The organism is Pseudomonas marincola (genome assembly GCF_900116605.1).
Taxonomy (GTDB): domain Bacteria; phylum Pseudomonadota; class Gammaproteobacteria; order Pseudomonadales; family Pseudomonadaceae; genus Aquipseudomonas; species Aquipseudomonas marincola.
The window spans coordinates 230,687-288,357 of record NZ_FPBC01000006.1; the positions used below are offsets into that span (position 1 = coordinate 230,687).

The 57,671-nt window shown below is 57.6% G+C and carries 53 protein-coding genes and 1 pseudogene (1 of these 54 cut by a window edge); 29 read left to right on the forward strand and 25 right to left on the reverse strand.

The window, feature by feature from the left end:
• The 3 genes in view from sdhA to sdhC are tightly spaced (at most 3 nt apart) and all read right to left on the reverse strand, a layout consistent with a single transcriptional unit that may run on beyond the window.
• Positions 1-370 carry the 5' portion of a succinate dehydrogenase flavoprotein subunit gene (gene sdhA / locus BM395_RS12035; protein WP_069900199.1) on the reverse strand. 1,403 nt of this gene lie to the left of the window's left edge, so 370 of the gene's 1,773 nt are visible here — the first part of the coding sequence; it begins with the start codon at positions 368-370; the stop codon falls past the left edge of the window.
• A 3-nt stretch (positions 371-373) separates the two neighbouring features.
• On the reverse strand, positions 374-742 hold the full coding sequence (sdhD, locus tag BM395_RS12040) for a succinate dehydrogenase, hydrophobic membrane anchor protein (protein ID WP_069900198.1): 369 nt from the start codon (positions 740-742) through the stop codon (positions 374-376).
• Positions 736-1,110 carry a succinate dehydrogenase, cytochrome b556 subunit gene (gene sdhC / locus BM395_RS12045; protein WP_069900382.1) on the reverse strand — a complete coding sequence of 125 codons (375 nt, stop codon included), beginning with the start codon at positions 1,108-1,110 and terminating at the stop codon, positions 736-738. Before sdhC ends, sdhD begins: the two co-directional genes overlap by 7 nt.
• A gap of 361 nt (positions 1,111-1,471) precedes the next feature.
• On the opposite strand from sdhC, the gene gltA reads away from it, so the two are divergent.
• Complete coding sequence (gene gltA / locus BM395_RS12050; protein ID WP_069900197.1) at positions 1,472-2,746, forward strand: citrate synthase; 1,275 nt, start codon at positions 1,472-1,474, stop codon at positions 2,744-2,746.
• Positions 2,747-2,882: 136 nt separating this feature from the next.
• Here the strand turns inward: gltA and BM395_RS12055 are convergent, their stop codons facing one another.
• Positions 2,883-4,163, reverse strand: a complete 1,281-nt coding sequence (locus tag BM395_RS12055; protein ID WP_090512133.1) for an OmpP1/FadL family transporter — start codon at positions 4,161-4,163, stop codon at positions 2,883-2,885.
• Positions 4,164-4,421: 258 nt separating this feature from the next.
• Here BM395_RS12055 and BM395_RS12060 point away from each other — a divergent pair, with 258 nt between their 5' ends.
• Positions 4,422-4,934: a GNAT family N-acetyltransferase gene (locus BM395_RS12060; RefSeq protein WP_069900195.1), complete on the forward strand. Its 513-nt coding sequence runs from the start codon at positions 4,422-4,424 to the stop codon at positions 4,932-4,934.
• Positions 4,935-4,950: 16 nt separating this feature from the next.
• On the opposite strand, the gene BM395_RS12065 is transcribed toward BM395_RS12060, so the two are convergent.
• Together BM395_RS12065 and nirK are read right to left on the reverse strand one after the other, a co-directional pair.
• Positions 4,951-5,724, reverse strand: a complete 774-nt coding sequence (locus BM395_RS12065) for a formylglycine-generating enzyme family protein (RefSeq protein WP_090512136.1) — start codon at positions 5,722-5,724, stop codon at positions 4,951-4,953.
• Complete coding sequence (gene nirK / locus BM395_RS12070) at positions 5,717-7,237, reverse strand: copper-containing nitrite reductase (RefSeq protein WP_170860590.1); 1,521 nt, start codon at positions 7,235-7,237, stop codon at positions 5,717-5,719. Before nirK ends, BM395_RS12065 begins: the two co-directional genes overlap by 8 nt.
• 241 nt (positions 7,238-7,478) lie before the next feature.
• Here nirK and BM395_RS12075 point away from each other — a divergent pair, with 241 nt between their 5' ends.
• Positions 7,479-9,080 (forward strand): alkaline phosphatase D family protein, encoded by a 1,602-nt coding sequence (locus tag BM395_RS12075; protein WP_090512141.1) that lies wholly within the window; start codon positions 7,479-7,481, stop codon positions 9,078-9,080.
• Between the two features lie 77 nt (positions 9,081-9,157).
• Positions 9,158-9,697 carry a hypothetical protein gene (locus tag BM395_RS12080; protein ID WP_090512144.1) on the forward strand — a complete coding sequence of 180 codons (540 nt, stop codon included), beginning with the start codon at positions 9,158-9,160 and terminating at the stop codon, positions 9,695-9,697.
• A gap of 17 nt (positions 9,698-9,714) precedes the next feature.
• Here BM395_RS12080 and BM395_RS12085 read toward each other — a convergent pair whose 3' ends face one another.
• A complete protein-coding gene (locus tag BM395_RS12085; RefSeq protein WP_090512146.1) occupies positions 9,715-10,644 on the reverse strand; it encodes a ZIP family metal transporter in 930 nt (309 codons plus the stop codon).
• A gap of 117 nt (positions 10,645-10,761) precedes the next feature.
• Here BM395_RS12085 and BM395_RS12090 point away from each other — a divergent pair, with 117 nt between their 5' ends.
• The 4 genes from BM395_RS12090 to BM395_RS12105 all read left to right on the forward strand — a co-directional run bounded on the left by BM395_RS12090 (position 10,762) and on the right by BM395_RS12105 (position 14,156).
• On the forward strand, positions 10,762-11,229 hold the full coding sequence (locus BM395_RS12090) for an OsmC family protein (RefSeq protein WP_090512149.1): 468 nt from the start codon (positions 10,762-10,764) through the stop codon (positions 11,227-11,229).
• 94 nt (positions 11,230-11,323) lie between these two features.
• Positions 11,324-11,539: a DUF2970 domain-containing protein gene (locus BM395_RS12095; RefSeq protein ID WP_069900190.1), complete on the forward strand. Its 216-nt coding sequence runs from the start codon at positions 11,324-11,326 to the stop codon at positions 11,537-11,539.
• Between the two features lie 477 nt (positions 11,540-12,016).
• Positions 12,017-13,675 (forward strand): nitrite/sulfite reductase, encoded by a 1,659-nt coding sequence (locus BM395_RS12100; RefSeq protein WP_090512151.1) that lies wholly within the window; start codon positions 12,017-12,019, stop codon positions 13,673-13,675.
• Positions 13,659-14,156 carry a DUF934 domain-containing protein gene (locus tag BM395_RS12105; protein ID WP_090512153.1) on the forward strand — a complete coding sequence of 166 codons (498 nt, stop codon included), beginning with the start codon at positions 13,659-13,661 and terminating at the stop codon, positions 14,154-14,156. Before BM395_RS12100 ends, BM395_RS12105 begins: the two co-directional genes overlap by 17 nt.
• A 76-nt stretch (positions 14,157-14,232) precedes the next feature.
• Here the strand turns inward: BM395_RS12105 and BM395_RS12110 are convergent, their stop codons facing one another.
• A complete protein-coding gene (locus BM395_RS12110) occupies positions 14,233-15,225 on the reverse strand; it encodes a YhdH/YhfP family quinone oxidoreductase (protein ID WP_069900187.1) in 993 nt (330 codons plus the stop codon).
• Between the two features lie 30 nt (positions 15,226-15,255).
• Complete coding sequence (gene sohB, locus BM395_RS12115; protein WP_090512156.1) at positions 15,256-16,275, reverse strand: protease SohB; 1,020 nt, start codon at positions 16,273-16,275, stop codon at positions 15,256-15,258.
• Between the two features lie 315 nt (positions 16,276-16,590).
• Here sohB and BM395_RS12120 point away from each other — a divergent pair, with 315 nt between their 5' ends.
• The 4 genes from BM395_RS12120 (at position 16,591) to BM395_RS12135 (ending at position 19,749) form a co-directional block, all read left to right on the forward strand.
• Entirely contained in the window at positions 16,591-17,301 is a 711-nt protein-coding gene (locus tag BM395_RS12120) for a histidine phosphatase family protein (protein ID WP_090512158.1), read from the forward strand.
• Between the two features lie 55 nt (positions 17,302-17,356).
• On the forward strand, positions 17,357-17,668 hold the full coding sequence (locus tag BM395_RS12125; RefSeq protein WP_069900184.1) for an SCP2 sterol-binding domain-containing protein: 312 nt from the start codon (positions 17,357-17,359) through the stop codon (positions 17,666-17,668).
• Between the two features lie 220 nt (positions 17,669-17,888).
• The gene (locus tag BM395_RS12130) at positions 17,889-18,956 is read left to right on the forward strand and encodes a phosphotransferase family protein (RefSeq protein WP_069900183.1); all 1,068 of its coding nucleotides are present in this window, start codon (positions 17,889-17,891) and stop codon (positions 18,954-18,956) included.
• Positions 18,957-18,981: 25 nt separating this feature from the next.
• Positions 18,982-19,749 carry an SDR family oxidoreductase gene (locus BM395_RS12135; RefSeq protein ID WP_069900182.1) on the forward strand — a complete coding sequence of 256 codons (768 nt, stop codon included), beginning with the start codon at positions 18,982-18,984 and terminating at the stop codon, positions 19,747-19,749.
• A 68-nt stretch (positions 19,750-19,817) separates the two neighbouring features.
• Here BM395_RS12135 and BM395_RS12140 read toward each other — a convergent pair whose 3' ends face one another.
• The gene (locus BM395_RS12140; RefSeq protein WP_090512161.1) at positions 19,818-20,465 is read right to left on the reverse strand and encodes a hypothetical protein; all 648 of its coding nucleotides are present in this window, start codon (positions 20,463-20,465) and stop codon (positions 19,818-19,820) included.
• 106 nt (positions 20,466-20,571) lie between these two features.
• Here BM395_RS12140 and BM395_RS12145 point away from each other — a divergent pair, with 106 nt between their 5' ends.
• Positions 20,572-21,351, forward strand: a complete 780-nt coding sequence (locus tag BM395_RS12145) for a TSUP family transporter (protein WP_090512283.1) — start codon at positions 20,572-20,574, stop codon at positions 21,349-21,351.
• On the opposite strand, the gene nudC is transcribed toward BM395_RS12145, so the two are convergent.
• The 7 genes from nudC to BM395_RS12180 form a co-directional block, all read right to left on the reverse strand.
• Positions 21,319-22,146 (reverse strand): NAD(+) diphosphatase, encoded by an 828-nt coding sequence (gene nudC / locus BM395_RS12150; protein ID WP_090512163.1) that lies wholly within the window; start codon positions 22,144-22,146, stop codon positions 21,319-21,321. The two genes, BM395_RS12145 and nudC, sit on opposite strands and share 33 nt — an antisense overlap.
• On the reverse strand, positions 22,146-23,828 hold the full coding sequence (locus BM395_RS12155) for a FimL-related protein (RefSeq protein WP_069900179.1): 1,683 nt from the start codon (positions 23,826-23,828) through the stop codon (positions 22,146-22,148). Before BM395_RS12155 ends, nudC begins: the two co-directional genes overlap by 1 nt.
• A 50-nt stretch (positions 23,829-23,878) precedes the next feature.
• Positions 23,879-24,691, reverse strand: coding sequence for a crotonase/enoyl-CoA hydratase family protein (locus BM395_RS12160; protein ID WP_069900178.1), 813 nt, complete (start codon positions 24,689-24,691; stop codon positions 23,879-23,881).
• 212 nt (positions 24,692-24,903) lie between these two features.
• Positions 24,904-27,159 carry an Orn/Lys/Arg family decarboxylase gene (locus tag BM395_RS12165; RefSeq protein ID WP_090512165.1) on the reverse strand — a complete coding sequence of 752 codons (2,256 nt, stop codon included), beginning with the start codon at positions 27,157-27,159 and terminating at the stop codon, positions 24,904-24,906.
• Positions 27,160-27,403: 244 nt separating this feature from the next.
• Positions 27,404-28,162 carry a DNA polymerase III subunit epsilon gene (gene dnaQ, locus BM395_RS12170; RefSeq protein ID WP_090512168.1) on the reverse strand — a complete coding sequence of 253 codons (759 nt, stop codon included), beginning with the start codon at positions 28,160-28,162 and terminating at the stop codon, positions 27,404-27,406.
• A gap of 130 nt (positions 28,163-28,292) precedes the next feature.
• Positions 28,293-28,739: a ribonuclease HI gene (rnhA, locus tag BM395_RS12175; protein ID WP_069900176.1), complete on the reverse strand. Its 447-nt coding sequence runs from the start codon at positions 28,737-28,739 to the stop codon at positions 28,293-28,295.
• Positions 28,740-28,762: 23 nt separating this feature from the next.
• On the reverse strand, positions 28,763-29,539 hold the full coding sequence (locus BM395_RS12180; protein ID WP_069900175.1) for a class I SAM-dependent methyltransferase: 777 nt from the start codon (positions 29,537-29,539) through the stop codon (positions 28,763-28,765).
• A 74-nt stretch (positions 29,540-29,613) separates the two neighbouring features.
• Between BM395_RS12180 and gloB the strand changes: the two genes are divergently transcribed.
• The 8 genes from gloB (at position 29,614) to fabI (ending at position 40,457) form a co-directional block, all read left to right on the forward strand.
• Positions 29,614-30,387: a hydroxyacylglutathione hydrolase gene (gene gloB, locus BM395_RS12185; RefSeq protein ID WP_090512285.1), complete on the forward strand. Its 774-nt coding sequence runs from the start codon at positions 29,614-29,616 to the stop codon at positions 30,385-30,387.
• Between the two features lie 99 nt (positions 30,388-30,486).
• Positions 30,487-32,025 (forward strand): LysM peptidoglycan-binding domain-containing protein, encoded by a 1,539-nt coding sequence (locus BM395_RS12190; RefSeq protein WP_090512170.1) that lies wholly within the window; start codon positions 30,487-30,489, stop codon positions 32,023-32,025.
• A gap of 208 nt (positions 32,026-32,233) precedes the next feature.
• On the forward strand, positions 32,234-34,063 hold the full coding sequence (locus BM395_RS12195) for an extracellular solute-binding protein (protein ID WP_090512287.1): 1,830 nt from the start codon (positions 32,234-32,236) through the stop codon (positions 34,061-34,063).
• Positions 34,063-35,919: an extracellular solute-binding protein gene (locus BM395_RS12200; RefSeq protein ID WP_090512172.1), complete on the forward strand. Its 1,857-nt coding sequence runs from the start codon at positions 34,063-34,065 to the stop codon at positions 35,917-35,919. The genes BM395_RS12195 and BM395_RS12200 overlap by 1 nt, the downstream gene beginning before the upstream one ends.
• A 1-nt stretch (position 35,920) precedes the next feature.
• Positions 35,921-36,994 carry a microcin C ABC transporter permease YejB gene (locus BM395_RS12205; protein WP_069900172.1) on the forward strand — a complete coding sequence of 358 codons (1,074 nt, stop codon included), beginning with the start codon at positions 35,921-35,923 and terminating at the stop codon, positions 36,992-36,994.
• A 1-nt stretch (position 36,995) separates the two neighbouring features.
• Positions 36,996-38,015 carry an ABC transporter permease gene (locus tag BM395_RS12210; RefSeq protein ID WP_090512175.1) on the forward strand — a complete coding sequence of 340 codons (1,020 nt, stop codon included), beginning with the start codon at positions 36,996-36,998 and terminating at the stop codon, positions 38,013-38,015.
• A gap of 1 nt (position 38,016) precedes the next feature.
• Positions 38,017-39,630, forward strand: coding sequence for an ABC transporter ATP-binding protein (locus BM395_RS12215; RefSeq protein ID WP_069900170.1), 1,614 nt, complete (start codon positions 38,017-38,019; stop codon positions 39,628-39,630).
• A gap of 29 nt (positions 39,631-39,659) precedes the next feature.
• Complete coding sequence (fabI, locus tag BM395_RS12220; RefSeq protein WP_069900169.1) at positions 39,660-40,457, forward strand: enoyl-ACP reductase FabI; 798 nt, start codon at positions 39,660-39,662, stop codon at positions 40,455-40,457.
• 952 nt (positions 40,458-41,409) lie between these two features.
• Here fabI and BM395_RS12225 read toward each other — a convergent pair.
• From BM395_RS12225 to BM395_RS12235, 3 genes are all read right to left on the reverse strand, one after another.
• Positions 41,410-42,015 (reverse strand): START domain-containing protein, encoded by a 606-nt coding sequence (locus BM395_RS12225; RefSeq protein ID WP_090512177.1) that lies wholly within the window; start codon positions 42,013-42,015, stop codon positions 41,410-41,412.
• Positions 42,016-42,046: 31 nt separating this feature from the next.
• Positions 42,047-42,319 (reverse strand): YkgJ family cysteine cluster protein, encoded by a 273-nt coding sequence (locus BM395_RS12230; RefSeq protein ID WP_090512179.1) that lies wholly within the window; start codon positions 42,317-42,319, stop codon positions 42,047-42,049.
• Positions 42,320-42,445: 126 nt separating this feature from the next.
• The gene (locus tag BM395_RS12235; RefSeq protein WP_090512182.1) at positions 42,446-43,318 is read right to left on the reverse strand and encodes an NAD(P)-dependent oxidoreductase; all 873 of its coding nucleotides are present in this window, start codon (positions 43,316-43,318) and stop codon (positions 42,446-42,448) included.
• Positions 43,319-43,517: 199 nt separating this feature from the next.
• Between BM395_RS12235 and BM395_RS12240 the strand changes: the two genes are divergently transcribed.
• The 3 genes from BM395_RS12240 (at position 43,518) to rhtA (ending at position 45,383) form a co-directional block, all read left to right on the forward strand.
• The gene (locus BM395_RS12240) at positions 43,518-44,090 is read left to right on the forward strand and encodes a 3'-5' exonuclease (RefSeq protein ID WP_090512183.1); all 573 of its coding nucleotides are present in this window, start codon (positions 43,518-43,520) and stop codon (positions 44,088-44,090) included.
• Positions 44,091-44,140: 50 nt separating this feature from the next.
• Positions 44,141-44,422 (forward strand): pyrimidine/purine nucleoside phosphorylase, encoded by a 282-nt coding sequence (gene ppnP / locus BM395_RS12245; protein WP_069900165.1) that lies wholly within the window; start codon positions 44,141-44,143, stop codon positions 44,420-44,422.
• A 73-nt stretch (positions 44,423-44,495) separates the two neighbouring features.
• Positions 44,496-45,383 carry a threonine/homoserine exporter RhtA gene (gene rhtA / locus BM395_RS12250; RefSeq protein ID WP_090512185.1) on the forward strand — a complete coding sequence of 296 codons (888 nt, stop codon included), beginning with the start codon at positions 44,496-44,498 and terminating at the stop codon, positions 45,381-45,383.
• A 5-nt stretch (positions 45,384-45,388) separates the two neighbouring features.
• Here the strand turns inward: rhtA and BM395_RS12255 are convergent, their stop codons facing one another.
• Positions 45,389-47,152: an ABC transporter transmembrane domain-containing protein gene (locus tag BM395_RS12255; RefSeq protein ID WP_090512188.1), complete on the reverse strand. Its 1,764-nt coding sequence runs from the start codon at positions 47,150-47,152 to the stop codon at positions 45,389-45,391.
• 137 nt (positions 47,153-47,289) lie between these two features.
• On the reverse strand, positions 47,290-48,420 hold the full coding sequence (locus BM395_RS12260) for an ATP-NAD kinase family protein (protein ID WP_090512190.1): 1,131 nt from the start codon (positions 48,418-48,420) through the stop codon (positions 47,290-47,292).
• Between the two features lie 124 nt (positions 48,421-48,544).
• Here BM395_RS12260 and BM395_RS23350 point away from each other — a divergent pair, with 124 nt between their 5' ends.
• Positions 48,545-48,721, forward strand: coding sequence for a PA1571 family protein (locus BM395_RS23350; protein ID WP_170827750.1), 177 nt, complete (start codon positions 48,545-48,547; stop codon positions 48,719-48,721).
• Positions 48,722-48,820: 99 nt separating this feature from the next.
• Here the strand turns inward: BM395_RS23350 and pdxB are convergent, their stop codons facing one another.
• A complete protein-coding gene (gene pdxB, locus BM395_RS12265; protein ID WP_090512193.1) occupies positions 48,821-49,963 on the reverse strand; it encodes a 4-phosphoerythronate dehydrogenase PdxB in 1,143 nt (380 codons plus the stop codon).
• A 176-nt stretch (positions 49,964-50,139) separates the two neighbouring features.
• Between pdxB and BM395_RS12270 the strand changes: the two genes are divergently transcribed.
• Together BM395_RS12270 and BM395_RS12275 are read left to right on the forward strand one after the other, a co-directional pair.
• On the forward strand, positions 50,140-51,534 hold the full coding sequence (locus tag BM395_RS12270) for an MATE family efflux transporter (protein ID WP_090512195.1): 1,395 nt from the start codon (positions 50,140-50,142) through the stop codon (positions 51,532-51,534).
• A complete protein-coding gene (locus BM395_RS12275; RefSeq protein WP_244528981.1) occupies positions 51,531-52,598 on the forward strand; it encodes a DUF3080 family protein in 1,068 nt (355 codons plus the stop codon). The genes BM395_RS12270 and BM395_RS12275 overlap by 4 nt, the downstream gene beginning before the upstream one ends.
• A gap of 9 nt (positions 52,599-52,607) precedes the next feature.
• Here BM395_RS12275 and tusA read toward each other — a convergent pair whose 3' ends face one another.
• Both tusA and rlmM read right to left on the reverse strand, forming a co-directional pair.
• Complete coding sequence (gene tusA, locus BM395_RS12280; RefSeq protein WP_069900159.1) at positions 52,608-52,859, reverse strand: sulfurtransferase TusA; 252 nt, start codon at positions 52,857-52,859, stop codon at positions 52,608-52,610.
• Positions 52,860-52,988: 129 nt separating this feature from the next.
• Positions 52,989-54,062, reverse strand: a complete 1,074-nt coding sequence (gene rlmM, locus BM395_RS12285; protein WP_090512198.1) for a 23S rRNA (cytidine(2498)-2'-O)-methyltransferase RlmM — start codon at positions 54,060-54,062, stop codon at positions 52,989-52,991.
• 219 nt (positions 54,063-54,281) lie between these two features.
• Here rlmM and acnA point away from each other — a divergent pair, with 219 nt between their 5' ends.
• Both acnA and BM395_RS23930 read left to right on the forward strand, forming a co-directional pair.
• Positions 54,282-57,026 carry an aconitate hydratase AcnA gene (gene acnA / locus BM395_RS12290; protein WP_090512202.1) on the forward strand — a complete coding sequence of 915 codons (2,745 nt, stop codon included), beginning with the start codon at positions 54,282-54,284 and terminating at the stop codon, positions 57,024-57,026.
• A gap of 148 nt (positions 57,027-57,174) precedes the next feature.
• Positions 57,175-57,456, forward strand: a pseudogene (locus BM395_RS23930) (PAS domain-containing protein); the annotation flags it as partial.
• Positions 57,457-57,671: the final 215 nt, after the last annotated feature.

Sequence of the window (57,671 nt, forward strand, 5' to 3'; positions counted from 1 at the left end):
GGCCGCCGAATGGGCGCTGGTAGATACGACCGGTTTCGGTACGCGAGAACGGCAGACCCATGTGCTCAAGTTCGAAAACAGCTTCCGGGCCTACGGAACACATGTATTCGATAGCGTCCTGGTCACCGATATAGTCGGAACCCTTGACGGTATCGTACATGTGCCAACGCCAATCATCGTTTGGATCAGCAGAGGCGATTGCGCAGGTGATGCCACCCTGAGCCGATACAGTGTGCGAACGAGTCGGGAATACCTTGGTGACCACAGCAGTCTTGTGACCGCCCTGAGCGAGTTGCAGTGCTGCACGCATGCCTGCGCCGCCGCCACCAATAATGATGGCGTCATAAGAAAGAGTGCGAATGCTAGTCATGAATCAGATACCCCAAAGAATCTGCACGCCCCAGACGAAATACGCGAACATGGCAATGCCACACGCTGCCTGGAACAGAAAACGTACCGCTGTAGCGCATTTGCCCAACGCCATGTTGGTCAGGTAGTCAGTGGAGATTGTCCACATACCAACCCAGGCGTGCACACTCAGAGAAACCAGTGTGAGCAAACTGAAAATACGCATTGCAGTATGGGAGAACAGTCCATGCCAGCCGGCATAGTCCATACCTGGGTTTACGATGACGTAACCCAGCAAGAACAGTACATAAGCCGCGAGAACGACCGCTGATACACGCTGAGCCATCCAGTCATAGAGGCCCGAACGCGAGAAATTCGTAACGTTAGTTACCATATCCATACCCCCAGAAGCAGGATCACGACCGCCGCAACGGCGATTACGATTTTTGAGCCCAATGCTCCGCCTTCCAGCGTCTCACCGATGCCCATATCCATGATGATGTGGCGCACACCGGCCACCAGGTGGTATAGCAATGCAGACAGTAGGCCCCAAATCACGAACTTGGCCAGCGGGCTGGTCAGGCATTCTTTCACTTGGGCAAAGCCCTCTTCGGAGGCCAGCGATTTGTCGAGACCGAACAGCAGAACGGCAATACCAACAAAAAGGATGACACCGGAGATACGGTGAAGAATGGACGTGTAAGCGGTGATTGGGAGCTTAATAGTCCTAAGGTCTAGGTTTACAGGTCGTTGGCTATTCACGGCTTTTTTATCACACTGAGAGCCCTTAACTAGCAGGGCAAAGTTGTCGGGAAGTGCACTTGCAGAAACGCATCACCCAAGGAGTGACGACCACTTGGACGCAGGCTAAAGCACTAGTGGTCGGTCGCAGAGTATAGACAGTTAGGACGCTAATGACAACGCAGTAGCCTGTACCTAAGTGCTGATTAAAGTGCTTTAAAAAATGCGCTGACTGTGTACAACTATTTGCCTGCATTTGTGCTGCAAACCCTTCTCCCGTATGGGTTTACCTAAATTGACATTCCGATTTATAACACTATAGTGGTGCGGGCCCTGCGTGGGGGGCTAGCTGATGATTTCAAGCATAACTAGGAGGCCAAACATGGCTGACAAAAAAGCGCAGTTGATCATCGAGGGCGTAGCCCCCGTCGAACTGCCTATTTTAAGCGGCACCGTTGGGCCAGATGTGATTGATGTAAGGGGCTTAACAGCCACGGGCCGTTTCACATTCGACCCAGGTTTCATGTCGACCGCCTCTTGCGAGTCGCAGATCACCTACATCGATGGCGATCAGGGTATTTTGCTGCACCGCGGCTACCCGATCGAGCAACTCGCAGAGCAAGCTGACTACCTCGAGACTTGCTACCTGTTGCTCAACGGCGAATTGCCTGATGCAGCGCAAAAGGCTCAATTTGTCAGCACTATCAAGAACCACACCATGGTTCATGAGCAGTTGAAGACCTTCTTCAACGGCTTCCGCCGCGATGCCCACCCAATGGCAATCATGTGCGGTGTAGTTGGCGCCCTCTCCGCCTTCTATCACGACTCGCTGGACATCAAGAACCCGCATCACCGCGAAGTTTCGGCCATGCGCCTGATTTCGAAGATGCCAACACTTGCAGCAATGACTTACAAGTACTCCATGGGTCAACCCATGATGTACCCGCGTAATGACCTTAATTACGCCGAGAACTTCCTGCACATGATGTTCAACACGCCGTGCGAGATCAAACCGATCAGCCCGGTACTGGCCAAGGCAATGGATAAGATCTTTATCCTGCACGCTGACCACGAACAGAACGCCTCGACCTCAACAGTGCGTCTGGCTGGCTCTTCTGGCGCCAACCCGTTTGCCTGTATCGCTGCCGGTATTGCAGCGCTTTGGGGCCCGGCTCATGGCGGCGCGAACGAAGCCGTACTGAGCATGCTTGATGAAATCGGCGATGTTTCGAATATCGACGCCTTCATCGCCAAAGCCAAGGACAAGAACGATCCGTTCAAGCTCATGGGCTTCGGTCACCGCGTTTACAAAAACCGCGACCCGCGCGCCACTGTGATGAAGCAGACGTGCGACGAAGTACTCAAGGAGCTGGGTATCACCAATGATCCGCAGCTTGAGTTGGCCATGCGTCTCGAAGAGATCGCCCTGACCGACCCGTACTTCATCGAGCGCTCGCTGTACCCGAACGTAGACTTCTACTCGGGCATCATCCTCAAGGCAATCGGCATCCCAACCAGCATGTTCACGGTGATTTTCGCCCTGGCACGTACTGTTGGCTGGATTTCGCACTGGAAAGAAATGCTTTCGCATCCGTACAAGATTGGCCGCCCGCGTCAGCTGTACACCGGTTACGAGAAACGCGACATGCCTAAGTAAGCAATGCTTTGCGGCTTAATCGCTGCAGCACGGCTGCTTAAACTAAACGCCCGATGCCATCGCATCGGGCGTTTTTATTTGCCTCGACAAACACATTCAATTCAACTTGCACGTTCATGGGCTGAGCGCATTTAAATCAGAAGCGCCAAGTCACGCCGCCACCCAAAACGTGCAACATTGCATCCGAATACTCACCTGATAACTTCTGGCCGGTACGCTCCTTGGTTTGATCGATATCCATATCGCCCATGTAGATCAGGGTGTAACTCATGTGCATATCAACATCATCGGCAAGCGCGTAGTTAAAGCCAGCAGCCAGGCGCCAGGCTTCATTCATTGGGTTATCAACGGTGCGATCTTCATCCTCCACGGCAGAGCTGTCGTAACCCACCCCCATGTTCAGCCGTAACTTATCGTTTACTTGTTTCTGCGCGCCGACCGACAAGTGCCAGGTGTCCTTGTACTTGCGATCCGCCAATACCGTTGTGCTGGCGCCTGTGGCGCCACCGTCCACTGCAATACCCAACTTGCCGAACTCGCTCCAGTCTTGCCAGCCCGCACTGCCAAGCAGAGTCCAACCGCCGTCTAACTGCTGAGAAACACTCAACAATACTGTTTGCGGCACTTCCATATCGATATTCAAACCGTTGGCATCAAGGCGATTGAGAGCAAGGTTTAATATTGGATTGCTGACGTTCTTGAGCTCAGGCCGGTCTTCGAACTCAAGCTTTATCTTACTGGTGTATGCCAGACCGACTTTGGTGGTTGGCGTCAGGTTATAAAGCGCACCGATGCTCATGCCCATTGCCCAGTCGGTGTCCTTGTAACGCAACTGGCCGTCATCGGCATTATTGACGCCCAGCACGTTGTTATTGATACCCGTCTCGGACCGGTAGTAGCCGTACATGATTCGCGGCCCAATGCCCACAGACAGGTCATCATTGACCCTGTAGGAGAATGTCGGCTGGAAGGTCACGCCAACAACCGCCGATTCCTGACTGAAGTAGCGCCCTGCCCAGTCATCGTCGTAATCAAGCATCAGGCCGAACGTACCAAACATGCCGAAGCCTATGCTGGCCCGGTCGTTGATCTCGTGGCTGATAAACAAGCTGCTGCCGGGGAAATATTTCAGCGGCTGACCACCTTCACTGCCGCTGAATGTATTGTCTGCATCGCGCGAGAACCGCATATCGCCGGCAATTATCTGGGCATTGGCGGTGAACTGCGTACCTTTCAGCTCACTGATTCCGGCGGGGTTATTCATCAACACGCTGGGGTCCGTAGCAAGTACCGCAGCACCAGCATTCGCCAGCCCTGCGCCTTCCTGGCCCGCCTCGTAAACCATGATTCCCCCAGCCCAGGCATTCCCCGCAGCGCCGAGGATTGAGAGCGCCATAAGTGACTTGCGAAGCTGCATAAGTGGTCGTCCTTCTTACTTAATTCTTTAAGGGTCTGCCCCGGCCTTCGGGACGTAGACCAATACAGCGCACCAACGTTGGCGCGCAATTTATTACCCAGCGCAATGTCGAAACTGATTAACGAATTACAGAGTAGATTCAAAATCGCCAGCAAGCCATTGAGTCATATCAACAACCTCATCGTGCGGTGCATCCAAAACAGCTAAAATCTACTCAGCTTGGTGCTTAGCACGCCGCTCACCGATACAGAGTAATAGATGAAGATTCACCGACTTGCCCCCGCAGAAGCTGGCCGCTATCGCGCATTGATGCTTGAAGCCTATCGCGCGCACCCGCAGTCATTCACCACCACGGCAACTGAGCGCGAGCCTTTACCGCTGAGCTGGTGGCAGGCGCGCGTGAGCGATGCAGAGGATGCGACAACCCAGGTCTATGGCATTTTCGATGCTCAGGGCGAGCTTCACGGCGTTGTTGGGCTTTCGCGCAAAAAACAATTGAAGACCCGGCACAAGGTCACGCTATTCGGGCTTTATGTTGTACCTCCATTTCGCAAACAGGGTTTCGCGCGCCAGTTGGTTGAACACGCGCTGAGTGAAGCACGATTGATCAACCACGCACGGCTGATACAACTCAGCGTCAGCGAAACCAACACGGCCGCTGTTGCGCTGTATCAACACTATGGATTTGAACAATATGCCCGGGAGCCGTTTGCGATTGCACTTGAGGGTGAATATTTAACCAAACTGCACATGTGGCGCATGCTCGACTGAGTGCCGCCACAGGTTCTCAAGGCGCCTCGAGCGCGCTGTAAACCAGGCGGAAACCGACATTGGCAGGCGGCTGACCACCCCCGCACCCGGTATTGCCCGGCGAGCGCAATTGCTCAGAGAGCCCAACCTCGCGCTCGCCCATTGCCACCCGCCCATTCATGCAGCCAAACACCTCTATGGGCAACCCCGGCTGCGGGTAATAGCAGGCTGCGACCCATTCCCAGACATTGCCCTTGATGTCATAGATTCCCAGCGAGTTGGCACCAAATGCTGTGACTGCACGGGTTTTGCGCTCTACCGGCAAGGCGGTCAGATCATAATCTGCCGCCCACGCCATACGGGGGTCAGTAAAAAGCGGTTTGCGTTTCATCGCCGCCTGCTCTGCCGCCAACACCAGCCATTCCTCTTTGGTCGGTACGCGCAGCGGCAGACCTTGACGCGCTGCAGACCACCGAATAAACACCCTTACATCCGCCCAACTCATATTGACCATCGGGCTGGAACCTCTCTGCCCTTCTGACAGCAAGGGGCAAACCTGCGCTTGCTCGCAGATCCGCCACTGATCCACAGTCACCTCAGTGGCGCCGACCATCAACGTTTCACCCGATGGTTGCTGCACGGCAATGAACGGCGGCAGTTCACCGACACTGCCGCCCTCCTCACCGTTGGACATATACAGGTTTCCAGCCAGCAACAACGCCAAAACCAGCATCAGGCCCCAGCAGATCACCAGGGCCAGTTTTTGGTCGTCAAGCAGGCGCCGCAAACTATCAGGGTTGCCTTTACTCACTCACAGGACCCTGACTGACCTTCTTCAGCAAATCATCGTCCCACTTACCCTTTACAACCACGTGCGCCGCCGCGCCAAACTCAACAGCCTCGATCAGGTTGTGATTCAGGTAGGCATAAACGCCAGGCTGCTTGAAGCGATAGAGCATCGCGCCAACCGACCCTCCGCGCACAAACCAGGTTTGCACGTCCTTCAACGGCGGCGAAGCGAACGAGCCCGTTTCCCAGACATAATCACCATGGCCGCCAATCAGGTGCGGGCGCGTGTCCCGATTAGCCTGCATATGCAGAAACAGCACGTTTTCACCGACATTGGCCGTCATTGCGCCCTTGCCTGTCAGCGCGCCAACCCGGCCATTGAACACCACGTGAGTCGGCGTCAGCGTGCGCATCGACTTGATCCAGTCAGTTAAATCCTCGCCCGGACGTGAATACTGCTTGTAGTCACCCTTGTCGTCGCGCGGCACATAAAAATCGTTCTCGCCGATGTAAAACGCCTTGTCGTAAACCAGCGGCTGGCCCTTGTCGTCTGTGAGACCTTCACGCGGCAGTACCAGAATCATCCCGGTCATGCCGTGTGTCACGTGATAGGGCGTCATCGAGCCTTCTGGCGCGCAGTGATAAAGGAAGCTGCCAGACTTGGTTGCCTTGAAGCGAATGGTCACCTGATTCCCGGGGCTGATCGTGGTGATCGCAGCGCCGCCCAGAGCGCCGGTTACCGCATGCAGATCGATGTTGTGCACCAGCAAGTTGGTCGACGGGTTTTTCAGGGTCAACTCAACGTAATCACCCTGATGCACCACCATCGCCGGCGCCGGAATTGAGCCGTTGTAGGTCAGCGCCCATATTTCGGTACCATCGCCATCCAATACCCACTGCTTCTCTTCGACAGTCAGCTCAATCTCAACCACCTTGGGCTCGCCCGTGGCCTTCTGGCTATGCATTGGCAGCATCGGCGGTGCGACCAGCTTTTGGCGTACATGCTGGAGTTTGTCTACGGGGTCGGGACGGGCATCATGGTTAGGCATCAACTTGGCGTCGAAAGGCGTCTCGCCATGCGACATCAAAACTCCGTCGTCTTTGGCATCCGCCTCCGTTTGCGTGGCCAGATAGGCGATCACATCTTCACGGCGTTGTTTATCCGGAAAGGTCACGGGCATGTTCGAGGCAGCGTTGTTATCACCCAGATAACTCTTGAGGAAAATGCTCGGGTCATCGAGCCACTCAAATAACAGGTCCGGTGTCCAGACCAGACCCTTCTCGCCCGCTTTGCTCAAATCGCCGCTGTAGCTGTAGCCGGGATAACTGCCGGCCTTGCGCCCGACGATGTTGTTAAGCACCGGTCCAAACGCATTCTGCGCACCCTCGCCTGCCTGATGACACGCCGAGCATTCTTTGAACACGCGCTTGCCGTTTTCTACATCTGCGCCATGACTGCTCCCAGCGCACAACATACCGGCTACCACCAACACTGCAGCCAGGCGGCTGGAGACATTACTTTTTTTATAAAACATAGATTCAACCTTCCCTGGATCGCCATCTGACGCTAATAGGTCATGCCTTCCCTGCATGAGTCCTGCAGAGCTGAGTTTAGCGACCTGACACAGGCGCGCAGCCAGACCAACGATCAGTGAACGCCGGGCTCGGAAATCATTCATCACACTGTGTTGGCCATCCAACCGGGCATCAGCCACAGTGACAACGCGTAAGGAAACGCCGCCCTTGTCTCTCGTCGAATCAGCAAAGGAACTTGCGATGACACTAATGGACCCCCGCGCCAACGAATTGGCGACCGCCAAGCTGTATAGCGCTACCGTAATCGGCCATACCAGCGCGACAACCGCGCGTATCTGGGCACGTCTTTACCAGCCAGGGAAATGGACATTGGTGCTATCGACGGCACCTTTCACCGGTGACCTGACCCGGCTCAATGAGCAGACTATCCAAGGCTTTCTCAAGGAATCAGGGATCAAGCCTGCATTTATCGGCGAGCATGACTTCGATTATTCAAGCAACCTCACCCACACCTTCGATGTGGACGGGCTCGAGCCATTCACGCGTTATTACTACGCATTGATGTGCGAAGACAAAAGCATCAGCCGTCGCACTGAGCTGGGTTACAGCCTTGATCGCTATTTCCGCACTCAAGCCGAGAATGCCCGCGAACTGGTGTTCGGTTTTTACAGCTGCCACGACCCCATCAATGCCGATAACAGCGTCGGCGCCTGGCCGCATATGCTCGAACAGTTGTGTACCCACAGCGCCGACTTTGTCATCGGCGGCGGTGATCAGGTGTATGTCGATACTAATGCCAAGCAGGACTTCCCGGATATCTGGGTCTGGCTGAAAGACAATAAGGATGAGCTGCTGCAGACCTACCGCAAGGGCCGTGGTTATGACAAAGAAGGCATCTATCAATACCTGCTCAACCTCTACCGCTGGTTCTATCGGGTTTACTGGCAAGTCGCGCCACTGCAAGCGGTGTACCGGCAATTCCCGCAATACATGATGTGGGACGATCACGAAATCATGGATGGCTGGGGCTCATACACCGAAAAGGAAAGGCTCCACCGCCTCTCACGGTTATTCAAGGCGGATGACAAAAAGGTCGATGGCATGCTCATTGACCTGATGTGGCGCGCGGCGTGTCGGGCCTATTACGAATTTGAGCACAGCCACAACCCTCCCACCCCTTACGATGAGCAGAACCCGGACAATTGTCAGTGGGATTACTCATTCAGCCAGGGGCCCGCCGCGTTCTACGTGCTGGACATGCGCGGCCAGCACGATGTCGAGAAAGACCCCAAGCAAGACCCGTTCAAGATTCTCGGCCGTGCGCAAATGGACCGCTTCCTTCAATGGTTACCCGACCAGGCCGAACATCCCGCGTGCAAAGTTCTGTTTGTGGTTTCACCCGTTCCGATGCTGCACTGGGTCGATGCGCTGGTGAACTATGCTGATCTTGGCAGCATCAAGGACGACTTGATGGATGAGTGGGATCACGACTCTAACTGGGCCGAGCGCGCGGTGATTCTTAATAACGTATTCGCCCAACTGGATAAGCACGGCAAGCTGCTGGTTTTTCTCAGCGGTGATGTGCATTGCGCCTCGGTTTATCAGCTGACTCACAACAAATACCTCAAGGCACGCGTCTACCAACTAACCTCCAGCGCAATCTCACGCAAGCCTGCGCCAGCGGCCAGCCTTATCGGCATCAGCTCTGGTGGCGCACTGAAAGGTTGCAAAGGCATTGTCAGCGAGCGCTTGTTCGCCCTCACCGGCCACAAGAACTTTTCGCTGCTGCATGTCTTCGAAGATGCCAGCGGCACCCTGCAAACCGAGGCGCAGATCTGCTAGCCCGGCGAAAACGCGGGCGAAACCATCAACAAACGTATCCGTTTCAAATAACCCGCACCGGGAGGCGTCAGGACATCGTGCAGATCATTGAAGAGTTCCCACAATTGGAAGCGATACTGGCTGACTGGAAAAGCATCATTGGCAAGGACTACAACGGCTACCGCCATCACCTGTACCGCATGATCAACATCTGCTTCGCCCTGCATCCCTGCGATGAGGAGCAGCAACGCAAGGTATTCATCGCCGCCGCGTTCCATGATATCGGCATATGGACCGATCACACCGTCGACTACATTCCACCGTCAATCCCGCCGGCTTTGCATTACCTGCAAGAGCATGGGCTGCAAGCGTGGGCTGAGGAAATCAGCCTGATGATCAGCGAGCACCATAAAGTGCGCGCCTACACCGATCCGCGCTACCCGCTGGTGGAGCAGTTTCGACAGGCTGATCTGGTCGATTTCTCACTCGGTGCGGTGCGCTTCGGGCTTGATAAACACTTTATCAGCGAACTGAAACGACGCATCCCCAACGCGGGCTTTCACAAGAACTTGGCGCAACTGGGCGGGAAATGGTTCCTCAAGCACCCGCTCAATCCACTGCCGATGATGAAGTGGTAGCGGCTGTTTCGCCGCACTCAGCCGAGTGCGGTATCAAGGAACATCATCACTGCAAAGCCGCCCATCAAGCCAAGCGTTGCTGAGGTCTGATGACCGTTGCGGTGGGTTTCCGGAATGATTTCATGAGACACCACAAATATCATGGCGCCAGCCGCCAGCCCCAGACTCATCGGATAAGCCAGCGCATAACCGCTGGAAATCCCCACCCCGACCAGCGCCCCCAGTGGCTCCATCAAGCCGCTCGCAGCGGCAATCAGCGCCGCCGCCAACGCCGACAAGCCCGTGGTGCGCAGGGCCAGTGCTACTGCCAACCCTTCAGGAATGTCCTGAATCGAGATCGCGCTCGCCAGGGGAATACCTACACCCAAATCACCGCCGGAAAAACCAACGCCAATCGCCATGCCTTCCGGCAGGTTGTGCAAGGTAATCGCAAACACAAACAACCACACGCGGTTGATACGCTCGCAGTCCGGGCCACATGGGCCGGTACTCTCGTGTTCGTGCGGGGTGAAACGATCCAGCCCGAGCATCAATACCGCACCCAGCGCCAGCCCCACGACTACCGTGCCAGCTGCGCCAAAACTGCTGCCGGTTATCGCTTTGGCCGCGTCAAGGCCCGGAACAATCAGTGAGAACGAACTGGCGGCGAGCATCATGCCCGCTGCAAAGCCAAGCATGGTGTCTTGGGTCCTACTGCTGATAGTGCCGAGCCCGATTGCCATCAACGCGCCAAATGCAGTCGCTGCAAATCCGGCGCCGCCACCGTACATGGCATAGCGCAGACGCTCGCTGATGCCGCCGTCGAACGCATTGACGATACTTCCAGCCAACAACCAGACAATCGCCAATAACGCCACTGCAAGCCCGGCCGTTATCCACGGATTGGCCTGCGCCTGTGCCACCCATGCGGCTCTGAAATTAGCGTATTGCTGCTGTGTGCTTTCCATATGGCTCACTCGACGGTCAATGGCATTACTATTAACCGACTGATTATATGGATCAAGCCAACACTGCCTATCGCCTTGATAGGCAGGTATTGATCCACTGAACACACGGGAGTGGCAATGGCCAAACATACTGCGCAAATCGAATGGCACTGCGGCGATCAGCCGTTTCTGAGCAATCAATACAGCCGTGCGCATACCTGGACGTTTGATGGCGGGCTGAGCATGCCGGCTTCATCGTCTCCGCACGTGGTACCGCTGCCTTGGTCGGATGCCAGCGCTGTTGACCCGGAAGAGGCGTTCGTCGCTGCCCTTTCCAGTTGCCACATGCTTTGGTTTCTGTCCGTTGCGCTGGAGAACGGCTTCGCGGTGGCCAGCTACAAGGATCAGGCCGAGGGCATGATGGGCAAAAATGAGCAGGGGCGTCTTGCCGTTACCCGCGTAACCTTGCGCCCGCATGTGCAATTCAGTGGGCCCAATCACCCTGACTCAACCAAACTTGAAGCCATGCATCACCAGTCCCATGAAAAATGCTTCATTGCCAACTCGGTCACTACCGCCATTACCTGTGAGCCGAGCATGAGCTGAGTAAGCACCGATCCGCCAAGCACAAACTTTCAGCCATACTCAAGATTGGTTGAGTAAGCAGCTGCATGCCGGTTTACGGATTCAGGAGGTACACATGGATGATGAAGAACAACGCCCGCTGACACTCTGGGAAATGCTGCAGAGCATCATCGCCGCCGCATTTGGAGTGCAGAGCGGCAAAAACCGTTCGCGCGACTTCTCACGCGGCAAGCCCAGCCACTTCATTATTCTGGGCCTGCTGGCCACATTGGTATTTGTACTGGTGCTTTATGCGCTGGTACGCACGGTGCTGTATTTCGCCGGGGTATAAATCACCTTGAAGGCTGGCACCTGCAATGCAGGCAAGAAAAAGCCGGAGCAATCAGCTGTCTCCGGCTTTTTGTTTTCCCTGAATTACTGGTGACTGACCCAGTAAACGGCAGTCAGGACGGCAATGACGATCAAGGCAAAAATCGCCGTGGCGTCTACCGCGCTGTCGTTGTTCTCGTGCTCAGTATGATCGGACATTGGCATACCCCCTGTTATTTTGATTGTCTGCGCCACACATCGAAAAATAAGGCTATGTACGCCCGCCAACTCGGCAAGCTATTAGCATTTAAGACCAGCCAAGGCGCTTCTACCACCGCGAAGGTTATGTTTTAGCGCGCTCTTAGCACATTAAGTTCTGTTGATATGCTTAAACTTCACTTTTGCGCATAACCCTTAGCTGGTATCTTGCCTGCGCTCTCGCTTGAGGCGCGGCCGTGCGCGCAGATTTGCTGTAAGCAGCCTGATAACAGGACCTTTCATGTACGTATATGACCAGTACGATCAAAACATCGTCGATGACCGCGTAAAGCAGTTTCGTGATCAAACTCGCCGTTATCTCGCAGGAGAACTCGGTGAAGCAGAATTTCGCCCTTTGCGCTTGCAAAACGGCCTCTACATCCAGCGCTTCGCGCCCATGCTGCGCATCGCTGTGCCTTATGGCCTGATGTCATCCACACAAGTGCGGATGCTGGCCAAGATTGCCCGCGACTATGACAAGGGCTATGCCCACATCAGTACGCGCCAGAACGTCCAGTTCAACTGGCCGGACCTGGAAAACGTGCCGCAGATTCTGGCCGAGTTGGCAACCGTGCAAATGCACGCGATCCAGACCAGCGGTAACTGCATCCGCAACACCACCACCGACCAGTTCGCCGGTGTTGCTAAAGATGAAGTCGTTGACCCGCGTCCGTGGTGCGAAATCATCCGTCAGTGGTCGACCTTCCACCCGGAATTCTCGCACCTGCCGCGTAAGTTCAAGATTGCCGTGAATGGCGCTGTCAGCGACCGCGCGGCCATCGAAGTCCACGACATTGGCCTTGAAGCCGTGAAGAACGCAGCCGGAGAGCTGGGCTTTCGCGTGTCGGTCGGTGGTGGCCTTGGCCGTACGCCCGTGGTTGGCAGCTTCATCAATGAATTCTTGCCGTGGCAGCACCTGATTACTTATCTCGATGCGATCCTGCGCGTTTATAACCGCTATGGCCGCCGTGACAACAAGTACAAGGCGCGCATCAAGATTCTGGTCAAGGCGCTCACTCCAGAGGTTTTCTCTGAGCGTGTAAATGCCGAATGGGCCCACCTCAAGGATGGCCCGAGCACACTGACCGAAGCAGAAATTCAGCGCGTGGCCGCTCACTTCACCGACCCGGCCTACCGTGAACTGAATGATTTCAGCGGCGAGCTTGCCGAACTGGATGCACAGCACCCGGGCTTTGCCCGCTGGCGTCAGCGCAACACCTTCGCGCACAAGAAGCCGGGCTATGTGGCCGTTACCCTGTCGCTCAAACCTACCGGTGTAGCGCCTGGGGACGTGACCGACAAGCAGCTGGATGTGATTGCCGATCTGGCCGACCGCTACAGCTTCAAAGAAGTGCGCAACAGCCATAACCAGAACATCATTCTGGCGGACGTTGAACAAAGCCGTCTGTTCGAATTGTGGGGCGAGCTGCGCGATAACGGTTTTGCAACGCCGAACATCGGCCTGCTGACCGACATCATCTGCTGCCCGGGTGGCGACTTCTGCTCGCTGGCCAACGCCAAGTCGTTGCCGATTGCCGAAGCCATCCAGCGTCGCTTCGACGACCTCGATTACCTGTTTGATATCGGCAATCTCGATCTCAACATTTCCGGCTGCATGAACGCCTGTGGTCACCACCACGTTGGCCACATCGGCATCCTCGGCGTCGACAAGAAAGGTCAGGAGTTCTATCAGGTTTCACTCGGCGGCAGCGCCGGTCGTGACGCCAGCCTGGCGCAGATTCTCGGCCCATCGTTTGCCCAGGAAGACATGGCCGACGTGATCGAAAAGATCATCAACGTCTATGTCGAGCAACGGAACGAAGAAGAAAGCTTCCTCGACACCTATCGCCGTATTGGTGTCGACCTCTTCAAGGAGCGCGTTTATGCAGCGAATAATTAAGAACGGCCAGCTGATTGATGAAACCTGGCATCTGCTGCCAAAAGACGCCGCGTTCGACAGCCTGCCAAACTGTGACGATATCATCGTGCCGCTGGGCCTTTGGGTGGATCACGGCCCGGCACTGAAAGCACGCGATGGCGGCTTGGGTGTGTGGCTGGATGCCGGCGATGAGATCGAAGAAATCGCCGATCAATTGGACAACTTTCAGGTTATTGCCCTGAACTTCCCGGCTTTCACCGATGGCCGTCACTCCTCCACCGCCTACCTGCTGCGTCAGCGTTATGGCTACAAGGGTGAAGTACGGGCGATTGGCGATGTGCTGCGTGACCAGCTGTTCGCCATGCAGCGCTGCGGCTTTGATGCCTTCGCACTGCGTGAGGATCAGGACGCCGAAAGCGCTCTGCTGGCCTTCAGCGAGTTCTCCGAGGTGTATCAGGCCAGTAGCGACCAGACGTTGCCACTGTTCCGCCGCCGCGGTTAAGCACTACCCGAAGCAACAAAAAGCCCCGCAATTTGCGGGGCTTTTTGCATTTCAGGTTCGGCCAGCAAACGCCAGACTAATCGAGATTAACCAGTACCCGGCCAACCATGTTGCCAGCCAGGATTTTGCCCAACGCTTCGGGCAACTGCTCAAGCTGCAATTCAGTCACCAGGCTTTCCAGGGAGTCGAGCTTCCACTGCAAGGAAAGCTTGTCCCACATTGAGGCCTTGACCACCAATGGCAACTCCACCGAATCAACGCCCAGCAAGTTGACGCCACGCAAGATGAACGGCAGCACGCTGGCCTTGAACTCGATACCAGCGGTCAGGCCGCAACAGGCCACACTGGCGCCATAACGCAAAGACTTGACCACGTTAAACAGGATATCCCCGCCAACGGTATCAACCGCGCCTGCCCACTGCTCTTTGAGCATCGGTTTCTCGACGCCTTCGGCAAGCACGCTGCGCAAGGTCACCTCGTTGGCGCCCAACGCCTTGAGAAAATCCGACTGCCAGGCTTTGCCTGTCGAGGCTGTCACGCTGTAACCCAGCTTGGTCAGCAAGGCCACCGCGATTGTACCGACGCCACCAGTAGCGCCGGTGACCAGAATCGGCCCCGCGTCCGGTGTGATGCCGGCCTGTTCTAGCTTGTCGATACACAGCGCCGCCGTTAAGCCGGCAGTGCCGAGCACCATCGCCTCACGCATGCTCAGGCCTTCAGGGCGCTTCAACGCCCAGCCAGCGGGAATGCGAATGTACTGGCCAAGGCCGCCAGCGGTATTCATGCCGAGGTCGTAACCGGTGACGATCACCTCATCACCCGCGCGAAACTCCGCCACACTGGATTTCTCGACAATCCCGGCCGCATCAATACCTGGCGTATGCGGGAACTTGCGGGTCACCCCACGGTTACCTGAAGCGGACAGCGCATCTTTGAAGTTCAACGATGAGTACTTGACCCGAATCAGCAATTCGCCTTCGGGCAGCTCGCTAATATCACGCATAACCACTGTCTGCTCGAACTCGCCAGACGCCGCTTCACGCACTTGCAATGCTTTGAATTGACTCATTGTGCTTCCTGTTCGCTTGTTGTCGAAAACTTACCAGAAACGTTGTTGGGTGAGACGCCCGATCCAGGTCAGGGCGAAACGATCAAGCGCCACACTGGCAGCCAACCCTACACGTTCCTGCAATGACTTACGGGTGGCAAAGTGCAGGTGATACAGATCATGGCTGGCCAAATGTTCGGCAAGGTATTGGTCACTGGTTTTCAGCTCGTCGACCAGCAGCTTTTCTTGTGCCGCGAGCCCCAGCCAGACTTCACCCGTGGCAATTGCATCGATATCGAGTTGCGGGCGATAGCGCGCCACAAAACCTTTGAACAACTCATGGGTTTGCTCAAGATCTTCCTGAAATTTCTCGCGACCCTTTTCAGTATTCTCACCAAACACGGTCAGGGTTCGTTTGTATTCACCGGCGGTGAGCACTTCAAAGTCGATATCATTTTTCTTCAGCAAGCGATGAATGTTAGGCAACTGCGCCACCACACCAATAGAGCCGAGAATCGCAAACGGGGCGCTGATAATCTTCTCGCCAATGCAGGCCATCATGTAACCGCCGCTGGCCGCCACTTTGTCGACACAAACAGTCAGCGGCACGCCGGCCTCACGCACGCGCGCCAGCTGCGATGAAGCCAGGCCATAGCTATGCACCATGCCTCCGCCGCTTTCCAGGCGCAGCACCACTTCATCCTGCGGCGTCGCCATGCTCAGCAACGCGGTAATTTCATGGCGCAGATTGTCGGTCGCCGAGGCTTTGATATCGCCATCGAAATCCAGCACGAACAGGCGCGGTTTCTCCGAGCCGTGTTTTTTCTCGTGCTTGGCGGCCTTCTCTTCGGCCTTGTGCTTGAGCTTCAATTGCGCCTTGCCGAGCGTTGCCTGCTCCAGGCCGTGGCGCAGTTGCTGATAAAAGTCGTTAAGTTTATCGACCTGCAGCTCGCCGGTTTTACGGCGTCCTTTACTGCGCAGCGCTACCGTCAGGATCAGCACAATGGCAATGGCCACAACCACCGTTGCGGTCTTGGCCAGAAAGCCCAGGTAATCTGTAAAAAACTCCACTCACATCCCCTTCTCGATACACCGTTTGCTCCGCGCCAGGCGGCTCCATTCGCCCAAGCATACCGAGGCCAACCGCAACCGGCCAGCAGTGCTGCGCAACCATGAATGATTAATCATTTCAGTTGCTGAATCACTCGCCCGAGCGTTTCGTTTGGCGCAAGATCAATTGCGCCAAAGCGGTTTTTCGAGCGGTTTATGGCGAACGCGGCAGGGTTAAAATGGGAAATTCAAACAAGCGTATGTTTTTTCGTTGACACAACGCCACTGGAGCCCATAACCTCGCCAAACTTTCAACGTACCGGAGCAATAACGGACGTGGGTAGCATTTATCTGATTCGACATGGCCAAGCCTCATTCGGCGCCGACAATTACGACAAATTGTCTGATATTGGCATTCGTCAGGCAGAAGTGGTTGGCGAGTATCTGGCGCAACTCGGGGTCACACTGGACCGCTGCGTAAGCGGCGACCTGCAACGCCAGCAACACACGGCCACCTCCGCCCTGAGCAAATTGCACAGCGCCGGGATAGCCGTGCCGGATCATGAGATTAATGCCGCCTTCAATGAATTTGATGCAGATGCTGTAGTGCGTGCTCTGCTTCCCGGCATTCTTCAGGATGAACCTGAAGCGCTGGATATCATGCGCAACGCAGCCCAGCACCGCGCCGAGTTTCAGCGCCTGTTTTCGTTGCTGATCATGCGCTGGGTATCGGGCGAGTACGACATAGCGGGCCTACAGAGCTGGAGCGCCTTCGTCGAGCAAGTGCAAGGGGGTCTGCAAGGGCTGCTAGACTCGGCGCAGAGCAAACAGAATATTGCAGTGTTTACTTCGGGCGGCACCATCACCGCCCTGCTTCACCTGATTACCGGGCTGCCTGTAGCGGCGGCCTTCGAGTTGAACTGGCAAATTGTAAATACATCATTGAGTTGTCTTAAGTTTCGCGGCAACTCGGTGCAACTGGCTTCCTTCAATAGTCACGCACATCTGCAATTATTGAAGGCGCCACAGCTCATCACCTATCGCTGAGCATTGGCCCAATGCACCACTAAAAGGTGCAAAACCTGAAAAAAAGGAAGAAACCATGAGCGTTGCAGACATCATCAATACCATGCAATCCAAGTTCAACGCCTCTGCAGCAGCAGGCCTGGACCTGGTGTTCCAGTTCAACATCGAAGACGGCGAGAACTACTCCCTGATCGTTAAAGACGGCACCTGCGATGTTCAGCAAGGTGACAACCCGGACGCAAACGTAACGCTGATCATGGACAAAGAAACCCTGAAAGGCATCACCAGCGGCGAAACCGACGGTATGCAGGCATTCATGTCTGGCAAACTGCGCGCTGAAGGCGACATGATGCTGGCGATGAAGCTGAGCGAACTGTTCCCAGTTTAAGCAGCTGAAACGGACGCTTTATGCGCTCGGCAGTGTAAAAAACCGGAGTCCTGGACTCCGGTTTTTTTTCGCCTGGCCGGCGCCGATGTCGATTAATCAGGCAGCTTGATTGAGGTGCAACACTCACGCCTATAACAGCATGTAGTGCTTGCTGGCACCCAAGGGTCGCATTAGATTAGCCAATAATATTGGGCCACCATTATAAGCAGAAGGGATAACCATGGCGCTCACTGATCAGTCCACGCGTATACGCGATGGCGAAGAACTCGACGCAGCTGTCATTGACCAGTACCTCAAGAGCCATATTTCCGGGCTCAGCGGCACGCCCAAAATCAGCCAGTTTCCGGGCGGCGCGTCCAACCTGACCTACCTCCTTGAATACGCCGAGAAAGAGTTCGTCCTGCGGCGTCCGCCATTCGGTCACAAGGCCAAGTCCGCGCATGACATGGGCCGCGAATTTCGCATTCTCAATCAGCTCAACGACGGTTTCCCCTACTGCCCAAAGGCTTATGTGCACTGCACCGATGAGTCGGTAATCGGCGCCGAGTTTTATGTCATGGAGCGTGTCAACGGGATCATCCTGCGCTCGGAAATCCCCGCTGAGCTGAACCTCGACGCCGGCAAAACGCGCAAGCTGTGCGAAAGCTTTATCGACAAGATGGTCGAACTGCATAACGTCGATTATGAGGCTTGCGGCCTCGGAGATCTGGGCAAGCCTGAAGGCTATGTCAGCCGCCAGATCAATGGCTGGGCGGATCGCTACGAGAAAGCCCTGACGCCCGATGCGCCGCATTGGGAGCCGGTTAAGGCCTGGCTGCGCGAGAAGATGCCCGCAGACCACCCCAAGCCGGCCATTGTGCACAATGACTACCGCTTCGATAACGTGATTCTTGATCCGCAGAACCCGATGAACATCATCGGCGTGCTCGACTGGGAACTGACCACCATCGGCGACCCGCTAATGGACCTGGGCAATACGCTCGCCTATTGGGTCGAAGCGGATGATCCGGCGCCCGTGCAAATGACCCGCCGCCAGCCAAGCAACGCGCCGGGTATGCTTTCGCGCAAGGAATTCGCAGAGTATTACGCCCAGCGTGCCGGCATTGAAATCAGCAACATCGACTTCTACTACACCTACGGTCTGTTCCGCCTGGCCGGCATCGTGCAGCAGATCTACTACCGCTTTTATCACGGCCAAACTCAGGACAAACGCTTCGCGCAGTTCATTCACATGAACAAACTGCTCGAACAAATGAGCCTGCAAGTCATTAACAAATCTCAGCTCTAAGCTGGCTTAGTTTCAGGGGATACGCATGTCCAAGACTCAACTGTTTGACCTCGACGGCAAGATTGCATTTGTTTCCGGCGCCAGCCGTGGCATCGGCGAAGCCATCGCCCGCCTGCTCGCTCAGCAAGGCGCGCACGTGATTGTTTCCAGCCGCAAGATCGAAGGCTGCCAGGCAGTCGCTGATGCAATCATCGCCGACGGCGGCAAAGCCACTGCCATCGCCTGCCACATTGGCGAGATGGAACAAATCTCCAGCGTCTTCGCGCAGATCCGCGAGCAGTTCGGCCGTCTCGACATTCTGGTCAACAACGCCGCCACCAACCCACAATTCTGCAACGTGCTCGACACCGACCTCGGCGCCTTCCAGAAAACCGTTGATGTGAATATTCGTGGCTACTACTTCATGTCAATTGAAGGCGGCAAACTGATGAAGCAGAACGGCGGCGGCAGCATCATCAACGTGGCCTCGATCAACGGCGTTTCGCCCGGCGAGTTCCAGGGCATCTACTCGGTGACCAAAGCGGCCGTTATCAGCATGACCAAAGTGTTTGCCAAGGAATGCGCGCAGTTCGGCATCCGCTGCAACGCCCTGCTGCCAGGCCTGACCGACACCAAGTTTGCGTCTGCGCTGACCAAGAACGACGCTATTCTGAATATTGCCCTGCAGCGTATTCCGCTGAAGCGCGTAGCCGATCCAAGTGAAATGGCCGGCACCGTGCTGTATCTCGCAAGCGACGCTTCGAGCTACACCACAGGCGTTGCGCTGAACGTAGACGGCGGCTTCCTGTCCTGATACCAAGCGGCAACAACGCTACAAAAAAAGGGACCTTCGGGTCCCTTTTTGATTGGCTAATAAACTGTTTATTGCCAGTTGCGCAGTGCGCGCTCCGCAGTCGGATTGATCGGCTGCGCCAACAAGCCGGTCGGCGTTAACGCGACAGAGTACTGCGCGCCGTCGGCGATTGGCAGAAAGTCCACCCGAACTGCCTGCGCGTCAAATACCAGCAGGTCGTGCTGGCCCAGACGCAACCAACGCCACAGGTCTATGCCATACAAGCTATGGCCCAGCGCAACCTGTTGGTGCCGCGCACGTTGCTGCTGCTCGATAGCCAGAAAACGTCCGGAGAGCTTTTCCAGGCGATAACCTGGCTCCATACCAATCAACTCGGCAAGGCTCTTCCATTTGAACAAGCGTGCATCCAGCTGCCACAGGTCACCTTCGAGAGTCACCGTGCGCTGGCGATCGTGCTCGACGATGGTCACTTCATAGGCATCTTCCTGCGCCTTGAAGCTCAGCGTTGCCAGTGGCTGCTCTGCCGGAATAGTCGCGTAACTGAGCAGGTCATAGGCCACCAGCCCGAGGACTGCGGCGAACCCTGCAAATACCAGCCCGCACATCCCGCGCAGCCACGCCAGAAACCAGTGGCCGCCAAACAGAATACGCAGCGCTATCAAGGTGATAATCAGCGCCAGCAGGCCGGTAGCCAAAGCCAAACCGTTGTATTGCATTAACCACATCCCTTAAGCAGCAAAATACTGGCATTATGCGCAGCTTCATTCCCCGGGCGCCGTGATCTGACTGCGCCACAGACACTGGTGTTGCTGACGTATGCTACTGCCTTTTGATCTCGCGGTTGAACCTACCACTCTGCTAATTCTTGCGCTGGTAGCGTTTTTTGCAGGCTTTATTGATGCAATTGCTGGCGGCGGCGGCTTGCTTACCATCCCGGCATTACTCACCGCAGGCCTGCCGCCCCATTTGGTCCTTGGCACTAACAAACTCAGCTCGACCTTTGGTGCAGCGATTGCCAGCTTCACCTTTTACCGGCGCAATCTGTTTCATCCACGGCAATGGCGCAATGCGCTGATTGGCACCGCCATCGGCGCGCTGGTTGGCGCAGCAGTGGCGCAATGGCTGCCAGCCCATCTGCTCAATCAAATGCTGCCAGTGGTGGTATTCGGCTGCGGTTTGTATCTGTTGTTTGGCCGCACGCCAGAGACGCACAGCGCGCCGGACGTGATCATTCCCAAGCGTCGGCAATGGCCGCAAAGCCTCAGCCTCGGCTTTTACGACGGCGTCGCTGGCCCCGGCACCGGTGCATTCTGGACAGTATCGACCCTGCTGCTCTATCCGCTCGATCTGGTACGCGCCAGCGGCGTGGCGCGCAGCATGAACTTCGTCAGCAATATCTGCGCCCTGGCGATCTTTATCGCCAGCGGTCAAGTCGCCTGGGTTCTGGGGATTTGCATGGGCTTATCGCTGATGTGTGGCGCATTCATTGGCGCGCGCACCGCGATCAAGGGCGGCTCCAAGTTCATCCGCCCGGTGTTCATTATGGTGGTGCTGGCGCTGACCGTGCGCCTAGCCTGGCAGCACTGGTTCGGGCAGGCCTAAACGACGCGCAACGTAAACGTCGATCAGGAAACGGGCGATTGAACGGCTGGCGGGAAGCGGCGGCAGATCATGCACACTGAACCACTGTGCATCTTCGATCTCATCTTCCTGCATGACGATATCACCAGAGGCGAACTCGGCATGAAAGCCGAGCATCAGCGAGTGCGGGAACGGCCAACCCTGACTGCCGAGATACTGCAGGTTGTGAACCCGCACGCCGACCTCTTCCAGCACTTCACGGTGCACGCACTGCTCGACCGACTCGCCGGCTTCAACAAAGCCTGCAAGCGTGCTGTACATGCCCGTAACGAAGCGCTTTGAGCGTGCCAGCAGGATCTCGTCGCCACGTGTAATCAGCACAATCATGCTCGGCGACAAGCGCGGATAATGATGTACCGCGCAACGCTCACAATGCATCGCACGTTCACCCGCAACCTGCTGCATCGGATTGCCGCAACTGCCGCAGAAACGGTTGTGCGCCGCCCAGACTGCAATCTGCGCGGCGTAGCCGAGCAACGCAAAGGTGTCGGCGTCGCCCTGCATCATCCACTGGCGCAGACTCTGCCACTGACAGCCCGGCAAATCGACTGGCCGATCAACCTGCAACAGGTAAACCGCATCGCCTTTGAAATGACCAATCCCGTGCTCGGTTTCGAGTAACGGCAAGTCCTGTTTTTTCAGCCACTCACGCGGAAAGAGCACGCCATTGGCATCTCCAAGGAAGTGCTGTTCACAATGCAGCAGACACCAGCCACCCGGCTCTGCTGTGTCGAGTAGCGAGGGTTTCCAACTCATTACGCGGCTACCTGTACACCCAATGCCCGAATACTTTCACTGGCCATGTCGAGCACGCTCGTACCATCACTGTTCTGTGCCGACTGTTCAGTCTCCAGATAGTATTCCAGACTTGCCAGCGCATCGGCCAGTGATTCGAGGGTTTGCTCGCTGGGAATCTGGCTGATGTCGAGCATTTGTTCCTGAATATAATCAGCGCAAGCGCCAACCAACGCGGCTGCCCGCTCCTGCCCGAGAAACCACAAACCGCCGCGAACTGCCTGCAAGCTGAAAGGCACATTGGCCAGATGGCTGCGCTCGCCATTCGATTCGAGGTAGGCCGTGACCGAGCGTTTGGTCAGGGCAATGCTAGTTTTCGCCTCATCGATCACTACAATTCGCGCTTCATTGAGTTGCAACAACGCGAACATGTCCACTTCTGACACCTCGGCAGCAGGTGTCTTACGCTGGCTGCGCTTGCTCGAACCACTGCTGAGCGAGGCCACCATACCTTCGACAAACAGCACGGAGTCGGCAATCTTGTTGAGCTCGCCCGGCTGCGGCGCATTGCCGGAAACCCAGTTCGCCACCACTGGCAGATGTTCAGCCAGCGCGTGACCGGATGAGCTGAGCCCGACCATGCCCAGCGTCTTGCCAAGCTTGCCGATCAGGGCGTAAAGGTTGCTCAGATTCTCCTCATCCAGAGTGCCGCGCTCGATCAGATCAAGGCTGTCTTTGACGCTGCTCAGCTCTTCACGAATTGCCGAGGTAAGCGAACGGATAACCGCCTGACCCGGCCCGGCCAGTCGCAGGTATTCCTGCTCAAGCAACTGGTCGGTAAACGGCAACGACGGCAGACGAAACACCGAGCGAATAGAGGTGACCAGCGGGCCTGAACTGTCCGACAACGCCACAACATACAGCAGCTCTTTGAGCAAACTGCGCGGCGGTTCGTAATCCGCCGAATTGAGCAGTTTTTTCAGCTCACGATCAAGGCGGCTGAACAGCTGTTTGCGCGAGTTGCGCACCAGCATGTCGCCATCGAGTTGAGCCTCCAGGGCCGCGCTGGCAACCCAGCACAGACGCCCGCGTGATTCATTGGCAAACAACTGGTCAATACGGCTCATGGCCTTGCACATCAGCGTCAGGCTGGCCTTGGTTGCCTGTTGCTTGATAAAGCCCAACAGCCCCACTTGATAAGCCCGGCGCATCTTGCGCCCCAGCGCTTCCTTGGCGGCAGCATCCAGCGCCTGCGTCGGTGCGTGTGGGCGTGGCATATCCAGGCGCACACTGAAGAAAAAGCTTTCTGCCAGCGCCGGCTGACCGCCACTTCTGCGCAGGTCGTTAATCGCCGGCAGCAGCAGTTCGGGGATTTCCTGGCGATGGGTGTCCATGCTTTCGAGATAGCGCCGCAGCACGTGCAGCGCATTACTCAGGGCCGACAATTGCGCGTCACGCTCCTCGCCAGCACCGGTTGGAATATCCGTGGCCTGATCCAGCACTTCCTGCGCCAGCAACTCGGCGCCCGTCAGCTCGATCAGTTTGAGGGTGCCGCGAACCTGTTGCAGATTTTCCACCGCCTGCTGCAACAGGCTGCCGTTCATGCGTTCAGCAATGAACTGCTCAAGGCTGGACTCAGCCTCCTCCATGGTCGCGAATAATTCATCGCGCACCAGACTTAGTGACGTTACACCTGAAGCCATGAGTTAAAGCGCCTCCCGCGGCAAAAATGAAGACACGTTAAAAGAGGCCATCAATCGGCAAACTCAGGTTTTTGCTTGGTCATGTGCGCAGTCATGGCGATGCGCATGTCTTCCGACTGCAGCATCGAGGCATTCCAGGTGGCGATATATTCAAGGCCGTCATCGACGCGGTGATCACGCATATAGCGAATCATTTCCTTGGTGCCACGCACGGCCACAGGCGACTTGCTGGCAATTTCGCGGGCGATTTCCATCACCCCGTCTAGCAGTGCGGTCTTGTCTGCAAAGGTCCGGTTAACCAGGCCGATTGTTTGCGCTTCGGTGCCGTCGATGGTGCGCCCGGTGTAGGCCAGTTCGCGCATCATGCCATCACCGATAAGGCGTGGCAGGCGCTGCAAGGTGCCTACATCAGCGGCCATGCCCATGTCGATTTCTTTGATCGAGAACTGCGCATCCGGCGTTGAATAGCGCATGTCGCAGGCGCTGATCAGGTCGATCGCGCCGCCAATGCAATAGCCCTGAATGGCAGCCAGCACCGGCTTGCGACAATTGTCGACGGCATTGAATGAGCCCTGCAGGGTGAGAATGGTCTGGCGCAATGTCAGCGCATTGCGGGCCACATCTTTACCCAGTTTGCTGCTGACCTGCGCCAGCAGCATCAGGTCGATGCCGGACGAGAAATGCTTGCCCTCGCCGGTGAGCACAACTGCACGGACTTCATCCGTGGCATCTACCCAGCGGAAAATATCGATGATTTCGGTCCAGAAGTCTGCATTCATTGCATTGACTTTTTCCGGACGGTTTATCGTAACCACCGCGATTTTGTCTGCCAGTTCGACACGAAATGCCTTGTACTCGGACACGTAAGCCACCCTCTTTGCAGGAACTTATTTCTTATTAATAACCCGCCAACTATAACAAGAGCCGCTTAAAAGTCGATGCCGGCCTCTGTGACGCAGACCACGGCGTCGAGCTTAAAGCGAAAAATCGAAATTCGCGGTAATCAATTGAATGCGAGTGTGTGAAGAAATACGCAGCAGTCACCAACATGGCCCCGCTGCGTGCTGTAGGGAGGCTACTGTTTGATGCAATCCACGGTGTAGCAATTGCCCTGTTCTGTTTGCTGGATCTGCAAGCCGTGCACATCGGCATCGAAGCCTGGGAAACTGCTGTCGAAGTTTCGCGCGAACTCAAGATAATCAATTATCGAGCGGGTCTCGGCAGTGAAACGCTCACCGGGCATGATCAGCGGAATACCTGGCGGATATGGCACCAGCATCACCGCGGCGATGCGTCCTTCCAGCTCAGCTACCGGTACCGCCTCCACTTCCCCGCGAACCAATTCGTTATACGCATCGGCCGGTTTCATGGCGACATCCGGAAGTGTGGTGTACATGCGTTTGAGCGCTTTCGCCGTGGCGTTCTCGCGATAGCACTGATGAAGCTGATCGCACAGATCACGCAAGCCCATGCCCTGATAACGCCCAGCCCCTTCGCGGGCAATCGACGGCAATGCTTCGATCAGCGGCATATTGGTGTCGTAACACCGCTTGAACTCCAGCAACTCGGTGAGCAGCGTGCTCCACTTGCCTTTGGTGATCCCCATCGAGAACAGCACCAGAAACGAGTACAGGCCAGTCTTCTCAACGACCAGCCCGCGTTCCCAGAGGAACTTGCTGACCACCGCCGCCGGAATACCGAACTCATCGAGTTTGCCACCAGCAGTGAGGCCAGGCATAACCAGCGTGACCTTGATCGGGTCGAGCAATACATAGTCTTCGGCAATGTCGCCAAAGCCATGCCAGTCGGCTTGCGGTTGCAACAGCCAGTCCTGCGTGGCGACATCGGTGACGCCATGATTCTGCGGCGGCTGCCAGATACTGAACCACCAGTCGTCTGCTGCCAGATGCTTGTGCAGGTTAGCCAGCGCCCGGCGAAAGCTCAGGGCTTCATCGAAGGTTTCCTGAATCAATGAGCGACCGGCCGGCCCTTCCATCATCGCCGAGGCCACATCGAGCGAGGCGATAATGCCGTACTGCGGCGAAGTCGAAATGTGCATCATGAAGGCTTCGTTGAAGCGATCGGTATCCAGCTGACGTGCGCCGCCATCCTGAACATGAATCATTGAGGCCTGGCTGAAGGCAGCCAACAGTTTGTGCGTGGAATGGGTGCTGAACACCAGCGGCGTATTGGCCTCACGCGAGGTGCCCATGCCGTAACGCCCGCTGTAGAACTCATGAAACGCGGCGTAGGCGTACCACGCCTCATCGAAATGCAGCACCTCGACGCTATCGCCCAGGGTTTGCTTGATGAGTTCGGCGTTATAGCAAAGGCCGTCGTAGGTCGAGTTAGTCACCACCGCCAGTTTCACCTTGGGCGCGCGACCGCGCGCCAGCGGGCTGGCATCAATCTTGGCCTGGATCGACTCGCGGCTGAACTCGCTGAGCGGAATCGGCCCGATAATCCCCAGCTCATTGCGTTCCGGGCACAGGTAAAGCGGAATCGCGCCAGTCATGATGATCGAGTGCAGAATCGACTTGTGGCAGTTGCGATCGACCAGCACCAGATCATCACGTCCGACCATGCTGTGCCAGACGATCTTGTTGGCGGTCGAGGTGCCGTTAATAACGAAATAGGTGTGATCGGCGCCAAAGTTGCGCGCCGCACGCGCTTCAGCTTCCGCCAGCGGCCCGGTGTGATCGAGCAGCGAGCCCAGCTCTGGCACCGACACCGACAAGTCAGAACGCAGGGTGTTTTCACCAAAGAACTGATGGAACGCCTGCCCCACCGGACTTTTCCGGTAGGCCACCCCGCCACCATGGCCTGGCGTATGCCAGGAATAATTGGATTGCGCGGTATGTTGCACCAGAGCGCGGAAGAACGGCGGCAGCAAGCCATCGAGATAATTGCGGGCGGCGCGGGCAACCTGGCGGGCAAGAAACGAGACGGTGTCTTCGAACAGATAGAGGATGCCGCGCAGCTGATTGAGGTCAGCCATCGCCTCAGCCGGAGCATTTTCGATGGTCACCTGTTCACCCAGGGCGAAAATCGGCACTTGCGGCGCACGCACTCGCGCGATGCGGATCAACTCGACCATGTCTTGCAACAGGTGCTGATTTTCACCGGCGCCTTCGGCGGTCATCAAGATACACGCCAGGCCGTGGTGGGTGGACGCAACAATGCGCGCCTCGGCAGAGTTGGCGCTGCTGATAATGCTGAAGCCTTCTTGCTCAAGCTCATGAGCAATGGCCCGCACGCGGTCACCTGCCACCGTGTCGGCTTTGATGTCGCGGTGCACGATCAAGACAGGAAACTTTAGATCTTTATACATTGTGGATTCCCTGAAAATGGCAGCACGCGGCCGCCTATAACATCAGGTTAGAGCCAAGCCTGCCTCGGCGTAACCCCCTGTCGTGGAACCCTGTAAGAAAACGTCGCGCCGCCATAATAGAAACAACAAACAGTACTCAGCTCAGTAACGGGTGCTGATCATTGCGCGCGTTTAATCGCCCCATAAAAAACGCCCCGCGGGATAAACCGGCGGAGCGTTCTCGGCGACGCAGCTACGCGGACTATTAAGCGCTTGGCTGCTCCAGTTGCAGCCACAGCGGCAAGGCGCCGGCTGACTTTTCAATCACCGCCAGACGCGCACGGTGCGCTTCGAGGTCTTCTTCACTGGCGCGAATCACCGGGCCACGCGCACGTTCGCCGGACAGACGCCGAATCGGGCTCGGCTGCTGGCGTCCGGTGCCATCGCCTTCAGACCCTTCGCCAGCCAACGACAGGTTGGTCTGGCCACCGGTCATCGCCAGATAGACGTCGGCCAGAATCTCGGCATCGAGCAAGGCGCCGTGCAGATCACGGCCCGAGTTGTCGACGTCATAGCGTTTGCACAGCGCATCGAGGCTGTTGCGCTGGCCCGGGTGGCGCTCACGGGCCAAGGCCAAGGTATCGAGAATGCTGCAGTGATCACTGATATCAGCACGATCCTGCTGACCGATCAGGGCAAATTCGTTATTGATAAAGCCGACGTCGAACGCGGCGTTATGGATAACCAGTTGCGCGCCCTTGATGAACTCGAAGAACTCTTCGGCGACTTCCTTGAAGCGCGGCTTGTCCTTCAGGTATTCGTTGGTAATACCGTGGACGGCGATCGCGCCTTCGTCGATATCCCGGTCGGGTTGCAGATAGACATGGAAATGACGCCCGGTCAGGCGTCTGCCCATCAACTCGACACAACCGATTTCAATTACCCGATGGCCGTCGCCAACCGGCATACCGGTAGTTTCGGTATCGAGTACGACCAGCCTTTTAACTACATCTTCATTCGCCACTGTGTATCACCCTCTCTTGGCTGCCGCTAACGCGCTCACGGCAACTCAGCAAAACTTTGGTAAATCCCGGCCTGGCCGCAGATTGCCAGACAAACGCGAAAGCACTTGCCCATTAACAGTTACGGGGCCGTCAGGCCAAGCCGCGCACTTCATCGACACCGCGATTAGCCAACTGGTCGGCGTGCTCATTACCCGGATGGCCGGTATGGCCACGCACCCACTGCCACGTCACATTGTGCCGGCCAACCTGCTCGTCCAACTCACGCCACAGATCGGCATTTTTAACCGGTTGTTTGGCGGCGGTTTTCCAGCCGCGTTTTTTCCAGTTGGGCATCCAATCCTGAATGCCCTGCATCACGTATTGCGAATCCGTTACCAGGCGCACGTCGCACTGGCGCTTGAGTTCCTGCAAGCCACGAATCGCCGCAGTCAGTTCCATGCGGTTGTTGGTGGTTTCGGCCTCGCCGCCCCACAGCTCTTTTTCTACACCTTTATAAACCAACACAGCGCCCCAGCCACCCACGCCAGGATTACCCTTGCAGGCGCCGTCGGTATAGATCACAACTTGTTCAGACATGCAGAGCCTTTAAACGAAAATAATTAGTCTGGCGGGTTCTTCGACTGCTCGGGCTCACAACGGCTCACATTAGCCACCGGCATCGGCACCAGAACACCGCGCGGCTCACGCCTTGACTGACGTATCGGCCGCATACCACTCACCAGCTTGCGTGCGACCAGCAGATAAAAGCCGCCGCCCGGTGATTGCCAGGTATCACCCCAGGAATCCAGCGACGCCAATCGCGACTGCCAGCCTGACGATGCAAGCGGCGGACGATAGCACCCGAAGCGGCGTTTCTCCAGCGCAAAACCCAGCAGGTGCAACCAGTCGCTCACCCGGCTCGGCGCGAAGCAACGCGCACGCCCCAGCGCATCACGGGCGAACACATGTCGCGCGCCCCAGGCACTGATCGGGTTGATACCGATGATCAGCATATGGCCGCCGGGCCGCACACTGTGGGCGGCCTCGCGCAACAAACCGTGCGGTGAAAGGCTGAAGTCCAGGCCGTGTTGCAGCAGGACCACGTCAGCGGCGTATTCGGTCAACGGCCAGGCTTGTTCTTCGCAGGCAATCTCGACGCCGCTGAAGGGTGCGCCAAGGCGCACGCTGCGCTGAATTTTATCGGCATTCGCAGCTGGCTCAGCCGAAGGCCCGTAATGCACGAGGTAGCCGCCGAAAAACCGCTGCAGTTCTTCGTCCAGCATGCGTTGTTCGGCGCCGAGCAGCATGCTGCCAACGGGGCCGTTGAACCAGTCACGGGCGTCGCCGATCAATTTAAGCCAATCGGCATCTGCTTGAGCAAAAGGATGCTCGGACATATTAATACCTGCGTAGCCGTGTGAAGCATTGAGGCTTAAGATGCACCTTTACGTGCAGATAAGCGATGAGCAACATGATAACTATCGACGCCCTCCCCGCATTCACAGACAACTATATCTGGTTGTTACAAGACCCGGAGCAGCAGCGCTGCGCGGTGGTCGATCCCGGTGATGCCGCGCCCGTAGAAGCCTGGCTCGATGCGCATCCGCAATGGCAACTCAGCGATATTCTCATCACTCACCACCATTTTGACCATGTCGGCGGCATTGAAAAACTCAAGCAACGCACCGGTGCCCGCGTGCTCGGGCCTGCCAGTGAGAAAATTCCGGGCCGCGATGTCAGCCTCAAGCAAGGCGACAGCGTCGAGGTACTCGGCCACACGTTGCAGGTCATCGAAGTGCCGGGCCATACCTTGGGCCATATTGCCTATTATCAGGCCCAGCAACACTGGCTGTTCTGTGGCGACACGCTGTTCGCCGCCGGGTGCGGGCGACTGTTTGAAGGCACTCCGGCGCAAATGCACGACTCACTGAGCCGCCTGGCCGCCTTGCCTGAGCAAACCGCAGTATATTGCACCCACGAATATACCCTCTCCAACCTGCGCTTTGCCCTTGCCGCCGAACCCGGCAACAAGGCGCTGCAACAACGCATGCAGCAGGTCACTGAATGGCGCGAAGCAGGTGAAATCAGTTTGCCATCAAGCATCGGTCTGGAGCTCAAGACCAATCCATTTTTACGCTGCAACGAATTGTCTGTTAATGAAATATTACAAGAGCGCGACGGTCGGTCGCAGCGTACGCCAGTAGAGGCCTTCGCTGCCTTGCGCAGCTGGAAAGATTCCTTTTAGAGGCTACTCAGGTCGCAAAAACGCTGGTCAAAACTTGACCATGCCGCTGTCGATTCCTAGAATCGCCCGACCTCTGAATCGGATCGAACACTCTTTCTAATGCCTTTACTTGTAGCTAAACCATTGAATTCAAAGGCATTAGCACACACAGCGAAAGCGCTCGTGGTGATGTTCTGTGCAATCGCGGCCGGCTGTCAATCCATCGACAGTAACGACGCCGCCAACCTTAAAACGGTCAACCCGGCAAGCTCAAAACCTGAAGTCGAGTGGACCACGCTGAGCGAACAAACCCAGCCTCAGGACATCTGGGAGCGGATTCGCGAAGGCTACAAACTACAGGAAGAGATCGGCGTAAACCCGCGCGTCGAACAACAACGCCTGTGGTTCGCCAGCAACCCTTCGTTTGTGCGCACCGCCAGTGATCGCAGCAGCCCCTACATTCATTACATTGTTGAGCAGCTCGAAGAGCGCAACATGCCGATGGAGCTGGCGCTGCTGCCCATGATCGAGAGTGCCTATAACCCGTTCGCTTACTCGCATGCCAAGGCGGTGGGTTTGTGGCAGTTCATGCCAGCGACTGGCAAGCACTTCAATCTGCGCCAGACCAGCTGGTATGACGGCCGTCGTGACGTAATGGCCTCGACGCACGCAGCCATTACCTATCTGTCGCGCCTGCACGACATGTTCAACGGTGACTGGCTGCTCGCACTTGCGGCTTACAACGCCGGTGAAGGCCGTGTCAGCCGGGCTATCGAGCGCAATCAGAAGCTTGGCCTGCCGGTCGACTACTGGAATCTGCCGCTGCCTGAAGAGACGCGCAACTACGTGCCCAAGCTGCTGGCCATCTCGCAAGTGGTCCTCAGCCCGGATGCTTACGGCGTGGCGCTGAGCCCGGTGGCAAACGAGCCCTATTTCGAGCAGGTTGTGTTCAAGCAGGAAATGGACCTCAACCGCATTGCCGAGCTGGCCGATGTCGATCCCGACGAGCTGTACCTGCTGAATCCGGCATTCAAGCGTCATGTCACCATGGATGGCCCCAAACGTCTGTTGGTGCCGATGGATAAAGCCGATCAGGTAACAGCCACGCTGGCCAATCTGAAACCGCAAGATTTGCTCAAATGGCAGCAATACACGGTTCGTCGTGGCGACAACCTGAGCAGCATCGCCAGACGCTACGGCGTTGCCACTGCCGAATTGAAGAGAACCAACAAACTCAGCAGCAACCGCCTGCGTATTGGCCAAAAACTCACATTGCCGATGGGTGCAGGGTCGCCGCTGGCGCCGCAACAAGCCCTTGCCAGCAACCAGCGCAGCAATACCAAGTACACCGTTAAACGCGGTGACAGCCTGTCGAGCATCGCCCGCGCCAATAAAGTCAGCATCAATGATGTGAAGCGCTGGAACGGCATGAAAAACAACAACCTGCGCGCCGGTCAGGTATTGGCGCTGAAAGCCCAAACCAGCACCAGCAGCCGCAGCCGCAGCGCCGTAACCTACTATAAAGTGCGTAAAGGCGACTCGCTGTCAGTGATTGCTCAGCGCTTCAAAGTGCCTATGAAGCACTTGAAAACCTGGAACCCACGCTCAAGCAGCGCCCTCAAGCCTGGCCAGACGTTGACTCTGCGTCTGCCGCGCTAAGCCAAACCTGCATCGCCGGCAATCGGCGGTGCAGGTGCTTTCCAGCGTAACCGCCGCGCCTGCACCCGCCCCCTTCCCCAGCCTTTTCGTGGCTTGATTGAGCGCCTGCTCAAACTCGCTGCGGCATCAACCTTTTTCCTGCCGATACAAGCTGTTACTGTACCCAACCAGAAGCCCATAAAGCTGCCACGGACCGGATATTTACTTGATACGTGCCCTCCTCACAGTGTTGATCAGTTTGGCAATTAGCCTGCCCGCTTGGGCGACGATCACCAAAAGTCATGGCTATGCTCAGTTCGGCACGCTCAAGTACCCCGCCAATTTTACCCATTTCGACTGGGTAAACCCGAAAGCGCCCAAGGGCGGAAGCATCACCGTGATGGCTTCCGGCACCTTCGATACGCTCAATCCTTATACGTTCAAGGGCACCAGCCCGGTTTCGACCGCCAACTTCCTGCAATATGGCGTTAATGAGTTGAACGAGACGCTGATGGTCGGCACCGGCGCCTATGACCCCTCCGGCGACGAGCCCGCCTCAAGCTATGGCCTGATTGCCGAATCGGTCGAATACAGCGAAGACCGCAGCTGGGTCGTGTTCAATCTGCGCAAGCAGGCGCACTTTCACGACGGCAAGCCGATCACTGCCTACGACGTAGCATTCTCCTATCGCCTGCTGCTCAAGGAAGGCCATCCGCAATACCGCACCAACTTGCAGGAAGTTAAGCGGGTCGACATTCTCAATCGGCATCGCATCCGCTTCGTGTTCAAGCGCTCCGGCAACCCGCTGCTGATCCTGCGCCTCGGTGAGCTGCCGGTGTTGCCACAGCATTACTGGAAAGACCGCGACTTCCAGGCGACCACTTACACCCCGCCGTTGGGCAGTGGCCCGTACAAGATCACCGATGTACGCCCCGGCCGCAGCTTGCGCTTTGAGCGGGTGAAAAACTGGTGGGGGAAGGACCTTGCCGTCAACAAGGGCAAGTACAACTTCAACACCGTGAATGTCGAGTTTTACCGCGACAGCAATGTCGCGTTCGAAGCGTTCAAGGCTGGCGAATTCGACTTCTATATCGAACAGCAGGCGAAGAACTGGGCCAATGGCTATAACTTCCCTGCGCTCAATCGTGGCGAAGTAGTGCGCGCCGAAATTCCGCACAAGATTCCCACGCAGACTCAGGCGCTGTTCATGAACAGCCGCCGCGCTACGTTTTCCGACGGCCGAGTGCGCGAAGCGCTGGGGCTGATGTTCGACTTCGAGTGGACCAACCGCACGCTGTTCAACAATGCCTACACCCGCGCCAACAGCTATTACCCCAACAGCGAATTCACAGCCACGGGCAAACCCAAAGGGGCCGAGTGGCTGTTACTTTCAGCGGTGCGCGATCAGTTGCCCAAAGGCCTGCTCACTGAGCCTTTCAAGATGCCGCATACCGAAGGTCATGGTATTCCGCGTGAAACCTTGCGCAAGGCCCTGGGTCTATTAGCCGATGCCGGTTGGGAAACCGGCAGTACGGGCCTTGAGAATGCCAAGGGCCAACCACTGCAATTTGAAATTCTGCTGGTCAACCCGAACCTTGAACGCATTCTGCAACCCTTCACCCGCAATCTCGCCAGCATCGGCATACAGGCCAATTTGCGCACGGTCGACCGCGCTCAGTACAAGCAACGCCTCGACCAGTTCGACTTTGACATGATCCTGCTGACCCTTCCGCAGACCCTCAGTCCGGGGCTTGAGCAGTGGCTGTATTTTCACTCCAGCCAAGCCAAGGTTCGTGGCGGCAAAAACTACGCGGGGATTGATAATCCGGTAGTCGACCTGATGCTCGACAAGCTGCTGAACGCGCAAACCCGCGAGCAACAGATCGCCGCCACCCGCGCCCTCGACCGCGTTCTGCTGTGGCAGCACTACACCATCCCGAATTGGTACATCAATTATCATCGCCTGGCCTACCGCAACCGGTTCGCCTTCGTCACCACGCCGCCCTACACACTCGGCCTGCGCACTTGGTGGCTGAAACCTACGGAGAATGCCCGCTAATGCTTTCTTTGCGCACCACTTTCGGCCATTGCAGTGCCGTCTTGCTTCTCAGCCTCGCCAGTATTGTGCAGGCCGCACCGCAACATGCGCTGACGCTCTATGGCGAAGCGCCGAAATACCCGGCCGACTTCAAGCACTTTGATTACGTCAACCCCGATGCCCCCAAAGGCGGAACATTGCGCCAAGCCGGTTTCGGTGGTTTTGACAGCCTCAATCCGTTCATCAACAAAGGGGTTTCGGCCGACGACCTCGGGCTGATGTACGACACGCTGACCACGCACAGCCTGGATGAGCCGTTTTCCGAATATGGTCTGGTGGCCGAGAAAATTGAGAAAGCCCCGGACAACAGCTGGGTGCGTTTCTTCCTGCGCAAAGAAGCCCGCTTCAATGATGGCCAGCCGCTCACCGCAGAAGACGTTAAATTCACCTTCGAGACGCTGATGGAAAAAGGCGCCCCGATGTACAAGGGCTACTACGCCGACGTCGACAAGGTCGAGATCGAAGGCCCGCATCAGGTTCGCTTCGTGTTCAAACACGCCGGCAACCGCGAATTGCCACTCATTGTTGGCCAGTTGCCGGTGTTGCCCAAGCATTACTGGGCAGACAAAGACTTCGCCAGGGGAAATCTGGATATTCCGGTCGGCAGCGGCCCTTATAAAATCAGCGAAGTACAGGCCGGACGCTCGATCGTCTATGAACGCGTCAAGGACTACTGGGGCAAAGACCTGGCCGTTAATCGCGGCTTTTATAACTTCGACAAGATGCGCATCGACTACTACCGCGACAACACCGTCGCACTCGAGGCCATGAAAGCCGGCCAGTTCGACTTCTGGCTGGAAACCAGCGCCAAGAACTGGGCCACCGCTTACAACAACTCGGCCGTCGCCAACGGCCAGTTGATCAAGGAAGAAATCCGCAACTACAACCCGACCGGCATGCAGGGCTTCATCTTCAACATTCGCCGTCCCCTGTTCAAAGACCCACGGGTGCGTGAAGCGCTTGGCCTGTTGTTCGACTTTGAATGGGCCAACAAGCAGCTGTTCAATGGCGCCTACACCCGAACCGACAGCTACTTCGACAACTCGGAGCTGGCAGCTCAAGGCTTGCCAAGCCCGGCCGAGTTGAAGCTGCTTGAACCCTTGCGCGAGCAGATTCCGCCCAAGGTCTTCACCGACGAATTCATCAACCCGGTCACCGATGCCAGCGGCATGATCCGCGACCACCAACGCCGCGCTTATCAGCTGCTGCAAGAGGCTGGATGGCGGGTTGTAGACGACAAGATGGTCGACGCGCAAGGCAGTCCGGTGAGCTTTGAGTTCCTCCTCGCGCAAACCGAATTCGAGCGCGTGTTGCTACCTTTCAAGCGCAATCTGGCCGATCTCGGTATCGAACTGGTAATCCGCCGCGTGGACGTCTCGCAATACATCAACCGCCTGCGCTCGCGGGACTTCGACATGATCGTGGGCGGCTTTGGCCAGTCCAACTCGCCCGGCAATGAGCAGCGCGAATACTGGCATTCAAGCAGCGCCGACAACCCTGGCAGCCGCAACTTCATAGGTCTTAAAGACCCGGCAATCGACACCCTGGTCGAAGGCCTGATCAAAGCCGACTCACGCGAAAACCTGATCAACTACACCCGCGCACTCGACCGCGTACTGTTGTGGGGCCACTACGTGATCCCCAACTGGCACATCACCACTTGGCGGGTAGCGTACTGGCACAAGCTTGAGCATCCGCAAGTCACCCCGCAGTACGACATCGGTCTTAACACCTGGTGGGTACGTGAAGTGACGACACCGCCGGAAAATGCTGAAACACAGGCGCCAGCCACCCCAGCCACGGGCGCGGAGCAATAGCATGCTGGCGTATATTTTCCGACGATTGCTGCTGATTATCCCGACCCTGTTCGGCATTTTGCTGATCAACTTCATCATCATCCAGGCCGCTCCGGGCGGCCCGGTTGAACAGATGATTGCCAAGCTCGAAGGCTTCGATGGCGCAACCAGCCGGATAGCCGGCGGCGGCGCGGAAGTCTCGGTGGCAGGTTCCAATTACCGCGGCGCGCAAGGCCTCGACCCTGAGCTGGTGGCGGAAATCCAGAAAATGTACGGCTTCGATAAATCGGCGCCGGAACGTTTCTGGATCATGCTCAAGAATTACGCCCAACTCGATTTCGGCGAGAGTTTCTTTCGCGACGCCAAGGTGATCGACCTCATCGTCGAGAAGATGCCGGTGTCGATCTCACTGGGGTTATGGAGCACCCTGATCATGTATCTGGTGTCGATCCCGCTCGGCATCGCCAAGGCTACGCGCCACGGTAGCTCGTTTGACGTATGGACCAGCTCGGCGATTATCGTCGGCTACGCAATCCCGGCGTTCTTGTTCGCCATCCTGCTGATCGTGGTCTTTGCCGGTGGCAGTTACCTCGACTGGTTCCCGCTCCGGGGGCTGACCTCGAACAACTTCGACGACCTGAGCCTGGGCGGCAAGATTCTCGACTATTTCTGGCACCTCGCCCTGCCCGTCACCGCGCTGGTAATCGGCAACTTTGCGACGCTGACCCTGCTGACCAAAAACAGCTTCCTCGACGAGATCAACAAACAATACGTGGTGACCGCACGCGCCAAAGGCCTGACCAATACCCGCGTGCTTTACGGGCATGTGTTCCGTAACGCCATGCTGTTGATCATTGCCGGATTCCCCGCGGCCTTCATCGGCATTTTCTTTACCGGCTCGCTGCTGATCGAGGTGATCTTCTCCCTCGACGGTCTGGGCCTGATGAGTTTTGAAGCCGCCATCAACCGGGATTATCCGGTGGTGTTCGGCACGCTGTTTCTCTTCACCTTACTGGGGCTGATCGTGAAATTGATCGGTGACATTACCTACACCCTGGTCGATCCGCGCATCGACTTTGAAAGTCGGGAGGGTTGATATGGCACTCTCACCGATGAATCAACGCCGGCTTGAACTGTTCAAAGCGCACAAACGCGGCTGGTGGTCACTGTGGATCTTCCTCGCCCTGTTCACCCTGAGCCTTGGCGCGGAATTAATCGCCAACGATAAACCGCTGGCGGTGCGTTACGACGGCCAATGGTATTTCCCGGTGTTCAAGCGTTACCCGGAAACCGTGTTCGGCGGCGAATTCCCTTTGCAGGCAAATTACAAAAGCCCGTACATCCGCAACCTGATCGAGGAAAAAGACGGCCTGATGGTCTGGCCGCCGATTCCTTACAGCTACTCCAGCATCAACTACGATCTCGAAGTCCCGGCTCCGGCACCGCCGTCTGCCGCCAACTGGCTGGGCACAGACGATCAGGGCCGGGATGTGTTGTCGCGGGTGATTTACGGCTTCCGCATCTCGGTGTTGTTCGCGCTGATTCTCACCGTGCTCAGCTCGATCATCGGCGTATTTGCAGGAGCCCTGCAGGGCTTTTACGGCGGCTGGGTGGACTTGGTCGGCCAGCGCTTTCTGGAGGTCTGGTCCGGTTTGCCGGTGCTTTACCTGCTGATCATTCTGGCGAGTTTCGTGCAGCCGAATTTCTGGTGGCTGCTGGGCATCATGTTGCTGTTCTCGTGGATGAGCCTGGTCGATGTGGTGCGCGCGGAGTTCCTGCGCGGGCGTAACCTCGAATATGTCCGCGCTGCGCGGGCGCTGGGCATGGAAAACGGCGCAATCATGTTCCGCCACATCCTGCCCAACGCGATGGTTTCGACCATGACCTTCATGCCGTTCATCCTCACGGGCGCTATCGGCACACTGACCGCGCTGGACTTCCTCGGCTTCGGCCTGCCGCCCGGCGCACCGTCGCTTGGCGAGCTGGTTGCTCAGGGTAAGTCCAACCTGCAGGCACCGTGGCTGGGCATCAGCGCATTTGCCGTATTGGCAATCATGCTCAGTTTGCTGGTGTTTATTGGCGAGGCAGCTCGCGATGCGTTCGACCCAAGGAAATAAAATGAGCGACGTCGATAACCTCATCGAAATCCGCGACTTGGCGGTTGAGTTCGTCACCGGCAGCCAGCGCCAGCGTGTGGTCGAGCATGTCAGCTTTGATATCCGTCGTGGGGAAACCCTGGCGCTGGTTGGTGAAAGTGGCTCGGGAAAATCGGTCACCGCGCACTCGATCCTGCGCCTGCTGCCCTACCCGATTGCCCAACACCCCGCCGGCACCATCACCTATCAAGGTGAAGACCTGCTCAAGGTTGATGAAAAGAAGCTGCGCGGGATTCGTGGCAACCGCATCGCCATGGTCTTTCAGGAGCCCATGACCTCGCTGAATCCGCTGCACAGCATCGAAAAACAGATCAACGAAGTCCTGGGGCTGCACAAGGGCCTCAGCGGTAAAGCGGCCACAGAGCGCACGCTTGAGCTGCTGGATCTGGTCGGCATCCCTGAGCCGCACAAACGCCTCAAGGCTTATCCGCATGAGCTTTCAGGCGGGCAGCGCCAACGCGTGATGATCGCCATGGCGCTGGCCAACGAGCCGGAACTGCTGATTGCGGATGAGCCGACCACAGCGCTGGACGTTACCGTGCAGCTGAAAATCCTCGATTTGCTCAAGGATTTGCAGGCGCGGCTGGGCATGGCAATTCTGCTGATCAGCCACGATTTGAACCTTGTTCGAAGAATTGCGCACCGAGTATGTGTCATGCAGCGCGGAAAGATCGTCGAACAAGCGTCGTGTGAAAATTTGTTCCACTCGCCTCAGCATGAATACACCCAGGAGCTCCTGGGCGCTGAGCCTAGCGGCAGGCCTATTGCCAATCCGCCAGGGTCTACACTGCTTGAAGTCGACAACTTGCGCGTCTGGTTTCCGATCAAGAAAGGCCTGATGCGTCGCACCGTCGATTACGTTAAAGCGGTAGACGGCATCGGCTTCAAACTGCCTCAGGGCCAGACCCTGGGCATTGTTGGCGAGAGTGGCTCGGGTAAATCGACGTTGGGCATGGCAATTTTGCGCCTGATTGGCAGTGAAGGCGGTATCCGTTTTCAGGGCCAGGCGCTGGATGGCATGTCGCAACACGACGTTCGCCCGTTCAGGCGGCAGATGCAAGTGGTGTTTCAGGACCCGTTTGGCAGCCTGAGCCCACGGATGTCGGTGAGTCAGATTGTCGGTGAAGGCTTGCGCATTCATCAGATGGGCACTGATGCCGAGCAGGAACAAGCGATTATTGATGCGCTTGCGGAGGTAGGTCTGGATCCGGAAACCCGGCACCGCTATCCCCACGAGTTTTCAGGCGGACAACGGCAACGTATTGCCATTGCCCGTGCTTTAGTGCTGAAACCGGCGCTGATTCTGTTGGACGAGCCGACTTCGGCACTCGACCGAACCGTTCAGCGCCAAGTGGTAGAACTGCTGCGCTCCTTGCAGGCCAAGTACAACTTGACCTACCTGTTCATCAGCCATGATTTGGCGGTGGTACGGGCTCTGAGCCACCATTTGATCGTGGTCAAAAGCGGTCAGGTCGTCGAGCAAGGGCCAGCAGACGAAATATTTGCAACACCGCAGCATATTTATACGCAGCAGTTGTTGGAGGCCGCCTTCTTGGCGCCTGCAAAAACTGAGTAATCCTTAAAGCAGGAAGAGGAAGAGTACACATGGGTTTTCTAAGCGGTAAGCGCGTACTGATCGTTGGCGTCGCCAGCAAACTGTCCATCGCGTCCGGTATTGCAGCCGCAATGCACCGCGAAGGTGCTGAACTTGCCTTCACCTATCAGGGTGAGAAGCTCAAAGGCCGTGTTGAAGAGTTCGCCGCTGGCTGGGGTTCGGGCCCTGAGCTGTGCTTCCCGTGCGATGTGGCCAATGACGACGAAATTGCCAACGTTTTCACCGAACTGAGCAAGAAGTGGGACGGTCTCGACTGCATCGTTCACTCCGTAGGCTTCGCACCTGGTGATCAACTCGACGGCGACTTCACCGACGTCACCACCCGTGAAGGCTTCCGTATTGCCCACGACATCAGCGCCTACAGCTTCGTGGCGCTGGCCAAAGCGGGCCGCGAGATGATGAAAGGCCGCAACGGCAGCCTGCTGACGCTCTCCTACCTGGGCGCTGAGCGCACCATGCCTAACTACAACGTCATGGGCATGGCCAAGGCCAGCCTCGAAGCCGGCGTACGTTATCTGGCAGGCAGCCTTGGCCCGGAAGGCACGCGCGTTAACGCGATTTCGGCTGGCCCGATCCGTACCCTCGCCGCTTCCGGCATCAAGAGCTTCCGCAAAATGCTCGCAGCCAACGAGAAGCAGACCCCGCTGCGCCGCAACGTCACCATCGACGAAGTCGGCAACGCCGGTGCATTCCTCTGCTCCGACCTGGCCTCGGGTGTCAGCGGCGAAATCATGTACGTCGACGGCGGTTTCAACACCACCGCGATGGGCGCGATGGACGACGCCTAAGCGCATGACGCTGATTAGCTGCCGGGATTGACTGGCAGTTGATTGAAAAAGCCCACAAGGTTCGCCTTGTGGGCTTTTTTGTGGGCGATTGGATGAAGGGTTTGTTGTTGATCTTGCGAGGGTCATGACGGATTGCGGCGCTGCGCTTCGCTATCCATCCTCCGGTTTGTTTATGTGTCTGACGCGTGCTTGATGTTGCTCTTGCGAACGCTCGACGGATTGCGTCGCTTCGCTGCGCTATCCATCCTCCGGTTATCTGTGGAGGTTGGAATCCGCTTGCGGCTTCCGACATGGCGGCCTCAAGCCTGGCGCGGGATTGGTGTTGATCTTGCGATGGTTCGACGGATTGCGGCGCTACGCTTCGCTATCCATCCTCCGGTTATCTGTGGAGGTTGGAATCCGCTTGCGGCTTCCGACATGACGGTCTCATGTCTGACGCGGGGCGGTGTTGATCTTGCGATGGTTCGACGGATTGCGTCGCTTCGCTGCGCTATCCATCCTCCGGTTTATCTGGCGGAGGTTGGAATCCGCTTGCGGCTTCCGACATGGCAATCTCATGTCTGGTGCGGGATTGGTGTTGGGCTTGCGATGGCTCGACGGATTGCGGCGCTTCGCTGCGCTATCCATCCTCCGGTTATCTGCGGAGGTTGGAATCCGCTGGCGATTTGCGACATGGCAATCTCATGCCTTACGCGGGATTGATGTTGATCTTGCGAACGCTCGACGGATTGCGGCGCTACGCTTCGCTATCCATCCTCCGGCTATCCATCCTCCGGTTATCTGCGGAGGTTGGAATCCGCTTGCGGCTTCCGACATGGCGGTCTCAAGCCTGGCGCGGGATTGGGGTTGGGTTTGCGATGGCTCGACGGATTGCGGCGTTGCGCCGCTATCCATCCTCCGGTTTTGTTTATGGCCGGAGGTGGGGTTGTTTGTGGTTGGCCTGACGTTAGTGTCAGGGTTGTTCAGCCAGTGTGCGGTAGGCCTTGAGGGTGTTGAACGGGGCTTCGACCACGAACTTGTTGGCCAGCCAGGATGGCACGCTGCCGCCCGGCTCAGTGTGCACCTGATACACCACCTCGACCACGCCTGACGCTTTCGGCGTGAACGTCCAACTGCCGTCGACCTTGCTCACGCGGACCATGCCATCAGTCGGCGGCAGGTCATTCGGTGCGCCTTGCATGCTGCGGGTTACCGTGCCGTCGCTGGCTTTTTTGCTGGTGACCTTCATCACGGAGTCGCGCGGCGTTACCGGCCAAGGCGTATTGAATTGCGAGTACACCCAGTAAACATCGCCTTCCTGCTTGAGCAACTTTTGCGATTTGCACTCGTGAATCCATTTACATGAGCCCACCACATCGTTCTGCAGGGCGAGCAGTTTGGGCATATCCGCCTTGATCTGGGTGACCCCGCGATACGCCTTGTAAGGCGAGCCCGCGACCTCACTCAGGTAGACCTTGATGCCATCTTCATCCTTCACCAGATTCCACTGCTCGGCCTGCGCAACACCTGCCGCCATCAGAGCCAGTGTTGCAACCATCATTCGAGTCGACTTAGTCATCGCGCCCCCAGGGCATCATTGATCGTGTGAACTAGCATGCAACCTGCGGCGTGACAGCCGTTTGATCCTCCAGCCACGCGAGCAGGCGAATAGCCTCCTCATGTGTGTCGCCACAAACAGCCACGTCTGCCGAGAAGGCCGAACAGACTTTTGGTCGTTCCGGCTTGCCGAAAATCGAGCATAAATTATCGGGTGAAAGCTGCGCACAACGCACACCGGCAGGCTTGCCTTGTGGCATGCCGGGAATCGGCGAACTAATAGAGGGAGCAATACAGCAAGCGCCGCAACCTGCGCGACAGTCCATGGGTGTTAAACCTCAAAAAGGAATACTGATCTACTCGCCGATTTTACTCGTATTTAAGCGAACTTAGCAGCCACACCATGCAAATTTACGCCTCCAGATAAGGCCTGGAGGCGTACGCCATTTCGCTTATTTGGCAGGTTTCAAGCGCGCCAACAGGCTGGAGGTGTCCCAACGGCCGCCGCCCATGCCTTGAACATCAGCATAGAACTGATCAACCAGCGCGGTTACCGGCAGCTGCGCTCCATTGTTACGCGCCTCGTTGAGCAGAATCGACAGGTCCTTGCGCATCCAGTCCACCGCGAAACCGAAGTCGAAATCACCTGCCAGCATGGTCTTGTGACGGTTCTCCAGCTGCCATGACTGTGCCGCGCCTTTGCTGATCACCTCCATCGCCGCTTCACCATCGAGGCCGGCGCACTGAGCAAAGTGCAACGCCTCACTCAAGCCCTGAACCAGGCCGGCGATGCAGATCTGATTAACCATCTTGGTCAGTTGGCCGCTGCCAGCCTCACCCATCAGGCGCGCCATGCGGGCGTAGGCCTGAATCACCGGTTCGGCGCGAGCGTAGGCTGCTGCATCACCGCCCACCATGATTGTCAGGGCACCATTGACCGCCCCCGCCTGCCCGCCAGACACCGGCGCATCAAGAAAACCCAAGCCCAGCTCGGCGGCCTTGCCAGCCAGTTCGCGGGCGACATCGGCGGAGGCCGTGGTGTGATCGACCAGAATGGCTTCGGCCTGCATGCCAGCAAACGCGCCATCGTCACCGAGCACCACGCTGCGCAGGTCGTCGTCGTTGCCCACGCAAACCATCACCAATTCGGCGCCCTGCGCGGCTTCGCGAGGCGTTGCTGCGCTACGGCCGGCATAGGTCTCGACCCAGTCGGCAGCTTTGGCCGGGTTACGGTTATATACGCACACATCATGGCCCGCTCGCGCCAGATGACCGGCCATAGGGAATCCCATTACACCCAGACCGATAAAGGCTACCGTCGTCATACAACACCTCCGAATTCATGAATTTGCAGCCTATCACGGGATTTGCTTTGATAGAAAACAGCTTGCAACAGTTGCTTTAGCTGTCTGCACAATCGCAATTGAGCGTATATGCTGCTGATTAGCGATTTTTACTGGATTGCCAGCAACTGTTCACGCAACCCACCGCATCAACGGCACACCCACAGCGCAGGGAGAGCCCATGGGACACTGGCTGGTAATAGACCTTGAAGCCACCACCGAAGAAGGCGGCTGGCCCGTAGAGGAAATGGAAATCATCGAAATTGGCGCCAGCCTGGTACGGCCTGACGGGCATGAAGTCGATCATTTCCAGCGGTACGTGAAACCCCAGCGACGCCCGCACCTGACCCAGTTTTGCCGGGAGCTGACTCACATCAGCCAGCAAGCCATCAACAGCGCCGCGCCGTTGACCTCGGTGTGGCCGCAATTCGAGCGCTGGCTGGTCAGCCATCAACCGCATTTACAAGGTTGGGCCAGTTGGGGCGCTTATGATAAACGTCAGCTGGAGCAGGAATGGCAGCGCCACGAATTGAGCAGTTGCCTGCATGATATTAGCCACCTGAACCTCAAGCGACGCTTCAGCGAAGAGCGCAAACTGCAACAGCCGGTCGGTCTGCACACTGCTTTGCAGCTGGCCGGATTGCAATTCAGCGGACAACAGCACCGGGCGCTGACCGACGCCCGTAACACCGCCCGCTTGTTACCTTTGATTCTGCCGCTAGAAAGCCACGCAAAGCGGATGACGCAACGTTAACGCTTGTGCATACTTGCCCACCTTTATTTACAGCCTTTGAGGATTAGCAGATGTTCAAGGTCAATGAGTATTTCGACGGCACCGTCAAATCCATCGCATTCGGGATGGCTGAAGGCCCGGCAACGATCGGCGTAATGGCGCCAGGCGAATATGAATTCGGCACCAGCCAGCTAGAAGTCATGCACGTGGTTGCAGGCGCACTCACAGTGAAACTGCCAGGCACTGAAAAATGGGAAACCTTTGCCGCCGGGAGCAAGTTCACCGTTCCTGCAGACAGCAAATTCCAACTGCAGGTCGCCACTGAAACGGCCTACCTTTGCGAATATCGCTAAGTAGATAAGTCCGTTAAAACCGGCCTCCAGGCCGGTTTTTTATTTGTACTGCCGCTAATTCTTAGGATGAGAGATGCCCAGCCCCTTTAGTCGATTTCCAGTGCTGCTGCCGATTGCGTTGGTGATCATCGCCATGATTTCCATCCAGAGTGGCGCGTCGCTGGCCAAGAGCCTGTTTCCGGTGATTGGCGCTGAGGGCACTACCGCGCTGCGCCTGGGTATCGGCGCGCTTATTTTGTGCCTGCTGTTGCGCCCGTGGCAGGCCAAACTGACGTTGCAATCGTGCCGCTCGCTGCTGGCCTACGGCGTTGCGCTGGGGCTGATGAATCTGATGTTTTATATGGCCTTGCAAACTATACCGCTGGGCATCGCTGTAGCACTGGAATTCACCGGCCCGTTAACGCTGGCGTTGTTGTCATCGCGCCGGCCAATCGACTTTCTCTGGATCGCCCTCGCCGCCACGGGTTTGTGGTTGCTGTTGCCGACCAACCTGACAGACGAGCCGCTCGATCCCGTGGGGATGGCGCTCGCGCTGGGCGCAGGTGCCTGCTGGGCGATGTACATCATTTTTGGCAAACGCGCGGGCAGCGAGCACGGCCGCCACACGGTCGCGCTGGGCACGCTGGTAGCCGCGATCGTGGTGATTCCGATTGGCCTGTGGCAAGCCGGCAGCAACCTGTTCGCGCTGGATATCTTGCCCATTGCCTTTGGCGTTGCCGTCTTGTCCTCGGCGCTGCCTTACAGCCTGGAGATGATGGCCCTGACGCGCCTGCCAGCCCGTACCTTCAGCATCATGATGAGCCTGGAACCTGCGATTGCTGCATTAGCCGGGCTGCTGTTCCTCACCGAACACCTGTCGTTCAGCCAATGGCTGGCGATTAGCTTCATCATTCTCGCCTCCACCGGCACCGCCGCGACGATGAAGCCGCAATCGCCCGCGCAGCCGCAAGATTGCGGCTGAGGCATCTATTGCGAATTGAACTGCAATTCGGCAAGTCGCGCGTACAGCGCATTAGTCGCCAGCAATTGCTGGTGGCTGCCAATTGCCTGCAACTTGCCCTGATCAATCACCGCAATGCGATCGGCTCGGGTAACGGTCGCCAACCGGTGCGCGATAACCAATGTGGTGCGCCCCTGCATCAGCGTTGGCAGCGCTTGCTGAATCAGGTGTTCACTCTCGGCATCCAGCGCACTCGTGGCCTCGTCCAGCAGCAGTACCGGTGCATCCACCAACAAGGCACGGGCAATCGCCAGGCGCTGACGCTGACCGCCTGAAAGACCCAGACCGGAGTCGCCCAAATGGGTCTTGTAACCCTGCGGCAAACGCATGATGAACGCGTGCGCGTGCGCCGCCTTGGCCGCCGCCTCGACCGCCGCGTCGCTGGCTTCGGTATTGCCATATCGAATGTTGTCTTCGACCGTGCCAAAGAACAGCGCCGGGTTTTGCGACACCAGCGCAAAGCAGCTGCGTAACTGATCAGGGGCGAGCAGGTTGATTGGCTGCCCATCAATCAATATACGCCCGGTTTGCGGATCGAAAAAACGCAGCAGCAAATCAAACAAGGTCGACTTTCCGGCACCGGACGGCCCGACCAGCGCGACCGTTTCACCGGGCTCAACCTTCAGCGATATACCCTCGACGGCGAAGGTGTCGGGCCGTAACGGATAAGCAAAATGCACATCCTCAAGCTCAATACGCCCTTGAACCAGCGTGGGCAACTCAAGCTGACCGTTTGCAGGCGCGCGGATCTGATTCCTGGCCTGCAACAGTTCGCTGATGCGCTCGGCGGCACCGGCTGCACGCTGCAACTCACCGATCACCTCACTCAAGGTGCCGAACGAGGAGCCCACAATCAGGCTGTAGAACACAAAGGCGGCCAATTCCCCGCCCGAGATACGCCCGGCGATCACATCCATGCCACCCACCCAAAGCATGACGCCGACCGCCCCGAGCACCAGCACGATCACCACCGTAATCAGCCAGGCGCGCTGGGCAATGCGCTTGCGGGCGGTGGCAAATGCAGCCTCGACTGACAGGCCAAAGCGGTGTTTCTCCTCGTCCTGATGGTTGTAAGCCTGCACCGTTTTGATCTGCCCCAGCACCTCGCCGACATAGCTGCCGACATCCGCGACGCGGTCCTGACTCTGACGCGACAAGGCGCGAACCTTGCGGCCAAAAATAAGAATCGGCGCAATCACCAGTGGCAACGCCACCAACACAATCGCACTGAGTTTGGGGTTGGTGATGACCAGCAGCACCACGCCGCCGATCATGATGATCAGGTTACGCAACGCCATCGACAACGATGAGCCAATCACCGACTGCAACAGCGTGGTGTCGGCAGTCAGGCGCGACTGGATTTCAGAGCTGCGGTTGCTTTCATAAAAGCCCGGATGCAGCTCGATCAGGTGATTGAACACGCGCTTGCGGATGTCCGCGACAAAGCGCTCGCCGATCCATGAAACCAGATAAAAGCGCGTGTACGTGCCGACGGCGAGTGCCAGCACCAGCGCAAAGAACAGCGCAATCGAGTGCTTCAACGCCTCGGCAGACTGGGTGGCCAGGCCCTGATCGACCAGCAGTTTAATGCCCTGGCCCATCGACAACGTAATGCCGGCCGTGAACACCAGCGCCACCAACGCGCCGAGTACACGCCAGCGATAAGGCGCCACAAAAGCCCAGGCCATGCGTAATGCGTTGCGTTGACGGGCCGACAAGAGAGATCGCATGGTTGCTCGCAAAAGGACTTAGACCCACTGAAGATGGGGCCTGACGCTTACTCAATCAACCCTTTCGCGCTCGATAGTCTGGGCGCGGCTGCATTCAAGCGCCGCGCCTTTGCACAACGCTAATCGCGCGAATCGGCTCAGCCGTGCTCGACCGGATAGAGCAACTCTTCGCGATAGCCGGCCCAGACTTTGACCACATCCGGGAATGCCTCATCCAGCGCGATGTCGCCGCTATCGACCAGCAAAGCACGGCCCTGCAACGTCGCAAGCTTACGTTTGGTGGCAACCACGCGCAGATTATCCAGGCCAATCGCGCGTACTACTCGCGGGCTCAGTTGCTGATTGCCGCGCCCGAGAATATGCCCTTGCCCGCCAATCGCGGTCACCAGCAAGCGCGCCGGGTGCTCGGCGATCAGCTCATACAACTGCATCTCGTTCACGTCTGCCGCCAGCACTGCGCCGTTCTCGATAACATCCACGCCAAGCAGCGTGGTGTTCAGGCCAAGATTACCCGCCAGCCCGTGCAAGGTAGAGCCGGGGCCGAATACATAACGCACATCCGTCTCCCAGGTATCTTCCAGCCAAGCGGCCAAATCACTCAGCACCAGTTCTTCAGACTCGACGCCACCCTGCTTGACCTGCTGCACAAAGCCGCCCTCTTCCGGCACGGTCAGCTCGCCATACCAGCGTGCAGCCACTTTGCCGCCGCGCAACGCCGTCTCGTCGATATCGCGCACCTCGCCTCTGGCCAGGCGCACCAAACCGCCCTCGACCAAACGCCGGGTCAGCTCGCCGGCGGCGCGTGGGCTGATCGCATACACGCCGGACTGAATCTTCACCCCTGCCGGAATTCCCAGCACCGGCTGGCCCTCGCGAGCAGCGGCAGAAACGTCGCGGGCGGTGCCATCGCCTCCGGCGAACAAAATCAGCGCAACGTTGGCGTCCTGCAGCAACTCAACGGCTTTGCGGGTATCGTCAGCGGTTGTCAGCGCGTGCACAGCGTTAGCATCCAGCCCTGCAGGCAGGCGGTAAGAAAAACCCATTTCAGCGAGCAGGTCAGCGCCCATCGCCCCCGGATACGTCACGAACTGCAGCCGGTCGCGCAGCTCAAGCAAACATTCCAGTGCAACACGGGTGCGCAGCGCCGCTTTGGGCTCAATACCGAGCGCCAGCGCCTCGTCGGCCATGCCATCACTGCCCTTGAAGCCAGCAGGCCCGCCGAGCCCGGCCAACGGATTAATAATCAAGCCAATGTGAAATACCGCCATAAATTCCTCGTTTGGCTACGCTTGAATGGTCTTTTCAAAACCGGTAATTTTTTGGCACAGTAACTACACCGCAATAGCGCACCAGCACTATTGCCAGCTACCCCCTCTAATCAGGAGACAACTGATGAACACCAGCAAAGACGGCGCACAATCTTCGGACACTGCCAGCGCTGACCAGCCGGTGGGTGGTGCGATAATCGATGACGAAGGCCACGAAGTACCGATCACCGAAGAAATGATCCAGCAGGCCTGCGAAAAACTCGAAGTGAGCCGCACCGGCGCCACTGAAAAACACGACTGACACGCAAGCAGGCTCATTGTGCCTGAGCCTGCTTAGCATGCTGCAACCCGATCAGCAGTCTGTCAGGCCCATACTGCGCCGACATTTGGTAACGGTGCATCAGCGTAATTGCGCGCCCAGCGCGCGGACTTGCCGGATCAGTGCCGGCGCCTCGCCTTGCACGCGAACGCTTAAACCGTCTATTTCACGGCGCACCGGATAGTGCTTGCGCAGCGCATCGAAGGCAGCCCGCCGCTGGCTTTCGTCGCCGCGAACACAGCGCCGGAAATCGGCATCGTCGCGGCGCGGGTCATACACTGCCCGGCAAATAGTTGCCAACGCCCAAGGCAGCTGCGCCTCGGCATTGAGGGTCAGTTCGGGCAACCATGATGGCGGCATCAGATCATCCAGCTGCACGGTCTCGGCCACTGCCAAATGCGCACACAAGGCCTGATAGATTTGCGCCGTGCCGCGCAATTTACCATCCAGGCTGTAGCCGGCAATATGCGGCGTGGCGATCTGGCACAAGTCGACCAGCGCTTGATCAGTCAGAGGCTCGCCTTCCCAAACGTCCAGCACTGCTTGCAAGTCGGGGCGCTGGCGCAAGGCGGCAAGTAACGCCTGATTATCGACAACCGGGCCACGACTGGCATTGATCAACCAAGAGCCCGGCCGCAATTGCGCCAAGCGTGCTGCATCGAGCAAGTGCCGAGTCGGGTATTCACCGACGGCGGTGATTGGCGTGTGCAGACTGATCACATCGCACTCGGCAAGAATCTGCTCGAGGCTGACAAAATCGCCGCCCTCTGCCGCTGCACGCGGCGGGTCACACACGAGAACCTGCCAGCCAAGATTGCGCAGCACCTCGACCAGACGGCCACCGACCTGGCCAGCACCGACCACGCCATACACTTTGCTCGCAAGGTCGGCGCCCTGCTGCTCCGCCAGCACCAGCAAACTGCCCAGCACATAATCGACCACGCCCCGGGCATTGCAGCCAGGCGCACTGGACCAGCCAATGCCAGCTTCGGCGAAATAGTCGAGATCAAGGTGATCGGTGCCAATGGTTGCAGTGCCGACAAACCTGACCTTGCTACCCGTGAGCAATGCCTTGTTTACGCGCGTCACTGAACGCACCAGCAAGACATCGGCATCGGCCACGTCAGCGGGTTTTATACCGCGCCCCGGCAACCGGGTAATCTGGCCGAAGCCTGAAAAAAACTCGTCAACCAGTGGAATATTCTCGTCTGCGACAATACGCATGATCCAACTCCCGATAAGCAGAGCGGCAGTTTACCAGTTGCAGCCAATGCTGCGAGCGCACGGGGCTGCCAATAGCCGCGCGGTTATTTCGCCAACACCTTTAAAAAGCCTGCTCCACACGCTTCCTGACCATGCGGTCAAAGCGTATACTTCGCGGTTTTTCCAGAGCAAATGCCATGTCCGCAACACCCGCCAGCCAATCACGTTTTCAGCGCGCTCGCACCGAGCTGCGCGGACTGATGGTGCTTGCTACGCCGATCATCATCGCGCAGCTTGCCAATACCGCGATGGGCTTCGTCGATACGGTCATGGCTGGTCGCGTTGGGCCGCGTGATCTGGCAGCGGTGGCGCTCGGCAACTCGATCTGGATTCCGGTTTTTTTGCTCATGACCGGCATTCTGCTGGCCACCACGCCCAAGGTCGCCCAGCGTTTTGGCGCGGGCGAACACGCCTCCATTGGCGCGCTGGTGCGTCAGGCGTTGTGGCTGGCATTGGTGGTGGGCGGTTGCGCCGCCATGTTGCTGTGGAACGCCGAAATCATCCTGCACAAGATGAATGTCGAGCCCGATCTGATCGGTCCGGCCATGGGTTATTTGCGCGCTGTCGCCTGTGGTTTCCCGGCCGTTGCCTTGTACCACGTACTGCGCTGTTTCAGTGACGGCCTGGGGCTTACCCGGCCGAGCATGATCCTTGGCCTGTGCGGCTTGGTGTTGAATATCCCGCTCAACTACATCTTCATTTACGGCAAGTTCGGCCTTCCCGCGATGGGCGGCGTTGGTTGCGGCTGGGCAACCGGCCTGGTCATGGGCTTTATGCTGCTGGGCATGCTGACGTGGGTGAAAATCGCCAAGGCTTATCGCGACAGCCAATTATTCAGCCAATTCGACTGGCCGCAGTGGGCCGTGATTAAACGTCTGGTTTCGATTGGCCTGCCAATCGGCATTGCAGTATTTGCCGAGTCGAGCATTTTCGCGGTGATTGCCCTGCTGATCGGCGGGTTGGGCTCCAAGGTGGTTGCCGGCCACCAGATCGCCCTGAACTTCAGCTCGATTGTGTTCATGATCCCCTATTCGCTCGGCATGGCTGCCACCGTACGCGTCGGCCAGGCGCTGGGGCGCGGTCATCCCCGCGATGCGCGCTTTGCTGCGGGTGTAAGCATGGCCACCGCACTGGCATACGCGTGCCTTTCATGCACACTGATTTTGCTGTTTCGTGAGCCTATCGTCGGCATCTACACCGATAACGCCGAGGTTATTGCCTTGGCAGCGTCGCTGATCGTCTACGCCGCATTGTTCCAACTGTCAGACGCGGTGCAGGTCACTGCGGCCGGCGCGCTACGCGGCTACCAGGACACCCGAGTGACCATGCTGCTCACTTTGTTCGCATACTGGGGCATCGGCCTGCCGATTGGCTACGCGCTGGGCCTGACTGACTGGCTGGGCGAGCCCAGCGGCCCACGTGGCCTCTGGCAAGGCCTTGTAGTTGGCCTTACCTGCGCGGCGATCATGCTCGGTTATCGGGTTTCGACCAGCGCCCGCAAGCGGATCAAGTCGTCTACTATTGGCGAATGATCGCCCGCAGCCTTGTCCTTCTTCTGCTGTTTACCCTCAGCGCCTGCCAGCCGGGTGATGATGGCCTGGCATTGCAGGCCGACTACCTCAAGCGCCTGAATGGCGCGCTGGACGGTGCTGGTGTCGAGCCCTTCGACAACAAGCGGCTGGCGCAATACCGCCTGCCTGCGCGACGCCTGCGCGTTAGTGAAATCAGCGATATCCGCATCAGCCTGCTCGACCTGTTGATTGATGTGCGCCGCTGCCCGGATTTGCAGCTGCTCATCAGTGAACGCAACAGCATTCTCGGTAAACAGATGCAGCCCAGCAGCCGCCTCGGTTATGAAGGCGATCTGCTGCGGGCGATAGACGCGTGCCGGGTGTACCTGCAAACCCAACCCGATCAGTCACTCAACCAGACGCTGGCAACCCTGCAAGCGCAAAAGCGCGATCAACTGTTGCAGGTGTTCTGGAATGCACTCAATGCCAGCCCAGAGTTCGAGCACAGCCTGCGCTTTAGCCAGCAGGCGTTGCCGGTAAGTGCCACACGTGAGAATCCGGCGGTGCAGGCATTGGCGCAACTGGCTCAAGTTGGCAGCCAGTTACCGCAGCAACTGCCACCGGCCACGGCCCAACTCGATCCGCTGTTTTTCACCTTGCAGGCCGACCAGCAAGCGCCGCAATTGATCACCAGCCTGCTCAGCCTGACCGACACGCTTGAACAGGCCAGCGCGCTGCTTGAGCAACGCTTGCGCAAACGGCCGCTGTGCCCGATTGGCAAGCCGACGCAGCGTACGCGGGTTATGCAGAATATTTTCGTTAAGTACTACGCAGGCAGCCTGCAACCGTATCTGGCTACGGTTAGCCAGCAAGGCACACAATGGAGTGAAACGCTGCTGCAACTGGCGTCTGTCGAGCAGACTCCGCCTGCGCTGCACACTTACCTGCAACAACTGGCCGGAACTGAGGACTCGCTTTGGCAGGGGTTTCAGGCGGCCAACAAACGCCATGTAAAGGCTTGGCAGGCGCTGTTGAAGTCGTGCGCAATGGCACCCGGCCAATCCGGCTGGACGGATCAGCCCTGAGCGTTGGCTTCAGTCAGCCTTTTTGCGAATCCAGTACAGGTAAGAACCCGCCTCTTCAGCCTGATCAAGCAGCTCATGGCCAAGGAAGTTACAAAATTTGGGAATGTCGCGACGTGTCGAAGGATCAGTGGCGATCACCTTGAGCAAGCCGCCAGCTGGCAGATCGCGCACCTTGTTGTGCAACATCATCACCGGCTCGGGGCAATTGAGGCCACTGGCATCGAGCGTGGCATCGAGTGATGAGTCAGGGAAGTCAGGCATAAACAACTCCAGGCAATCGGTCGCGCGGCAGATTCGCGCGCAGTCGAGTAAGGCGGTATTGATCGCTGCGCGCCTGCTCAACCGCAGGCTGAAGCTGCACGGTTGATGCATTGGCGCGTAACGCTTGGCTCATTGTACTTTAGGTTTAGCGGTACCCAGACGGCGCAAGTGACAGGTAACTTCTTCGCGGTCGTGGTAAAGCTGTTTGCAGGCAATCGAAGCTTTAACCCCACGCGCCGCCAGCCCTTCCTCAATGCGCTCAAGCAGCCGTTTCACTTCGATGTAACGCTGCTTCATCGGCAACTTGAGATTAACCACCGCCTCTCGGCACAGGCCTTCACCGATCCAGGTTTCCAGCAATGCGGCGTTGCGTGCCGGCTTTTCGACGATGTCGCAGACCATCCAGTCGACCATCTGCTTGGGCTTCCAAGTGAAACCATCGACCATCAAGTGCTGAACCAAACCGGTGTCCATCAGGCTCTCTGCCATCGGGCCGTTATCAATCGCGGTGACCAGCATGCCGCGCTTGACCAGCTGATAGGTCCAACCGCCAGGTGCTGCGCCGAGGTCAACGCCGGTCATCTCATCAGACAGTCGCTCATCCCACTGCTCACGTGGAATAAAGGTGTGCCACGCCTCTTCCAGTTTTAGGGTGGAACGGCTCGGGGCCTCACGCGGAAATTTAAGGCGCGGAATACCCATCGGCCACAACGCCGAGTTATTCGCCTCAGCCAGCCCGGCAAACACTTCGCGGCCGCTCTTGAAGGTCAGCAGCAGGCGCGGCTTTTTCGGATCATCAACCAGGCGTCCGGATTTAATCAGGGCTTTGCGCAGCGGTGCTTCAAATTTTTTGCAGAAGTTCGAAAGCTCTTTGCCGTCATTGGTATCCAGCACTTCCAGCCACAGGCTGCCGCAGAGCGGAAAGTCGGCCAGATGCGCTTGCAACACGCTGATGCGATCCGTCTCGGGCAGCTCGACGAACACGCCACGCGCCCATTGGCGGGGAAATATCAGCTGTTTGAAGCGCACACCCTGCATCAACCGCTGCGCACCATCTTCTTCGGTGCAGATGAACTCGGCGCAAGCTGTGCCCGGTTTGGCTTTGGCGTAGCCGGAAACTTCCAACAAGGCGGCGTGATCGGCGATCTCGGCGCAGACCTCATTCTCGAAACCGGGGCGGCAGTGCATTAACAACGTATTCATTCAAACTCTCCTCAAGGCGCGCATGATAGCGGAACTCGACCGCCGTGTCGGGAACCCTGAGGCCTAAAGCCGGTCAGCTGAATGGTAGGTTGTCTTTTACCCCAGCTACCCTAAAGTTTTATTGGAGTCATCGCCCAGCTTCAAACAGCCTGATGAGCGGCCCCCAGAATGGCTGCCATGCCCCCATTTTTAAAAGTTTGGGCACACAAGGAGTCATGCATGCAATCCGTGGACAGTTTGAAAAGCCGCCGCACACTCACCGTCGGCGACAAAAAATATCAGTATTTCAGTTTGCCCGATGCGGCAAACGCACTGGGCAATATCGACAAGTTGCCCATGTCTCTCAAGGTTCTGCTCGAGAACCTGTTGCGCTGGGAAGACGGCAAGACCGTAACTCGCGACGATTTACAGGCGATGGCCAGCTGGCTCGACTCGCGCAGCTCCAACCGTGAAATCCAATACCGCCCCGCCCGCGTCCTGATGCAAGACTTCACCGGCGTTCCCGCCGTGGTCGATCTGGCTGCCATGCGTGATGCCATGAGCAAGGCCGGCGGCGACCCGCAGAAGATCAACCCATTATCACCTGTTGATCTGGTCATTGATCACTCGGTCATGGTCGACAAGTTCGCCAACAGCTCGGCCTTCGAGCAGAACGTCGATATCGAGATGCAGCGCAACGGTGAGCGCTACGAATTCCTGCGCTGGGGCCAGCATGCGTTCGACAATTTCAGCGTAGTGCCGCCGGGCACGGGCATTTGCCATCAGGTAAACCTTGAATACCTCGGCCGCACGGTCTGGACCAAAGAACAGGACGGCGAAACCTACGCCTTCCCCGACACGCTGGTGGGCACCGACTCGCACACCACCATGATCAATGGCCTCGGCGTGCTGGGCTGGGGCGTCGGCGGCATCGAGGCAGAAGCCGCCATGCTCGGGCAGCCGGTGTCGATGCTGATTCCAGAAGTGGTCGGCTTTAAACTCACCGGCAAACTCAATGAAGGCATCACCGCCACCGACCTGGTGCTGACGGTCACCGAAATGCTGCGCAGCAAGGGTGTGGTTGGCAAGTTCGTCGAGTTCTACGGCGATGCACTGGAATCGCTGCCACTGGCGGACCGCGCCACAATCGCCAACATGGCGCCCGAGTATGGTGCGACCTGCGGCTTCTTCCCGGTCGATGACGTTACCCTTGAATACCTGCGCCTGTCCGGTCGCCCAAGCGAAACCGTGGCGCTGGTCGAGGCCTACTGCAAGGCGCAAGGCTTGTGGCGCGAGAACGGCTTGGAGCCGACATTCAGCGACAGCATGGCGCTCGACATGAGCACCGTTGAATCCAGCCTTGCCGGCCCCAAACGCCCGCAAGACCGTGTCCCGCTGTCGCAAGTACACAGCGCGTTCAATCAATTCATGGACCTGCAAATCAAGCCTGCCGCCAAGGAAGAAGGCCGCATGCTCAGTGAAGGTGGCGGCGGCGCGGCAGTCGGCAGTGAAGCCATGACCGGCGGTGTCGACTACGAGCACGATGGTCACACGCATCATCTGAAAAATGGTGCGGTGGTCATTGCCGCTATCACCTCGTGCACCAACACCTCCAACCCGAGCGTGATGATGGCCGCAGGTCTGGTCGCCAAGAAAGCGGTGGAGAAAGGCCTGAAGCGCAAGCCGTGGGTCAAGAGTTCACTGGCACCCGGATCGAAAGTGGTGACCGAATACTTCAAGGCTGCCGGCCTCACCCAATACCTCGACCAACTTGGCTTCGATCTGGTCGGCTATGGCTGCACAACCTGTATCGGTAACTCCGGGCCTTTACCCGAAGCCATCGAGGCCGCCGTGCAGAAAGCCGACCTTACGGTTGCATCGGTGCTGTCCGGCAACCGCAACTTCGAAGGCCGCGTGCACCCGCTGGTGAAAACCAACTGGCTGGCCTCGCCGCCCCTGGTTGTCGCCTATGCGCTGGCAGGTAACGTGCGCATTAACATCGCCGAGGAATCTCTGGGCGACGACCGCGATGGCAATCCGGTCTACCTCAAGGATATCTGGCCGACCCAGAAAGAAATTGCCGAAGCCGTACTGAAAGTCGACACGGCGATGTTCCACAAGGAATACGGCGAAGTGTTTGCCGGCGACGAGCAATGGCAAGCGATCAAGGTTACAGAGTCGGACACTTATGTGTGGCGCGATGACTCGACCTACATTCAGCACCCGCCGTTCTTCGAGCACATCAATGAGCCAGCACCGCCGGTAGGTGACATCAAAGAGGCGCGCATCCTCGCCCTGCTGGGTGATTCGGTCACCACCGACCACATCTCCCCAGCCGGTAACATCAAGACCGACAGCCCCGCCGGGCGCTACCTGCGTGAGCAAGGCGTGGAACCGGTGGACTTCAACTCTTACGGCTCACGCCGCGGCAACCATCAGGTGATGATGCGCGGCACCTTCGCCAATATTCGTATCCGCAACGAGATGTTCGACGGCGAGGAAGGCGGCAACACCCTGCACTATCCGACCGGCGAAAAGCTCTCGATCTACGACGCGGCCATGCGCTATCAAGCGCAAAACACGCCGCTGGTTATCGTTGCCGGCAAGGAATACGGCACCGGCTCCTCCCGCGACTGGGCGGCAAAAGGCACTAACCTGCTTGGGGTCAAAGCGGTCATTGCTGAAAGCTTCGAGCGCATCCACCGCTCGAATCTGGTGGGCATGGGTGTTCTGCCGTTGCAGTTCAAAGCCCCCAATACCCGCAAGAGCCTGAACCTGACGGGCGAGGAAACCCTCACCATCAGCGGCCTTGAAGGCACAGAACTAGAGCCGATGATGAACCTGATCGTCAACATCACCCATACCGACGGCAGCACCGAACGGATTGAAGTGCTGTGCCGGATCGATACGGTAAACGAGGTTGAATACTTCAAGGCTGGCGGGATTCTGCACTACGTTCTGCGTGAGCTGATAGCCGCTAAATAGAGGTCTGCGTGGGTACTTGAGGCATTCAAGTACCCACTTTCTCTGGTATTTATTGATCCAGATCAATAAACCCTGGTTTTTTGCCAATCCCTTCTCAACTTTACTGCGCCTGGGCCGATGCATAAGCATTACCACCGGGACCATCACCATGCGCAATAATCAGCCTGTTACCCAGCGTGAACGTACCTTCTCAGCAGACCAGCGCCTGATATCGACCACCGATACCAAGGGCCAGATCACTTACTGCAACGATGAGTTTGTCAAAATCAGCGGCTTCTCGATGGATGAGCTGATGCGCGCTCCGCACAACCTTGTGCGCCACCCGGATGTACCACCCGCAGTGTTCCAGCACATGTGGAGCACCTTGCAGCAAGGTCGCCCGTGGATGGGCATCGTCAAGAACCGTTGCAAGAATGGCGATCATTACTGGGTCAACGCTTACGTCACGCCGATCCTCAGCAACTCCCAAGTTATCGGTTTCGAGTCGGTTCGGGTTAAGCCGACTGCCGAGCAAATCAGCCGTGCCGAGCAGCTGTACGCGCGCGTGAACTCGGGCAAGCCGGCGGTGGCCAGCAGCGACAGCTGGTTGCCGCGCACCCTCGACCTGCTTCCTTACATCGGCATCGGCCTGTTCGGTTGCGTAGC

Coding starts and splice junctions, on each gene's coding strand:
- pdxB (WP_090512193.1), bottom strand. CDS start 49,963: ATGCGTATTGTCGCAGACGAGAATATTCCACTGGTTGACGAGTTTTTT.
- rnhA (WP_069900176.1), bottom strand. CDS start 28,739: ATGTCTGAACAAGTTGTGATCTATACCGACGGCGCCTGCAAGGGTAAT.
- ppnP (WP_069900165.1), top strand. CDS start 44,141: ATGTTCAAGGTCAATGAGTATTTCGACGGCACCGTCAAATCCATCGCA.
- fabI (WP_069900169.1), top strand. CDS start 39,660: ATGGGTTTTCTAAGCGGTAAGCGCGTACTGATCGTTGGCGTCGCCAGC.
- BM395_RS12275 (WP_244528981.1), top strand. CDS start 51,531: ATGATCGCCCGCAGCCTTGTCCTTCTTCTGCTGTTTACCCTCAGCGCC.
- BM395_RS12125 (WP_069900184.1), top strand. CDS start 17,357: ATGAGCGTTGCAGACATCATCAATACCATGCAATCCAAGTTCAACGCC.
- BM395_RS12215 (WP_069900170.1), top strand. CDS start 38,017: ATGAGCGACGTCGATAACCTCATCGAAATCCGCGACTTGGCGGTTGAG.
- BM395_RS12055 (WP_090512133.1), bottom strand. CDS start 4,163: ATGCAGCTTCGCAAGTCACTTATGGCGCTCTCAATCCTCGGCGCTGCG.
- sdhD (WP_069900198.1), bottom strand. CDS start 742: ATGGTAACTAACGTTACGAATTTCTCGCGTTCGGGCCTCTATGACTGG.
- BM395_RS12100 (WP_090512151.1), top strand. CDS start 12,017: ATGTACGTATATGACCAGTACGATCAAAACATCGTCGATGACCGCGTA.
- BM395_RS12205 (WP_069900172.1), top strand. CDS start 35,921: ATGCTGGCGTATATTTTCCGACGATTGCTGCTGATTATCCCGACCCTG.
- BM395_RS12235 (WP_090512182.1), bottom strand. CDS start 43,318: ATGACGACGGTAGCCTTTATCGGTCTGGGTGTAATGGGATTCCCTATG.
- BM395_RS12140 (WP_090512161.1), bottom strand. CDS start 20,465: ATGCAATACAACGGTTTGGCTTTGGCTACCGGCCTGCTGGCGCTGATT.
- BM395_RS12180 (WP_069900175.1), bottom strand. CDS start 29,539: ATGTCCGAGCATCCTTTTGCTCAAGCAGATGCCGATTGGCTTAAATTG.
- BM395_RS12200 (WP_090512172.1), top strand. CDS start 34,063: ATGCTTTCTTTGCGCACCACTTTCGGCCATTGCAGTGCCGTCTTGCTT.
- nirK (WP_170860590.1), bottom strand. CDS start 7,237: ATGTTTTATAAAAAAAGTAATGTCTCCAGCCGCCTGGCTGCAGTGTTG.
- BM395_RS12085 (WP_090512146.1), bottom strand. CDS start 10,644: ATGGAAAGCACACAGCAGCAATACGCTAATTTCAGAGCCGCATGGGTG.
- rlmM (WP_090512198.1), bottom strand. CDS start 54,062: ATGAATACGTTGTTAATGCACTGCCGCCCCGGTTTCGAGAATGAGGTC.
- BM395_RS12210 (WP_090512175.1), top strand. CDS start 36,996: ATGGCACTCTCACCGATGAATCAACGCCGGCTTGAACTGTTCAAAGCG.
- tusA (WP_069900159.1), bottom strand. CDS start 52,859: ATGCCTGACTTCCCTGACTCATCACTCGATGCCACGCTCGATGCCAGT.
- gloB (WP_090512285.1), top strand. CDS start 29,614: ATGATAACTATCGACGCCCTCCCCGCATTCACAGACAACTATATCTGG.
- BM395_RS12060 (WP_069900195.1), top strand. CDS start 4,422: ATGAAGATTCACCGACTTGCCCCCGCAGAAGCTGGCCGCTATCGCGCA.
- nudC (WP_090512163.1), bottom strand. CDS start 22,146: ATGAGTTGGAAACCCTCGCTACTCGACACAGCAGAGCCGGGTGGCTGG.
- BM395_RS12255 (WP_090512188.1), bottom strand. CDS start 47,152: ATGCGATCTCTCTTGTCGGCCCGTCAACGCAACGCATTACGCATGGCC.
- BM395_RS23350 (WP_170827750.1), top strand. CDS start 48,545: ATGAACACCAGCAAAGACGGCGCACAATCTTCGGACACTGCCAGCGCT.
- BM395_RS12110 (WP_069900187.1), bottom strand. CDS start 15,225: ATGAGTCAATTCAAAGCATTGCAAGTGCGTGAAGCGGCGTCTGGCGAG.
- BM395_RS12230 (WP_090512179.1), bottom strand. CDS start 42,319: ATGGACTGTCGCGCAGGTTGCGGCGCTTGCTGTATTGCTCCCTCTATT.
- BM395_RS12155 (WP_069900179.1), bottom strand. CDS start 23,828: ATGGCTTCAGGTGTAACGTCACTAAGTCTGGTGCGCGATGAATTATTC.
- BM395_RS12105 (WP_090512153.1), top strand. CDS start 13,659: ATGCAGCGAATAATTAAGAACGGCCAGCTGATTGATGAAACCTGGCAT.
- BM395_RS12130 (WP_069900183.1), top strand. CDS start 17,889: ATGGCGCTCACTGATCAGTCCACGCGTATACGCGATGGCGAAGAACTC.
- rhtA (WP_090512185.1), top strand. CDS start 44,496: ATGCCCAGCCCCTTTAGTCGATTTCCAGTGCTGCTGCCGATTGCGTTG.
- BM395_RS12090 (WP_090512149.1), top strand. CDS start 10,762: ATGGCCAAACATACTGCGCAAATCGAATGGCACTGCGGCGATCAGCCG.
- BM395_RS12165 (WP_090512165.1), bottom strand. CDS start 27,159: ATGTATAAAGATCTAAAGTTTCCTGTCTTGATCGTGCACCGCGACATC.
- BM395_RS12075 (WP_090512141.1), top strand. CDS start 7,479: ATGACACTAATGGACCCCCGCGCCAACGAATTGGCGACCGCCAAGCTG.
- acnA (WP_090512202.1), top strand. CDS start 54,282: ATGCAATCCGTGGACAGTTTGAAAAGCCGCCGCACACTCACCGTCGGC.
- gltA (WP_069900197.1), top strand. CDS start 1,472: ATGGCTGACAAAAAAGCGCAGTTGATCATCGAGGGCGTAGCCCCCGTC.
- BM395_RS12240 (WP_090512183.1), top strand. CDS start 43,518: ATGGGACACTGGCTGGTAATAGACCTTGAAGCCACCACCGAAGAAGGC.
- BM395_RS12270 (WP_090512195.1), top strand. CDS start 50,140: ATGTCCGCAACACCCGCCAGCCAATCACGTTTTCAGCGCGCTCGCACC.
- BM395_RS12095 (WP_069900190.1), top strand. CDS start 11,324: ATGGATGATGAAGAACAACGCCCGCTGACACTCTGGGAAATGCTGCAG.
- BM395_RS12190 (WP_090512170.1), top strand. CDS start 30,487: ATGCCTTTACTTGTAGCTAAACCATTGAATTCAAAGGCATTAGCACAC.
- BM395_RS12225 (WP_090512177.1), bottom strand. CDS start 42,015: ATGACTAAGTCGACTCGAATGATGGTTGCAACACTGGCTCTGATGGCG.
- BM395_RS12260 (WP_090512190.1), bottom strand. CDS start 48,420: ATGGCGGTATTTCACATTGGCTTGATTATTAATCCGTTGGCCGGGCTC.
- BM395_RS12135 (WP_069900182.1), top strand. CDS start 18,982: ATGTCCAAGACTCAACTGTTTGACCTCGACGGCAAGATTGCATTTGTT.